Genomic DNA, 56642 nt, shown 5'->3' with positions numbered 1-56642 from the left:
TCTAATCCAGCTTCGGATAGTCACGGTAAGATCCCCCAGCAATTAATTTACAAACTCTCCTTCGATTGTACCAATCACCATTTGAAAAATCCATGACTACGTTGTGAACGTGCATACTTTACCCCTGACTGCAAAAGATAAGAACTAGAGAAATAAGAGTTTGGGGGTGAACAACAGTGAGAAAAAAAGGAATCATTTTTGTCTTTGCATTCGTATGTTTACTATCGGCTTGTGGTGGTGAAAAAGCATCCAGCTATGAAGAGACCAAACAGATGGTCATTGACTTGTTAAAAACCAATGAAGGAAAAACGGCTGTCCAGGAGCTGCTGGCAGATGAAGAAATAAAGAAGGAACTGGTTTTAGATCAGGAAGTAGTTCAAAAATCGATTGATGAAAAACTGCTGTCAGAAGATGGACGTAAATTTTGGGAGAAAACATTCAAAGATCCTGCCTTTGCTGAAGTATTGGCGAAAAGCATGCATAAGGAGCATGAAGAGTTAATTAAAGGCTTGATGCAGGATCCAGAGTATCAGAAAATGATGCTCGATTTATTAAAAGATCCGTCCATCCAGGAACAAACGCTTACACTGATGAACAGTCAGGCATACAGAGAAGAAACAAAAAAACAATTGATTGAAGTCATGGAAAGTCCACTTGTTCAAAAGGAGCTGCAGGATATATTGTTAGAGGCAGCAAAAAAAATGGGAGAACAAAGTGGAGGCTCTTCTGGTGGTGAAACTTCTTCTGAAAGCTCGGCCGAAGGCGGCGGAGGAAGCGGTGAAGGTCAGGGCGGCGGCTCAGGCGGCGGAGATGAGAGCGGAGATACAGAAAGCGGAAGTGGATCATGAAAAAAGCAGTCTCCTGATTAACCAGGAGACTGCTTTTATTATGTGCGGTCGATTACCTGCTGGGCAATGTCCGCATAGATTTTGCCTAAACGGTGGTCTTCCCCGTATACTGATGGCGCAAAATCATTGTCGTCCCAGTCCGGCTGCTGAAGAGGGAGTTTGCCGAGCAGTTCAGTGCGGAGTTCATCCGCCAGCTTCTCTCCTCCCCCCTGACCAAAGACATACTCGCGTTCACCTGTTTTTTTACTTTCATAAAAGGCCATGTTTTCGACTACACCTAAAATAGAGTGATCGGTCTGCAGCGCCATGGCTCCCGCTCTTGCTGCAACAAACGCAGCAGTAGGATGAGGGGTGGTGACGATAATTTCTTTGCTTGATGGAAGAAGCGCATGCACATCAAGCGCCACATCTCCTGTTCCCGGCGGAAGATCGAGCAATAAATAATCCAGCTCTCCCCACTCCACCTCGGTAAAAAAGCTGTTTAGCATTTTCCCAAGCATCGGCCCGCGCCAAATAACCGGCGCGTTATCCTCTACGAAGAAAGCCATCGAAATGACTCTCACGCCAAATCGGTCCACTGGAATAATGCGTTCTCCTCTTACCACTGGCCGCTTATTAATTCCCATCATATCCGGCACACTAAAACCGTAAATATCCGCATCGATCAGGCCAACTTTTTTGCCTGCACGGGCGAGCGCCACAGCAAGATTAACGGATACCGTTGATTTACCTACGCCGCCTTTACCGCTTGCGATGGCGATAAATTGAACCTTGTTGCCTGGAGAGAGCAGATTATCTTCTACCGCTTCTCCCGCCTGTCCTCTAAATTGCTCAAGTGCTTCAGGCGGCAATTCGGTAAAGCGAATGCCAACCGACTCTGCTCCTGCACCCTTTAATGCTTCAACTACTGCCATTTGCAGCTGCATCTGCTCCGCTGTTCCGGTTTTTGCCAAAGCAATTTTTACACTGACATGTTGTTTCTCTTCCTTAATCGAAACTTCAACAATTCCGCCTGTTTCTGCGAGTGTTGTATGTAGGATCGGATCATTCATTGAGCCGATGAGTTCATGTACTTGCTGTTCTGTCATCAACTGCAGACACTCCTTCACTTGTATTCGTTTTCATCCTATGTCAGTATAACATAGGAAAAAACGAAAGTCTGTGGCGGGAGCTTACAGAATCATGAGCTTATAATTCTTCTTCAAGGCTGTCTTCTTCTGAGTAATGACGCAGAATCCCAAAGTAAATAGATGCCGCAACCCGCTGCTGATATTCATCCTGCAGCAGCCAATACCGCTCTTCCGGATTCGATAAAAAACCGGCCTCTACTAAAATGCCAGGCGTTTCTGCGTGACTCAGCACATAAATACCATCAATTGTTTTAGCTTTGCGGGTATTTTTAGGCAAATGACGAACGAGCTCGTGCTGCACAAAACGCGCAATCCTTTCGTTGTCATCGTGATAGGTTGTATAAAACGTCTGAGCACCGCTCCATTGCGTTTGCGGAATCGCATTTAAATGAATGCTGATAAACAGATCATTATCCTTATCGTTCATAAGCTCCAGTCTGTTTTTTAAATCCTCCCTTTTACGGTCCCGGTACCCCTTAGTTGCCTCACTTGCTAAATCCATATCTTGTTCACGTGTCATGCGCACAATCGCACCTTGTTCCTCCAAATAAGCCCGTAGCTGCTTAGCGATTTTAAGCGTTAAATTTTTCTCTAAAATGGTTTCGTAATTGGCGCCTCCATCTGCCCCTCCATGCCCTGGATCAAGAACGATCACCTTTCCAGCCAAAGGCATCCGCCATTCCTCAATAGCACTAATAACCATGCGGTCCACACGCATCCCGAGAATAGCTGCAGCAAGGAGTACGAACATACTAAGGAAAATGACCTTTTTTTTCATTCAACGCCCACCTGTCATATAGAATGATGAATTACTATATGCTTGTCTCGGCATCTATAGAAGAAAAAGCGGTTCGTGAAGGGGTTGTTTGCACACAAAAAAGCTCCCGGCCGCAGGGGCTGAGAGCTTTGGAAAAGACAGATTAACGTTTTGAGAACTGAGGTGCACGACGAGCGCCTTTAAGACCTGGCTTCTTACGCTCTTTCATACGTGAGTCACGAGTTAATAGACCCGCGCTTTTTAGTGCTCCACGGTATTCAGGATCCACATGAAGCAATGCACGTGAAATTCCGTGACGGATTGCTCCAGCTTGACCAGTGTAGCCACCACCGTTAACATTTACGAAAATATTGTAGTTACCAAGAGTTTCTGTAATGTTAAGTGGTTGTTTGATTACTTCGCGCAATGCTGCGAATGGAATGTAGTTTTCAACTTCGCGTCCGTTAATCACGATTTGTCCGTCACCTGGTACTAGACGTACACGTGCTACAGAACTTTTACGACGACCTGTTCCGATATATTGAACTTGTGCCAAGATAATTCCCTCCTCTTAATTTAAATTAACCGCGCAGCTCGTAAGCTGTTGGCTGTTGTGCTGCGTGTGGGTGTTCAGCTCCAGCATAAACGTGAAGCTTCTTGAAAATTTGACGTCCAAGAGAATTCTTTGGAAGCATTCCTTTGATCGCTAATTCAAGCATTTTTGTAGGGTAGTTTGTACGCATTTCTAATGCAGTACGCTGTTTCAAACCACCTGGGTGCAAGCTGTGACGGTAGTAGATCTTGTCAGAAAGCTTTTTACCTGTAAGGTGAATTTTTTCAGCATTGATGATGATTACGTGATCACCAGTGTCAACGTGTGGAGTGAATGTCGGTTTATTTTTACCACGCAGGATTGCAGCAACTTCACTAGCAAGACGTCCAAGAGTTTTACCCTCAGCATCTACTACGAGCCACTTGCGCTCTACTTCGTGACCTTTAGCCATAAATGTTGTACGCATGAGTTTACCTCCTAAATAAAGTTTAAAATGTTTCATCTATTCTTTTGAGCCGTATTTGTACACGTCACATTGATAAGGTCCGGGTCTCATCAAAGGGTGAAATACATACCATAGGCTATAATATAACGTTTCAACCCGTATGTCAAGAGAATGTTACACCAGGTCGAGTTGTTTTAGAAACTTTTTTTATTTCCTTTTGAAATGAGTCAGTTCAGCTGATTTCTGTAGGCAACGTCCCACAAATACAGGCCATGGGGAGGGGCTGTTTTTCCTGCTGCGCTCCGGTCTTTCGCTTCAAGCATTACAGGTATATCCTCCGGCTGGTATTTGCCGCTTCCTACTTCAAGGAGAGTGCCCACCATGATGCGGACCATATTGTATAAAAAGCCATTGCCTTTCACAATAAAGATCCATTCGCTTTCTTGTTCGATAATGTCAAACTGTTCAATCGTCCGGACCCGATCAACAACAGCCGATTTCGCAACGGAGAAGGTGGTAAAATCATGTTCGCCTAAGAAGTGTGCGGCAGCTGCTCTCATCTGCTCAATATCAATCGTAAGGGGATGGTGAACCGCATAGTGCCTCCTAAAGGGGGTTGGGTGTGTTTCCCTTTCAATAATGTAGCGGTATTCCTTGCTTACAGTCCAAAAGCGTGCGTGAAAATCATCTTCTACCTGCTCTGCACTTTTTACCACCACATCATTGGGCAGCTTTTGATTTAACACAGCAGGCCAGCGATCAGCCGGAATTCGGCTCTCTGTGTCAAAATGAATCACCTGGCCTACAGCGTGCACACGAGCGTCTGTACGGCCACTGGCAGAGACCCGGGTCTTCTTCCCCTTATGCACCTCTGTCAGCGCTCTTTCAAGCTCTCCCTGGACTGTGCGCATCCCTGGCTGCACCTGGTAGCCAAAGAATGCTGCCCCATCATACGAAATAATACATTTGAATCTAGGCACATTAAATCCTCCTTACAGCCAATATCTCAAGCCGCCCAGCACTCCGGCCAGCAGAACCAGAGAAAGCAGCGCAAACGTGTCACGGAGCTGCCAATGCAGCAGTCTGTATTTTGTACGCCCTTCTCCTCCTCTGTACCCTCTGACCTCCATCGCAGTAGCTAAATCCTCTGCGCGCTTAAATGCGTTTACGAATAATGGGATCATGAGTGGTACGACAGCTTTAATGCGGTCTTTTACAGGTCCGCTTGACATATCAGAGCCTCTTGCCATTTGTGCTTTCATGATCTTGTCCGTTTCATCCATTAAAGTAGGAATAAACCGCAGAGCAATTGACATCATTAATGCAAGCTCATGGGCTGGAAAACGGATTTTTTTTAATGGATTAAGCAGGCTTTCCAGTCCATCTGTAATCGAAATTGGCGTAGTTGTTAATGTCAGCAGCGACGTCATAAACACGAGCAGTAAAAATCGGGTGGAAATCATCAGCGCCTGCCGCACGCCTTCTTCATAAATGGTGAAAATACCAAGGTCTACGATCACCTGACCTTCTCTTGCAAAGAACAGCTGAAGAATAAAAGTAAAAGCGATCAGAATCATAACAGGCTTCAGGCCGCTGATTAGAAATCGGACTGTAATGCCTGACAGCCAGATAGAGGAAAGCGTGAAAACCGCAGCCAGCCCGTAGGCCCAGACATTATCAGCTAAAAAGATGATGGCGATAAAAGCAAATACGAAAACCAGCTTCGCCCGGGGGTCCATTTTATGAACGAATGAATCTGCCGGAATGTAACGACCGAAAATCATTTTTTCCATCATGCTATCGGACCTCCTGTCTGCTTTTTCCACGCTGCAGCAAGCTCATCGATTGATAAGCAGACACCAGGAAGTGTATGACCGGTTTTTTTCTGGAGAAGACGTTGAAAACGAACAACTTCCGGTACGCCCAGTCCCCACTCAGCCAGCCTGTCTGCATCATCAAACAGCTCCCTCGGCGACGCCTCATGCACTTTGCGCCCTTTATTTAACACGACGATTTTGTCAGCGTATGAAGCCGCATCCTCCATACTGTGGGTAACGAGGATCAAGGTCAGATTTCGTTCTTTGTGAAGCTGATAAAACATATCCATGATTTCTTTTCGTCCCCGCGGATCCAGTCCGGCAGTCGGCTCATCAAGCACTAAAACCTCCGGCTCCATCGCAAGCACGCCTGCAATCGCCACACGCCTCATCTGGCCCCCGGATAAATCAAAAGGGGATTCCTCTAAAATTTCTTGCGAAAGTCCCACCTGTTCAATCCAGTACCTTGCCCGTTCCTGTGCTTCTTTCTCAGAGACGCCAAAATTCATGGGACCATAGCAAATGTCCTTCATTACGTTTTCTTCGAATAATTGCTGTTCGGGAAACTGAAACACAATGCCGACTTTCTGACGAATCGGCTTCAAATCCTTTTCTTTTCGACCTGCTTTTACCGTACGATCTCCAATCATCACAGACCCTGATGTTGGTTTTAAGAGCGCGTTCAGATGCAGTAAAAGGGTGGATTTCCCTGAACCTGTATGACCGATAATCGCTACACATTGACCGCTTGGGATTGTAAAGGATATATCCTCTATCGCTTTTTTTTCAAAGGGCGATCCTGCTGCGTAGCGGTATTCTACTTCTTGAAGTGAGATGTCCATAGCTCATTCACCAACTCTTCTTCTGTTAAATGCTGTCCTGAAAGCTGAATGCCCTGGTCTTTTAAGGCGTTGCCCATTTTAATGGAAAAGGGAAGATCCAGGCCAAGACTTACAAGTTCTTCACCCAGTTCAAAAATTTCCTTTGGTGTTCCTGTCCGGTAAACCTCTCCCTGATTCATCACGATCATCCGATCAGCCTTTGCCGCTTCTTCTAAGTCATGCGTGATGGAGAGAACGGTCATTTCCTGCTCTTCCTTCAGGGAACGGACCAGCTCGATCACTTCTTGACGTCCGGTAGGATCAAGCATGGACGTGGCTTCATCCAGGATAATAATATCCGGTCTGAGAGCAAGCACACTTGCCATAGCGACTCGCTGTTTCTGTCCGCCTGAAAGATGATGTGGCTCTTGATTTAGAAAATCGTCCATTTTCACCTGTTTGAGGGCACGGTTCACACGCTCAACCATTTCTTCATGAGGCACGCCATGGTTCTCCAAGCCAAAAGCCACATCATCTTGAACTGTTGTGCCGACAAACTGATTATCCGGATTCTGAAACACCATTCCAATATGCTTTCTTGTCTCCCAGACCGTATCCTTTTCTAGGGAAATGCCTACAATCCGCACGCTCCCCTGTTCAGGAAAGTAAAGTCCGTTCATTAATTTGGCAAGAGTGGATTTGCCCGATCCATTATGACCGACAATTGCTACCCATTCTCCCTCATCAACTGAAAAAGAAACATCCTTCAATACATCCTGGTCCCCGCCCGGATAACGGAACGTAATGGAGTCCAGTGAGATAATTTCTCGCGTCATAGTTAAAGCCTCCTGCCTAACCAGCATCAGGGTCCTCATAGATGGAGGAATTGAATTTCTGCCAGTTTCTCTCTCTACCTCTCTTTACTCTTCTCAACTGTTTAAAAAACCTTTTTAATACAAAAAAAGCGCGCACCTCATTCAAGGAAATGCGCCCGCTTCATTTAAAATCGTATAACGTTCCTATCCATTGTGACGATGGATGAATGAGGTGCTAAGAGCTAGACGAGTCAGACGTATAGTCTGCTCATCATAACACTCTGCTTTTTGCTTTGTCGTCGTATAAATCTGATAGCTTTAAAGAAAGAGGGCGAGAGCAGTTAGGCTCTAACTGTTCCGCCCTCTGTGGTGTGCGAATTAAACTAATTCAATGATTACCATTGGTGCGCCGTCTCCACGACGAGGACCAACTTTCATGATGCGTGTGTAACCACCTTGACGTTCTGCGTAGCGTGGTGCTACTTCGTCAAATAGTTTTTGCAGAGCGTAGAAGTTAACTTCTTTCTCTTCGCCTTTATCATTTGTTTTCGTTCTTACTTCGTGATCACGACGGATGTAAGCAGCAGCTTGACGGCGAGCGTGCAAGTCACCTTTCTTTCCAAGTGTGATCATTTTTTCTGCAACAGAGCGAAGTTCTTTCGCGCGTGTTTCAGTAGTCTCAATGCGTTCGTTCATGATCAAGTCCGTTGTAAGGTCACGTAGAAGTGCTTTACGCTGAGAACTTGTACGTCCTAACTTTCTGTAAGCCATGAAGGGTTCCCTCCTTTGTTGAAATTGTGTCTATCTTAATGTTGTATTCGTACAATGGATCAGTCTTCTCTTCGTAGACCTAATCCAAGATCATCTAATTTCGCCTTAACTTCTTCCAGGGATTTACGTCCGAGATTACGCACCTTCATCATGTCCTCTTCTGACTTATTCGCCAGCTCCTGGACTGTGTTGATTCCTGCACGCTTCAGGCAGTTGTAAGAACGAACGGACAGATCAAGTTCCTCAATTGTCATTTCAAGAACTTTCTCTTTCTGATCTTCTTCTTTCTCTACCATGATTTCTGCATTCTGTGCTTCATTCGTTAATCCTACAAAAATATTAAGGTGTTCAGTCAGAATTTTAGAACCTAAAGCTACTGCTTCTTTAGGACCAATGCTTCCATCTGTCCAGACATCAAGTGAAAGCTTATCGAAATTCGTCATTTGACCAACACGAGTGTTTTCAACTTGATAGTTTACACGTGAAACAGGTGTATAAATTGAATCGATTGGAATCACACCAATTGGAAGATCTTCACGTTTATTTTGGTCTGCCGGCGTGTATCCACGACCGCGGGACGCACTTAAACGCATGCGAAGATGTCCATTTTTACCGATTGTTGCAATGTACAGATCAGGATTGAGAATCTCAACATCACTGTCATGCGTAATATCAGCAGCTGTGATGACACCATCACCCTGTACATCGATTTCAAGTGTTTTTTCTTCATCTGAATAGATCTTTAATGCAAGCTTCTTGATATTCAAAATGATTGTTGTGACATCTTCTACGACACCTTCAATAGTTGAAAATTCGTGAAGAACACTATCAATTTGAATTGAAGTGATCGCAGCACCAGGAAGTGAGGATAACAGGATACGACGCAAGGAGTTACCCAATGTTGTACCATATCCACGCTCAAGTGGCTCTACAACGAATTTTCCGTATTTGGCATCATCGCTGATCTCAACCGTCTCGATTTTTGGCTTTTCAATTTCGATCATTCAAATTTACCCTCCTTCAAAACGTCGAAACTCCGGATATTAATTCTATGAATCATTCCGAAATTCCCCATGTCTATCATACCCATTGTGCTTTACAACCGGATCTTTCATTTCTGCACGAAGGAATCTATGATCCATTATCGACAAGGATCCAGATTTTATACAGAAAAATTAAACACGACGACGTTTCGGCGGGCGGCAGCCATTGTGAGGTACTGGAGTAACGTCTTTAATTGCCGTTACGTCAAGACCTGCTGCTTGTAGTGCACGGATCGCAGCTTCACGACCTGCACCAGGACCTTTTACTGTTACTTCAAGAGTTCTCAAACCATGTTCCATTGAAGCTTTAGCTGCAGTTTCTGCTGCCATTTGAGCCGCGAACGGAGTTGATTTACGAGATCCTCTGAAACCAAGTGATCCAGCACTTGACCATGCAATTGCATTACCATGAGTGTCTGTAATCATCACGATTGTATTATTAAAAGTTGAGCGAATGTGAGCAATACCAGCTTCGATATTCTTTTTCACACGACGCTTACGAGTTTGTTGTTTACGTGCCATGTTAAGAAGAAACCTCCTTTACTAATTATTTTTTCTTGTTAGCTACGGTCTTACGAGGACCTTTACGTGTACGTGCATTGTTCTTCGTGTGCTGTCCGCGAACAGGAAGTCCACGACGGTGACGAAGGCCACGGTATGAACCGATTTCCATTAGACGCTTGATGTTCAGGGATACTTCACGGCGAAGGTCACCTTCAACTTTCAAATTGTCCACGATTTCACGGATTTTGTTAAGCTCATCTTCAGTAAGGTCGCGAACGCGAGTTTCCTGAGATACGCCTGCATCAGTAAGAATTTGTTGTGCTGTTGATTTTCCAATACCAAAAATATACGTTAGAGAGATCACTACGCGTTTGTCACGCGGAATGTCTACACCAGCAATACGTGCCATTCAAAGAGCACCTCCTTCTTTATTAGCCTTGTTTTTGTTTATGCTTTGGATTTTCGCAAATCACCATTACTTTGCCGCGTCTGCGGATGACTTTACACTTTTCGCAGATCGGCTTAACAGATGGTCGGACTTTCATCTTATCTAAACCTCCTTAGTGGGTCGGAGTGCAAAAGATTATTTGTAACGGTAAGTGATACGGCCACGCGTCAAGTCATATGGAGATAGCTCCACTGTTACTCGGTCGCCTGGTAGGATTCGAATAAAATGCATACGAATTTTACCGGATACATGTGCAAGCACATTGTGACCATTCTCTAATTCTACCTTAAACATTGCGTTAGGCAAAGTCTCAACTACGGTTCCTTCAATCTCGATAACATCGTCTTTCGCCATCGAACATGTCTCCCTTCTTTATCAAACTTTCAGGGTCTCATGGACATATGAGTGAACTGCGTGACGCAGCTTCCCATTAGTCACACGCCCAGTTTCGGATATACTGCTTTGAACCGCCGGGGATATATAATCACATGAAGTCAAATGCTGAATGTTTTTCTTCTTGGGACGGTCGAACTTCCGGCGTTCTCCATCCGCAATCAAAACAAACGTATCATCCAACCGATGAATGACAACCGCGTATACTCCTGTATCACGGCCCTTGTTCACCTGCACAATCTGCCCTATCCCGGGGGGCGAATCGGATTTAAACAATTAGGATCACCTTCACTTAGGCTTTTGTCAGGATTTCGTAACCGTCCTCAGTGATCGCAATTGTGTGTTCAAAATGAGCACACAGTTTACCATCTACAGTTACTACTGTCCAGTTATCAGAAAGAGTTTTAACATAACGACTTCCTGCGTTCACCATCGGTTCAATGGCTAGTACCATGCCGGGCTTTAAGCGTGGCCCTTTGTCAGGCGGACCGAAATGAGGGATTTGTGGTGCCTCATGCAAGTCTTGCCCAACTCCGTGCCCTACATACTCACGTACGACAGAAAGACCATTGCCTTCCACGCACGTTTGAATAGCATGAGAAATGTTCGAAAGACGAACACCCGGTTTAGCTTCCTTCAGACCAAGGAAGAGTGACTCTTCCGTGACATCAAGCAGTTTCTGTGCGTCGGCCGAAATGATTCCGACCGGATAGGTCCAAGCTGAATCGCCATGATAGCCTTTGAAATACGCGCCAATATCAATGCTGATAATGTCACCGTCCTTCAATTTCCGGCTGCCCGGTATACCATGGACAAGCTCTTCATTCACTGATGCACAGATACTTCCGCTAAAACCATTGTATCCTTTAAAGGATGGAACAGCGCCATGCTGACGGATATACCGATCAGCAATGTCATCCAGTTCCTTCGTCGTGATCCCAGGCGCAATATGCTTTTGCAACTCCTGATGGGTTAACGCAACAATCTTGCCTGCTTCGCGCATGATCTCGAGCTCTCGAGGCGTCTTGCAAATGATCATTAGCGAAGGCCCCCGAGCAGTTCATCAATGTCAACGAATACTTTTTTAATATCCTGTTGGCCATCAATGTCCTTTAACACGCCCTTTTGACCATAGAAATCAAGAAGTGGCTGCGTTTGCTTCATATTAACATCTAAACGATTTTTGACAGTTTCAGGTTTGTCATCTTCACGCTGGTACAATTCCCCGCCGTCTTTATCACAAATACCTTCTACTGCAGGAGGATTAAAGATGGTATGATAGGTTGCCCCACAGACTGTGCAAATCCAGCGGCCTGTAAGACGCTTAATCAACTCTTCTTTTTCCACCTTAATGTTTAGAACATAGTCTAATTTTTTGCCAAGATCAGTCAGTAACGCATCAAGCGCATCTGCCTGAGCAACTGTTCTTGGAAATCCATCGAGTAAAAATCCATTTTGGCAGTCATTCTGGCTAAGGCGTTCACGTACAATCCCGATGGTTACTTCATCAGGCACCAGGTCTCCCTGGTCCATGAACGATTTAGCTTCTAAGCCTAATTCTGTGCCGTTTTTAATCGCGGAACGGAACATATCCCCGGTGGAGATATGAGGAATCTTATACTTTTCAACGATTTGTTCTGCCTGTGTACCTTTTCCGGCACCAGGTAAACCCATTAAAACAATATTCACAAGTAAGCCCCCTCAGTCTTGATGGGCTCCGGGGCTGTAACCCCAAAACCAGTGATTATCTCATAAATCCTTTGTAATTACGTTTCACAAGCTGCGCTTCCAATTGCTTCATCGTCTCCAGCGCAACCCCTACGATGATCAATAGGCTTGTTCCGCCTATTTGAACAGACTGAGGAAGTCCAGCTAAATTAATAAAGAAAATTGGGAGAATCGAAACAACTGATAAGAAAATTGCTCCCACAAACGTTAATCGGTAAAGGACGCTCGTCAGGTAATCCTGAGTCGCTTTGCCCGGGCGAATACCTGGGATATAGCCGCCTTGCTTTTTGAGGTTTTCAGCCATGTTTTCGGGATTCACTTGTATGAAGGCATAAAAATACGTAAACGCAATAATTAAACCAACATAAATTGTCATACCGATTGGCTGAGTATGGTCAAATACTTCCTGGATCGTGGTGGTGATGTTGTTTGATCCAAAGAATGTTACCAGGGTTTGCGGAGTGATGATAAAGGAAATCGCAAAGATAACCGGAATAACACCCGCAGCATTCACTTTTAATGGTAGATGGGTCGATTGACCGCCTGCAGGAGCATTTTTGCCGCCTACACGCTTGGCATACTGTACAGGGATTTTACGCAGCGCCTGCTGAACAAAGATTACCCCGACTGTAATGGCAACGACTGCCAGTAAAAGTAAAAGCATGATCACAATATTCAAGAAAAGCTGTTCTCCAGCTCCTTGAATCTGCTGTACATAAATCTGATTAACGGCGTTAGGAATAGCTGCCACGATACCCGCAAAGATGATGATGGAAATCCCATTTCCAACTCCCTTTGCCGTGATTTGCTCTCCTAACCACATTAAGAAGGCTGTACCCGCCGTAAGAACGATTGCAATAAGCAAATATGTTCCTACAGATGTATCAGGAATCAAAGTTCCGCCATACATACGGTTAAACCCGTAAGACATCCCTATCGCCTGGATGAAACCAAGTACGATTGTGAAATACCTTGTAAATTGAGCCAGCTTTTTCCGGCCAACATCCCCCTGCTTCGCCCATTCCGCAAATTTCGGTACTACGTCCATTTGCAGAAGCTGAACGATGATGGATGCCGTGATGTACGGCATGATCCCCATCGCAAGAATTGAGAAGTTGATCAGTGCTCCGCCGCCAAATGTATTCATAAAGCCAATCAAGCCGGACATTTCATCCTGTGCCTGAAGAACCTGAGCATCTACACCTGGAACCGGAATGAATGTTCCAATTCGAAAGACCACCAACATTAAAAGGGTGAAAATAATTTTGTTTCTTATATCACCCACGCGCATAAAATTGGAGAGTGTCCGAAACATTATAGCACCTCAGTTGTTCCGCCAGCAGCTTCGATCGCATCTTTTGCAGCAGAAGAGAATTTGTGAGCTTTAACAGTTAGTTTCTTCTCGATGTTCCCTTTTGCAAGAATCTTGATACCTGCTCTTTCATTGCTTACAACACCTGACTCGATTAGAAGTTCTGGTGTTACTTCTGCACCTTCGTCAAAACGATTAAGTGCGTCAAGGTTCACAACTGCATATTCCTTGCGGTGGATATTTGTGAATCCGCGCTTAGGAAGACGACGAGCTAGTGGATTTTGACCACCCTCGAAGCCAGGACGTACTCCGCCGCCTGAACGGGCGTTTTGACCTTTATGACCTTTACCAGAAGTTTTACCGTTACCAGAACCGATACCGCGTCCTACACGGTTGCGTTCCTTACGAGATCCTTCTGCAGGTTTTAACTCATGAAGTTTCATAGTGGCACCTCCTTGTTGATAGACATTATATTAAAGTTCTTTTACTGATACCAAATGAGAAACTTTGTTAATCATACCACGGATCGCAGCATTATCTTGTTGCTCAACCGTTTGGTTTGTTTTGCGCAAACCTAGTGCTTCAACTGTTTTGCGTTGATCTTTATTACGGCCGATCAAGCTGCGAGTGAGGGTAATTGCTAGTTTATTCGCCATCAAATTTCCCTCCTTATCCTAACAGTTCTTCCACTGATTTGCCACGAAGCTTCGCGACGTCTTCAGCACGCTTAAGTTGCGTAAGACCGTTGATAGTGGCACGAACCATGTTGATTGGTGTGTTAGATCCTAGAGATTTAGACAGAATGTCAGCGACACCTGCAAGCTCAAGTACCGCACGAACCGGTCCGCCGGCGATGATTCCTGTACCAGGAGATGCTGGTTTGATCAGGATTGAACCTGCTCCAAAGCGGCCTGTTACAAGGTGAGGAGTTGTTCCTCCTACCATTGGTACTTCTACAAGATTTTTCTTCGCGTCTTCGATTGCTTTACGGATCGCATCAGGCACCTCTTGGGCTTTACCTGTACCGAATCCTACGTGGCCGTTCTTGTCGCCTACTACTACAAGAGCAGAGAAACGGAAGCGGCGTCCACCTTTAACAACCTTAGCGACACGGTTAATCGTAACTACGCGTTCTTCAAGTTCGAGTTTGTTTGGATCAATGCGACGCATCTGGATTGTCCCTCCTTTTTCTATTAAAATTCAAGTCCGTTTTCACGTGCAGCATCTGCAAGAGCTTTTACACGTCCGTGGTATAGATACCCTCCACGGTCAAATACGACTGATTTCAAACCTTTTTCTACTGCACGTTTAGCGATTAGTTCGCCTACTTTACCTGCAGCTTCAGCGTTTCCGCCAGCTTCAATACCAAGCTCCTTGTCAGATGTTGCAGCGCTGGCAAGCGTTACGCCATTCACATCATCGATTAGCTGAGCATAGATATGCTTGTTTGAGCGGAAGATGTTCAAACGTGGACGTGATTCTGTTCCAGTAATTCTGGAACGTACACGAGCATGACGTTTTTTACGTACCGCATTCTTGTTAGCTTTTGTAATCAATCAAGGTCACTCCTTTCATGCGCCTAAGCGGCATTATTTACCTGTTTTACCTTCTTTACGACGAACTTGTTCGCCTTCATATCGGATTCCTTTACCTTTATAAGGCTCTGGAGGACGTACAGCACGGATGTTTGCAGCAAGTGCGCCTACGCGCTCTTTGCTCGCACCCTTGATGATGATTTTAGTGTTAGAAGGAACTTCAACTTCGATTCCGTCTTCTGGAGTCATCTCAACCGGGTGAGAGTATCCAACGTTAAGGATCAGTTTGTTTCCTTGTTTTTGAGCACGATACCCAACCCCAACTAGTTCAAGGCCGCGTTCGAATCCTTTAGAAACACCTTGAACCATGTTGTTCAGGATCGCACGGGTTGTACCGTGGATTGTGCGGTGTTCTTTTGATTCAGAAGGACGGACTACTGTAAGTGTAGTGCCTTCCTGCTCAAATTTCATTTCTGAATTGAAAGTGAAAGTTAATTCACCTTTTGGTCCTTTAGCTGTAACGGTTGAACCGTTGAAAGTAAGCGTTACATCAGAAGGTACCTCAATTGGTTTTTTACCTACGCGAGACATTCTGTTGCACCTCCATTTCTTATCGAAAATATTACCAAACGTATGCTAGAACTTCTCCGCCAACTTGTTTAGAGCGAGCTTCCTTGTCCGTAAATACACCGTTGGAAGTTGACACTAGTGCGATTCCTAAACCATTCAATACACGTGGAACTTCGTCAGCTTTTGCATAAACACGAAGACCAGGCTTAGAGATTCGTTTAAGGCCAGTGATAACACGTTCGTTATTCGAACCATACTTCAAGAAGATACGAATAATCCCCTGCTTGCTGTCCTCGATGTATTCTACATCACGGATAAAACCTTCACGCTTAAGAATTTCTGCAATTTCCTTTTTCATGTTGGAAGCAGGAACCTCTAGCTTCTCGTGACGAACTTGATTCGCATTACGAATGCGAGTCAACAAATCTGCGATTGGATCTGTCATTGTCATATTATTTTACCTCCTTCCCAAAATCGGGTGTTACCAGCTGGCTTTTTTAACGCCAGGAATTTGACCCTTGTATGCTAGTTCACGGAAACAAATACGGCAAAGCTTGAATTTGCGTAGTACTGAGTGTGGTCGTCCGCAACGTTCGCAGCGAGTGTACTCTTGTACTTTGAATTTTTGTGTGCGTTTTTGCTTCGCAATCATTGATTTTTTAGCCACGTTTACGCCTCCCTTTTATAGAGATTACTTTTGGAATGGCATACCGAATTGTGTAAGCAATTCACGAGATTCTTCATCAGAACCCGCTGTTGTTACAATTACGATGTCCATGCCACGAACCTTGGATACTTTATCATAATCGATCTCTGGGAAGATAAGCTGCTCTTTAACACCAAGAGTGTAATTTCCACGACCATCAAATGACTTCTTAGAAATACCTCGGAAGTCACGTACACGAGGAAGAGATACAGAGATTAACTTGTCTAGGAATTCGTACATGCGCTCGCCGCGAAGCGTTACTTTCGCTCCGATTGGCATACCTTCACGCAGGCGGAATCCAGCGATTGATTTTTTAGCCTTTGTCACTAGTGGTTTTTGACCAGTGATTGTAGCTAATTCCTCAACTGCTGTATCAAGAGATTTAGTGTTTTGAACTGCGTCACCAACACCCATGTTGATTACGATTTTATCGATTTTTGGTACCTGCATCACTGAAGTGTAGTTAAATTTGCTAACTAGAGCAGGCGTGATTTCGTTATTGAACTTTTCTTTTAGGCGGTTCATTCTTGAGTACCTCCCTTCTTCTTGAACTATTTATCTAAAGATTCACCTGATTTTTTTGAAATACGTACTTTTTTGCCGTCCTCAACTTTGTAGCCAACGCGTGTTGGTTCATTCGTTTTTGGATCGATTAGCATCACGTTTGATACGTGAATTGCTGCCTCCATGTTTGTGATTCCACCTTGTGGATTCATTTGTGAAGGTTTAGAGTGCTTCTTGACGATGTTTACACCCTCAACAAGCACGCGGTCTTTTTTAGGGAAAGCAGCAAGAATTGTACCAGTCTTGCCTTTGTCTTTGCCCGAAATAACCATTACATTATCGCCTTTTTTAACGTGCATCCTATCGCACCTCCTTGATACGGTGGTTGTTGATCAATTAAAGAACTTCTGGTGCAAGAGAAACGATCTTCATGAAGCTGTTGTCACGAAGTTCACGAGCAACCGGTCCAAAGATACGTGTTCCACGAGGGCTCTTGTCGTCTTTTATGATGACACAAGCGTTTTCGTCGAATTTGATGTAAGTTCCATCAACGCGGCGTACTCCACTCTTTGTGCGAACTACAACAGCTCTCACAACTTCACCTTTTTTAACAACGCCTCCTGGTGTTGCTTGTTTCACTGTGCAGACGATCACATCACCAATATTAGCAGTTTTACGGCCGGAGCCACCTAGTACTTTTATGGTTAATACTTCACGTGCGCCAGAATTGTCAGCTACTTTTAAACGGGATTCTTGTTGAATCATGTAGGTTACCTCCCTTCGGAATAAACATATCCGAACAATATATTAGATAATAACCGCTTTTTCTACGACTTCCACTAGACGGAAACGTTTAGTTGCTGAAAGCGGGCGAGTTTCCATTACACGAACTACGTCGCCAATTTTGGCTTCGTTTTGTTCGTCGTGAGCTTTGTACTTTTTAGAGTATTTTACTCGTTTGCCATAAAGTGAATGTTTCTTTTGTGTCTCAACCAAAACTGTGATTGTTTTGTCCATTTTATCAGACACTACACGGCCGGTGTAGACTTTACGCTGGTTGCGTTCACTCATGCTGCAAACCTCCTCTCAGTTATCAGTTGTTAGCGCCGATTTCTCTTGCACGAATCACGGTTTTCATGCGAGCAATGGCTTTACGTACTTCACGAATACGAGCAGTGTTTTCCAGTTGCCCTGTTGCAAGTTGGAAACGCAGATTGAAAAGCTCTTCTTTAAGTGATTTAACCTTTTGTTCTATTTCAGCAGTGGTAAGGTCACGAATTTCATTAGCTTTCATTTGATTCACCACCAATTTCTTCACGTTTTACAAACTTACATTTGATTGGAAGTTTGTGCGCTGCAAGGCGAAGAGCTTCTCGTGCAACCTCTTCAGATACTCCTGCAATTTCAAACATAATCTTGCCAGGTTTTACAACCGCTACCCATCCTTCAGGAGCACCTTTACCAGAACCCATTCGGACTTCAAGAGGTTTTTTCGTGTAAGGTTTGTGTGGGAAAATCTTGATCCAAACTTTACCTCCACGTTTCATGTAACGAGTCATCGCAATACGAGCAGATTCGATTTGACGGTTTGTGATCCAGCTGGCATCAACTGCCTGAAGACCGTATTCACCGAAACTTACTTCTGTACCGCCTTTCGCTTGACCGCGCATTTTTCCGCGGTGTACACGACGATATTTAACGCGTTTAGGCAATAACATGATTAGTTTCCTCCTTCCTCGGCATTCTTCTTGTTCTTAGTAGGTAGAACTTCTCCACGATAGATCCATACTTTAACTCCGAGCTTACCATACGTAGTATCCGCTTCAACATGAGCGTAATCGATGTCAGCACGAAGAGTATGAAGTGGAACAGTACCTTCGCTATAATGTTCAGCACGTGCGATGTCTGCTCCGCCAAGACGACCAGAAACTTGTGTTTTGATCCCTTTAGCACCAGCACGCATTGTGCGTTGGATTGATTGTTTTTGTGCACGACGGAAAGACACGCGGTTTTCCAGTTGACGTGCAATGTTTTCACCTACTAGTTTCGCATCAAGATCTGCTCGTTTGATTTCAACGATGTTGATGTGAACACGCTTGTTTGTAATTTTGTTAAGGTCTTTACGAAGTGCTTCCACTTCCGTACCGCCTTTACCAATTACCATACCAGGCTTAGCAGTGTGAATTGTAATGTTGATGCGGTTAGCCGCACGTTCGATTTCAACCTTAGAAACAGAAGCTTCTTTAAGGCGTCCTTCGATATAATCACGGACTCTTAGGTCTTCGTGCAATAGATCTGCATAGTCCTTACCTGCGAACCATTTAGAATCCCAGTCACGAATGATACCAATTCTAAGTCCTATTGGATGAATTTTTTGACCCACGCGTTACCCCTCCTTTTTTTCAGATACCACGATTGTAATGTGGCTAGTACGTTTGTTGATTGCACTTGCACGGCCCATCGCACGTGGACGGAAACGTTTAAGTGTTGGACCTTCATTTACATAGGCCTCTGTAATCACTAGATTATTGATGTCCATATCGTAGTTATGCTCAGCGTTCGCTACAGCAGATTTCAATACCTTTTCAACAACGGGTGAAGCAGAACGTGGAGTGTGGTTTAAAATTGCAACCGCCTCGCCAACCTGCTTGCCTCGGATCAAATCTGCTACTAGGCGTACTTTACGAGGAGCAATACGAACTGTTCTCGCAACAGCTTTAGCTTGCATTAGGATAGCCTCCTCTCAATTAGCGTCTTGTTTTCTTGTCATCGTTGCCATGGCCTTTGTACAAACGGCTAGGTGCAAATTCACCAAGCTTGTGTCCTACCATGTCTTCTGTGACGTATACCGGTACATGTTTGCGTCCGTCATATACTGCGATTGTGTGACCGATGAATGCTGGGAAGATTGTTGAACGACGAGACCAAGTTTTAACAACTTGTTTCTTGTCTGCTTCATTAAGCTTCTCAACTTTAACCATTAAATGATCGTCCACAAAAGGTCCTTTTTTCAAGCTGCGACCCATATTGGAACCTCCCTTCGTGATTGCCCTACGGCTCGTCTTATGAACCGTAGCTCAATCCCGTTATTTTTTACGGCGACGTACGATAAATTTATCGGATTTGTTTGATTTCTTACGTGTCTTGTAACCAAGAGTCGGTTTGCCCCATGGTGACATAGGTGATTTACGTCCGATTGGTGCTTTACCTTCACCACCACCGTGCGGGTGATCGTTAGGGTTCATTACAGAACCACGTACAGTTGGGCGTTTGCCTAACCAACGAGAACGTCCTGCTTTACCAATGTTGATAAGCTCGTGCTGCTCATTTCCTACTTGACCAACTGTAGCGCGGCAAGTAGCAAGGATCATACGAGTTTCACCAGAGTTAAGACGCACAAGTACGTACTTACCTTCTTTACCAAGAACCTGAGCTGATGTTCCAGCTGAACGTACCAATTGTCCGCCTTTACCAGGTTTCATCTCGATATTGTGAATAACTGTACCAACAGGAATGTTGATAAGTGGAAGTGCGTTGCCTGTTTTGATATCCGCTTCCGGACCAGCCATAACTTCCATACCTACTACTAATCCCTTAGGAGCCAGGATGTAACGTTTTTCTCCATCAGCGTAATTGATTAATGCAATGTTAGCTGAACGGTTTGGATCATATTCGATTGTGGCAACGCGACCAGGAATGCCATCTTTGTTACGTTTAAAGTCGATGATGCGATACTGGCGCTTGTGACCGCCACCTTGATGACGAACGGTTAACTTACCTTGGTTGTTACGACCACCTTTGCGCTTAACTGGCGCAAGAAGCGATTTTTCTGGAGTGCTTGTTGTAATCTCAGCAAAATCAGAACTTGTCATGCCGCGACGACCGTTGGAGGTAGGTTTGTACTTTTTAATCGCCATTCTGTTCCCTCCTCTTCTATATTTCAGTTAGTTTTAAGCTTCGAAAAATTCGATTTCCTTGCTTGCTTCAGTAAGAGTTACAATTGCTTTGCGACGCTTGTTAGTGTAACCAGCATAACGTCCCATGCGCTTGTATTTCCCTTTGTAATTCATAATGTTAACTTTTGCAACATCCACACCGAAAACTTCTTCTATCGCATGTTTTACTTGTGTTTTATTTGCACGAGTGTTTACTTCAAACGTATATTTCTTCTCACCCATAAGGTCTGAAGAACGTTCAGTAATTACGGGGCGCTTAATGATATCACGAGCTTCCATTATACAAGCACCTCCTCTACTTTTTGAACTGCATCTTTCGTCATGATTAGCTTGTCGTGACCAAGCACGTCAAGAACACTGATTCCATTTGCAGATACGATTGTTACTCCAGGAATATTACGACCAGCTAATGAAACATTTTCATCAAGACCGTCAGTCACTACTAGGACTTTTTTGTCTACTGAAAGGTTTTTAAGAACTGATGCAAATTCCTTTGTTTTTGGCGTATCAAATGACAACGCCTCTAGTACTAGGAAATTCTCTTCAACCACTTTGGAAGAAAGAGCAGATTTAATTGCTAAGCGACGAACTTTTTTAGGAAGCTTGTAGCTGTAGCTGCGTGGTGTAGGTCCGAAGACTACGCCACCTCCACGCCATTGTGGTGAGCGGATTGACCCTTGACGAGCACGACCCGTACCTTTTTGACGCCATGGTTTACGTCCACCGCCGCGTACTGCTGAACGGTTTTTTACTTTGTGTGATCCTTGGCGAAGTGATGCGCGCTGCATTACTACTGCCTCAAACATCACTGAGTTGTTTGGCTCGATACCGAAGATTGATTCGTTAAGCTCGAATTCACCAGCTGTTGAACCATCCTGTTTGTAAAGAGATACTTTAGGCATTCCTGTTTCCTCCTTTCCTATAGCGTCTATTAGTTAGCTTTAACCGCACTATTTACTTGAATCAATGTCTTGTTAGGACCAGGAACATTGCCCTTAACAAGAAGTAAGTTACGCTCAACATCAACCTTAACGATTGATAGGTTTTGAACTGTTACTCTTTCTCCGCCCATACGTCCAGGTAATAGTTTACCTTTGAATACACGGTTTGGATCTACAGGACCCATTGAACCGGGACGACGGTGGTAACGAGAACCATGGGACATTGGTCCGCGGGATTGGTTGTGACGCTTGATTGCGCCCTGGAAACCTTTACCCTTCGAAATTCCTGTCACATCTATTACATCGCCTTCTGCGAAAATATCAACCTTGACTTCCTGACCAACCTCATACTCTCCAAGTTCTACACCGCGTACTTCACGGACGAAGCGCTTAGGAGCAGTTTCTGCTTTAGCAGCATGGCCGCCTTCTGGTTTGTTAGCAAGCTTAGCGCGCTTGTCTTCAAAACCAATTTGGATAGCCTCGTATCCGTCTGTATCAACTGATTTCTTTTGAAGCACAACGTTTGGCGTTGCCTGAATTACAGTTACAGGGATCAAGTCACCATTTTCAGCAAAAACCTGAGTCATTCCAATCTTTCTACCTAAGATTCCTTTGGTCATTAGTCACACCTCCTAATTTGTTTTTATAATTTATTTTTTGTATTAAAGTTTGATTTCGATGTCAACGCCGGACGGTAAGTCAAGACGCATTAGAGCATCTACCGTTTGTGGTGTTGGGTTCACAATATCAACAAGACGTTTGTGTGTGCGCATTTCAAACTGCTCACGAGCATCCTTGTATTTGTGCACCGCACGAAGAATCGTGTAAATCGACTTTTCAGTTGGCAACGGGATTGGACCCGATACACTAGCACCTGAACGTTTTGCAGTTTCAACGATTTTCTCTGCGGACTGATCAAGGATTCTGTGATCATACGCCTTCAAACGGATACGAATTTTTTGTTTTGCCATTATTTTCCCTCCTTTTTCGCCTATTTAGGAATAGACATTCTCCGCGAAAATTTCCCACACACCAGCCATGGCAAAGCGGCCGGGTGTGTCGGCAACCTCCCGCTTCATCGCAGTCAAAGACCAACATTAGATATTATACAGATAATATTAGAATAACGCAAGTCTTTTTCCGAAATTACTTTCTAACACACTTTCTTTATTATACGAGGGATCGCTTCAGGTTTCAAGTGGTATGAAAATAGGCAGAAAATTCACAGGTTTTAACTCGTTCTTTATTGACTTTCAATGCTAATAACTGCGATAAAAAAGCGACTTTCTTCTATATAGAGTAAGGCATGTATCTTTACCAGCAGCATGTATTCTTACACTCTTGAGTTTGGCGACTAGTTCGTTTTTTCACCCTATGGCTTAATTGAATTAACATAATGATCAACTCGCTGATCTTGCGGTTACAAAACAGCTGCCAGTAAAAGCTGGATCCATCTATAATGTTTGTGTTTGATAGTAAAACAATGCTCTATCTGCGCCAAGCGATTTTCAAACAAAAAACCCCTGAAGCCAATGAAGGCTGCAGGGGTTTTGTTGGAATAGCAGAAATTACTTCTGGATAGAAGCAACTACGCCAGCGCCTACTGTACGTCCACCTTCACGAATAGAGAACTTAGTTCCTTCTTCGATTGCGATAGGAGAGATTAGCTCAACAGTCATTTCGATGTTGTCGCCAGGCATAACCATTTCTACTCCTTCTGGAAGGTTACAAACGCCAGTTACGTCAGTTGTACGGAAGTAGAACTGAGGGCGGTAGTTAGTGAAGAATGGAGTGTGACGTCCACCTTCTTCTTTTGATAGAACATAAACTTCAGCTTTGAAGTTTGTGTGTGGAGTGATTGTTCCTGGCTTAGCAAGAACTTGTCCACGGTTGATGTCGTCACGGGATACACCACGAAGTAGTGCACCGATGTTGTCACCAGCTTCTGCATAGTCAAGAAGCTTACGGAACATTTCAACACCAGTTACAGTTGTTTTCTTTGGCTCTTCAGTAAGACCAATGATTTCAACTTCGTCACCGACTTTAACTTGTCCACGCTCAACACGTCCTGTAGCAACTGTACCACGGCCAGTGATTGAGAATACATCCTCAACTGGCATCATGAATGGCTTGTCAGTGTCACGCTCTGGAGTTGGGATGTAGCTATCTACAGCTTCCATAAGCTCATAGATTTTTTCTTCCCACTCAGCATCTCCTTCAAGAGCTTTAAGAGCAGAACCTTTGATTACTGGAACATCGTCGCCAGGGAAGTCGTAGTCTGAAAGAAGATCACGAATTTCCATTTCAACTAGCTCAAGAAGCTCTTCATCGTCTACCATGTCGCATTTGTTCATGAATACAACTAGGTAAGGAACACCTACTTGACGAGAAAGAAGGATGTGCTCACGAGTTTGTGGCATTGGACCGTCAGCAGCAGATACTACTAGGATTCCTCCGTCCATTTGTGCAGCACCAGTGATCATGTTTTTAACATAGTCAGCGTGTCCTGGGCAGTCAACGTGTGCATAGTGACGAGTATCAGTTTCATACTCAACGTGTGCAGTTGAGATTGTGATTCCGCGCTCGCGCTCTTCTGGAGCACCATCAATTTGATCATATGCCATAGCTGTTCCACGACCATATTTCTTGTGAAGTACAGTTGTGATTGCAGCAGTTAAAGTTGTTTTACCATGGTCAACGTGTCCGATTGTACCAATGTTAGCATGGGTTTTCGAACGGTCGAATTTTTCCTTAGCCATTTGGAAATCCTCCTTTAGATAGTTAAAAATATATTTTTTATTGTTATGAAGGAAAGAAGTTCTTGGGAACCTCTTTCACTCATCCCTTACATAGTAGTTATACTTTATTGAAAGAGCTAAATCAATTATTCCCCTTTATTTTTCTTGATGATTTCTTCGGAGATTGATTTAGGTACTTCTTCGTAATGATCGAAGAACATAGAGAATGTTCCGCGTCCTTGTGTATTCGAGCGAAGTGACGTTGCATATCCGAACATTTCAGATAATGGAACGAATGCTTTAACAATCTGCGTGTTACCGCGGGCTGCCATACCTTCTACCCGTCCACGGCGAGATGTGATATCTCCCATGATATCTCCCATGTACTCTTCAGGAATCATAACTTCTACACGCATAAGCGGCTCAAGAAGTACTGGGTTACACTTGGATACTGCGTTTTTCAATGCCATTGAAGCAGCAATCTTAAATGCCATCTCAGAGGAGTCAACATCATGGTATGAACCATCATATAGACGAGCTTTAATATCGATTAATGGATATCCGGCAAGAACACCGTTATCAAGTGAATCTTCCAGTCCAGCTTGAACTGCAGGAATGTATTCACGAGGAACTGTACCACCTACGATACCATTTTCAAATTCAAAGCCTTTACCCTCTTCGTTTGGAGAGAATTCGATTTTAACGTGTCCAAATTGTCCACGCCCACCAGACTGGCGTACGAATTTTCCTTCAACTTGAGCAGAGCCGCGGAATGTCTCACGGTAAGATACCTGTGGAGCACCAACGTTAGCTTCTACTTTAAACTCACGACGCATACGGTCAACCAGTATATCAAGGTGAAGCTCACCCATACCTGCAATGATCGTTTGACCTGTTTCCGTGTCAGTGTGCGCGTGGAATGTTGGATCTTCTTCCTGAAGCTTTTGAAGAGCTTGACCCATTTTATCCTGGTCAGCTTTCGACTTAGGCTCGATCGCAACAGAGATAACCGGTTCCGGGAATTCCATAGACTCAAGAATAACAAGACTCTTTTCGTCACATAGAGTATCCCCTGTTGTTGTATCTTTAAGACCAACAGCAGCCGCTATATCACCCGCATATACTTCAGAGATTTCTTCACGGGAGTTAGCGTGCATTTGCAGGATACGTCCTACGCGCTCACGCTTTCCTTTTGAAGCATTCTGAACATATGATCCGGATTGAAGTACTCCTGAGTACACGCGGAAGAATGTTAATTTACCAACATACGGATCCGTCATTACTTTAAATGCTAGAGCAGCGAAAGGCTCTTCGTCACTTGGAGGACGTGAAACTTCCTCTTCTGTGTCCGGAATGTGCCCTTTGATAGACTCAACATCTAAAGGTGATGGAAGGTAGTCGATAACAGCATCCAGCAGAAGCTGAACCCCTTTGTTTTTGAAAGCAGAACCACAAATTACAGGATAGAACTCAACGTTGACAGTTCCTTTACGGATTGCAGCTTTAAGTTCCTCTGTAGTGAATTCTTCACCTTCAAGGTACTTCATCATTAGATCTTCATCAAGGTCAGCAACCGCTTCAACTAATTTGCCGCGGTACTCCTCTGCCTGTTCTTTGTACTCATCAGGAATTTCACGCTGTTCAGTACGAGTTCCCAGGTCGTCTTCATAGTAGTAAGCTACCATTTCAACTAGATCAATGATCCCTTCAAACTCATCTTCAGCACCGATTGGAAGCTGGATTGGATGAGCGTTAGCTTGAAGACGGTCATGCAGCGTACCTACAGAGTAAAGGAAATCTGCACCGATTTTGTCCATTTTATTAACGAACACAATACGAGGCACTCCGTAAGTTGTTGCTTGACGCCATACAGTTTCAGTTTGCGGCTCAACACCCGATTGGGCATCCAGCACACCTACTGCTCCATCAAGTACACGTAGTGAACGTTCAACTTCTACAGTGAAGTCTACGTGTCCAGGTGTATCGATGATGTTAACGCGGTGGTCTTTCCATGAAGCGGTTGTTGCAGCAGATGTGATCGTGATTCCACGCTCTTGCTCCTGCTCCATCCAGTCCATTTGTGACGCACCTTCATGCGTTTCGCCGATCTTGTGGATACGGCCTGTGTAATAAAGGATACGCTCCGTCGCAGTCGTCTTACCGGCATCAATGTGAGCCATGATACCGATATTACGAGTGTTAAATAAGGAGAACTCTCTAGGCATGGGTCTTTCTCCTTCCTAAAATGGTAATATGGTTAAAACTACGTTTAATCTTACCAGCGATAATGAGCAAATGCTTTGTTAGCTTCAGCCATTTTATGAGTGTCTTCACGTTTCTTAACTGCAGCTCCAGTGTTGTTTGCTGCATCAAGAATTTCGTTTGCTAAACGCTCTTGCATTGTTTTTTCTCCGCGTTTGCGAGAATGATCAACCAACCAGCGAAGACCAAGAGTTGTACGACGCTCTGGACGTACTTCAACCGGCACCTGATAGTTAGCTCCACCTACACGGCGTGCGCGAACTTCAAGAACTGGCATGATGTTTTTAAGAGCTTGATCGAACACCTCAAGAGCATCTTTACCGCTGCGTTCCTGAATGACATTAAACGCTGAATAAAGAATTTTTTGAGCTGTACCTCTCTTACCGTCTACCATGATTTTATTAATTAAGCGTGTTACAAGCTTCGAATTATAAATCGGATCTGGCAACACGTCACGTTTTGCTACTGCACCTTTACGAGGCATGTGTGTTCCTCCTTTCACGAGAAAATCTATTTAAATCAGTTTAGGATTTCTTTTCTTTTGGTCTCTTAGTACCGTATAGAGAACGTCCTTGACGGCGTCCGTCTACACCGGCAGTATCAAGAGCACCACGAACGATGTGGTAACGTACCCCTGGTAAATCTTTTACACGTCCTCCGCGGATAAGCACAACACTGTGCTCTTGCAGATTGTGTCCGATACCTGGGATATAAGCCGTTACTTCGATCATGTTTGTCAAACGTACACGCGCATATTTACGAAGAGCCGAGTTTGGTTTCTTCGGAGTCATTGTACCAACACGAGTACATACACCACGTTTTTGTGGAGAAGATACATCAGTTGCTTTCTTTTTAAAGCTGTTGTATCCCTTGTTTAGTGCTGGTGAAGTTGATTTCGTGCCTTTAGATTGACGCGGCTTGCGCACTAATTGGTTAATAGTTGGCATGAGTTTTTTCCTCCCTTCAAATTTGTTGTAAGCCCACACATCCAGGTGGTTCATTTTTGGGCAAAAACAAAGCCTTTGTAGCACTACACTACAAAAACATCTTTAAACAGTAATGGCTACCGCAGCAGCACCGACTTCGATCCCACATGCTTTCCCCAGCTTCTTCATAGAGTCTACATGGGAAATTGACACGTTCATATCTTTAGCGGTGTGTATGATTTTATCAATCACATGGACATCCGCATCATCAGCGACGATCACCTCTCGGATTGAACCTGCCTTGAGGGCCTTTACAACTTGTTTGGATCCTACAATGATGTGTTCAGCCTGTGATACTTTTTCATAAGACATCTTCATATCCTCCAAAGTAACAGGTTACGAATAGGAGCAACCTTGAATATATTATCATCTCATCTAGTTGATGTCAACATTATATAAAAGAAATTGAGAATGCGACACCTTATCTGGTGCGCATTCTCTTTTCTTTAGTCAGCCTGCCAATTTACTGTCTGGCGCAGCTGCCTGTGAACTTCCACCGGAATTAGTCGACTGTGACTGCTTCTTCAACAGTTTTGTCTTCTGATTCGATTTCAGCCTGGCGATAGCGCTGCATTCCTGTTCCGGCTGGAACAAGTTTGCCGATGATGACATTTTCTTTAAGTCCAAGAAGTTCATCGCGCTTGCCTTTGATTGCTGCATCCGTAAGAACACGTGTTGTTTCCTGGAAGGATGCTGCGGACAGGAAGGACTCGGTTTCAAGAGACGCTTTTGTGATTCCAAGAATCAATGGACGTCCTGTTGCCGGCTTCTTGCCTGATAATAGAACCTTTTCGTTGGCCTCCATAAACTGGTGCACATCGAGTAAAGATCCTGGAAGCAATTCTGTTTCACCGGCTTCAATAACACGAACTTTTCGAAGCATTTGACGTACCATTACTTCTACGTGCTTATCGCCGATTTCAACGCCCTGCATACGGTATACTTTCTGAACTTCTTTCAGCAAGTATTCCTGAACTGCAGCAACGTCGCGAATCTTAATTAATTCTTTCGGATCAATAGAACCTTCAGTCAATTCCTGGCCTCGGGCAATGACGTCATCAATTCCCACTTTCAGGCGCGCTGTATAAGGAGCTGTATAGCTTCTTGTTTCAACATCACCTTTAACTGTGATTTCCTGTTGACGGTCTTTGCCTTCACTAATGGCTGTTACGACTCCATCGATCTCTGAGATGACCGCTTGACCTTTCGGATTACGGGCTTCAAAGATTTCCTGGATACGCGGAAGACCTTGTGTAATATCGTCTCCTGCTACCCCGCCTGTATGGAAGGTACGCATAGTAAGCTGTGTTCCTGGTTCTCCGATTGATTGAGCTGCAATAATACCAACTGCTTCTCCCACTTCAACCTTTTCACCAGTTGCAAGGTTCTTACCATAGCATTTTTCACATACACCATGACGCGTGTTACAAGTAAACGCAGATCGGATAGATACTTCTTCAATACCTGCTTCAATAATTTGACGCGCGATATCTTCTGTAATCAGTTCATTGCGTCTTACAAACACTTTGCCATTTCCAGGGTGTTTTACAGTTTGATTTGAATAACGGCCTTCTAAACGTTCTTCAAGCGGTTCAATCGTTTCAGTACCATCTTTTAGTGAACGTACTCGAAGTCCTCTATCTGTTCCACAATCTTCTTCACGAACAATTACATCCTGAGCTACATCAACAAGACGACGGGTAAGGTAACCTGAGTCAGCTGTCTTAAGGGCTGTATCGGCAAGACCTTTACGGGCACCGTGAGTTGAAATAAAGTACTCAAGAACAGTTAGTCCTTCACGGAAACTTGATTTGATTGGAAGCTCAATGATCCGTCCAGCCGGGTTGGCCATCAGACCACGCATACCAGCAAGCTGCGTAAAGTTAGATGCGTTACCTCGGGCACCGGAATCACTCATCATGTAGATCGGGTTCAGACTGTCAAGCGTAAGCATAAGCTTGTCTTGAATTACGTCTTTTGCCGCACTCCATATGGAGATTACACGGTCGTAGCGTTCTTCCTCGGTAATTAATCCGCGTCGGAACTGCTTCGTCACTTTATCCACTCTTTCCTGTGCTTCTTTCAGGATCACCTGTTTCTCAGGTAATACCACGATGTCAGCTATACCGATTGTAATGCCGGCACGGGTAGAGTGTTTAAAGCCCAGGTTTTTCATGCTGTCAAGCATTCTTGACGTATCGGTAATGTGGAATCGCTTGAACACTTCAGCAATGACATTTCCAAGATATTTCTTTTTAAACGGTGAGACAAGCTCATTCGATTTAATATGCTCTTTTACATCTGTAGTCGGATCAACGAAGAACTTATCAGGTGTTGCCACTTCCAAGTTTTCCATTGTCGGCTCATTGATGTAAGGGAACGACTTCGGAAGAATTTCATTAAAGATAATCTTCCCTGGTGTAGTCAACAGAAGCTGTTTGTTTTGCTCTTCTGTGAAGTTTTCTTTTTTCACTGCGCTCGCATGGATGGCAATACGGCTGTGAAGGTGTACATATCCATTTTGATACGCCAGAAGTACTTCATCAGCATCTCTGAATATTTTACCTTCTCCTACAGCATCCTTACGCTCGAGAGTCAGGTAATAGTTTCCTAAAACCATATCCTGAGAAGGTGTTACAACAGGTTTTCCATCTTTAGGATTCAAGATGTTTTGTGCAGCCAGCATTAGCAGACGCGCTTCAGCTTGAGCTTCAGATGAAAGCGGAACGTGAACGGCCATTTGGTCACCATCAAAATCGGCGTTGTATGCAGTACATACAAGTGGATGCAGACGGATCGCGCGTCCTTCTACCAGTGTTGGCTCAAACGCTTGAATTCCAAGACGGTGAAGGGTTGGTGCTCGGTTCAGCAGTACCGGGTGCTCTTTAATAACATCTTCAAGTACATCCCATACCTCGCTGTGAACACGCTCGATTTTACGCTTTGCACTCTTGATATTGTGAGCGAGTCCGCGTTCAACCAATTCTTTCATTACAAACGGTTTAAACAGTTCAAGCGCCATTTCTTTCGGAAGTCCGCACTGATACATTTTCAGGTTTGGACCTACTACGATAACGGAACGGCCTGAATAGTCCACTCGTTTACCAAGAAGATTTTGACGGAAACGGCCCTGCTTCCCTTTCAGCATGTGAGACAGAGATTTTAATGGACGGTTACCAGGTCCAGTTACAGGACGTCCGCGCCGGCCATTGTCAATCAGTGCATCTACAGCTTCCTGGAGCATACGCTTTTCATTCTGAACAATGATGCTTGGCGCACCAAGGTCAAGAAGACGCTTCAGCCTGTTGTTCCGGTTAATTACTCGACGATAAAGATCATTTAAATCTGATGTAGCGAAACGACCGCCGTCAAGCTGTACCATCGGACGAAGCTCAGGCGGGATGACAGGCAGTACATCAAGAATCATCCAATCAGGATAGTTACCCGAGTTACGGAAAGATTCCACTACTTCAAGGCGTTTAATTGCACGCGTACGGCGCTGGCCTTGTGCAGTTTTCAGTTCTTCCTTCAGCATCTCTGCCTCTTTGTCCAGGTCAAGGTCCTGAAGAAGCTTTTTGATGGCTTCTGCACCCATTGCGGCCTGGAATTTGTTGCTGTATTTATCCCGATATGCACGATATTCTTTTTCAGATAGCAGCTGCTTTTTCTCAAGCGCTGTATCTCCTGATTCTGTTACAACGTAAGAAGCAAAGTAAATTACTTCTTCCAGCGCACGCGGAGACATGTCAAGAACAAGGCCCATACGGCTTGGAATACCTTTGAAGTACCAGATGTGTGATACAGGCGCTGCCAATTCAATATGCCCCATACGTTCGCGGCGTACTTTGGCACGTGTAACTTCTACTCCGCAGCGGTCACAAACGACGCCCTTGTACCGGACGCGTTTGTATTTACCACAGTGGCATTCCCAGTCTTTTTGAGGACCGAAAATACGCTCACAGAATAGACCATCTTTTTCAGGCTTCAACGTACGATAGTTAATGGTTTCTGGCTTTTTGACTTCTCCGAAAGACCACGAGCGGATTTTATCAGGAGCTGCCAGGCCGATTTTCATATACTCAAAATTATTAACATCTATCAAGGAGCCTACCTCCCTTTTCGTTTACAGGTTTTGCCCTTTTGTCGGTTATCTGCACAGTTGTATTGCTCATTCTTTTGCCGCAACGGTTTCTGATGTTAATACATCGGTTTCCGGTGCAATATTCAATGCGTCTGCCTGATGAATATCTTCTTCATCATCCATGTCGCGCATTTCAATTTCTTCATCATTGCTAGACAGCATCTTAACGTCCATACCTAAGCTTTGAAGCTCTTTAATCAATACTTTGAATGATTCAGGTACGCCCGGTTCAGGTACGCTGTCGCCTTTTACAATGGCTTCGTAAGTTTTAACACGGCCTACAACATCATCCGACTTAACAGTCAAAATCTCCTGCAGTGTGTAAGCAGCCCCATATGCTTCAAGGGCCCAAACTTCCATCTCTCCAAAACGCTGTCCGCCAAACTGCGCTTTACCACCCAGCGGCTGCTGAGTAACAAGTGAGTAAGGACCAGTTGAACGAGCGTGAAGTTTATCATCAACCATGTGAGCAAGCTTGATCATGTACATCACACCGACTGACACGCGGTTATCAAATGGATCTCCGGATCTCCCGTCGTATAAAACGGTTTTTCCGTCACGCGACATGCCGGCTTCTTCAATTGTAGCCCACACATCTTCCTCGTTAGCACCGTCAAATACCGGAGTGGCAATATGGATGCCCATTGAGCGTGCGGCCATACCCATATGCATTTCAAGCACCTGTCCGATGTTCATTCGGGATGGTACACCAAGCGGGTTTAACATGATATCAATCGGCGTTCCGTCAGGCAGATATGGCATATCTTCTTCCGGAAGTATCCGTGAAATAACACCCTTGTTTCCGTGGCGTCCGGCCATTTTATCCCCAACAGAGATTTTTCTCTTTTGAACGATATAAGCACGAACCAATTGGTTTACTCCCGGTGGAAGCTCGTCTCCGTCTTCACGGTTGAAGATTTTCACATCAAGAATAATTCCTCCGGCACCATGCGGTACGCGAAGCGAAGTATCTCTTACTTCACGGGCTTTTTCACCGAAAATCGCATGAAGCAGACGTTCTTCCGCTGTTAGTTCCGTCACACCTTTTGGCGTTACTTTCCCAACAAGGATATCCCCGTCTTTCACTTCCGCACCAATTCGGATGATTCCGCGCTCATCAAGATTGCGGAGTGCATCTTCCCCGACGTTTGGAATATCACGCGTGATTTCTTCAGGTCCAAGCTTTGTATCACGTGATTCTGATTCATATTCTTCAATATGGATCGACGTGTATACATCGTCTTTCACCAGACGCTCACTCATGATAACAGCATCCTCATAGTTGTAGCCGTCCCATGTCATGAATCCGACAAGAACGTTACGGCCAAGAGCAAGCTCTCCTAATTCCATCGAAGGACCATCTGCAAGGATTTCACCTTTTACTACGCGGTCTCCTACAGAAACGATCGGACGCTGGTTATAGCAAGTTCCCTGGTTGGAACGAATGAATTTTTGCATTTTGTATTTATCAAGATCGCCTTCTGTTTCTTTTCCGTCGATCTCAACGAGTCTGCGGACCCAAACCTGGCTCGCCTGAACACGCTCAACAATACCTTCATGCTTATTGATGACAGCAGCACCTGAATCTTTAGCAGAAACGTGCTCCATTCCTGTCCCAACGAACGGGGCTTCAGGATTGAGCAAAGGAACTGCCTGACGCTGCATGTTCGCTCCCATTAGTGCACGGTTGGAGTCATCGTTTTCCAAGAAAGGAATACATGCGGTTGCAGCAGATACAACCTGTTTTGGCGATACGTCCATGTAATCAAGGCGATCACGTCTGATTACGGTGTTCTCACCGCGGAAACGCGATACTACTTCATCATCAAGGAACGATCCGTCATCACCTAAACGGGCATTTGCCTGTGCAACAACGTAATTATCTTCTTCATCAGCAGTTAAATAGTCAATCCGGTCTGTCACTTTTCCGGTATCAGGGTCTACACGACGGTAAGGCGTTTCAATGAATCCAAAACGGTTTACCTTCGCAAAGCTTGACAACGAGTTGATCAGTCCGATATTTGGTCCCTCAGGCGTCTCAATTGGGCACATACGTCCGTAGTGGGAGTAATGAACGTCACGTACTTCAAAGCCCGCACGCTCACGTGTTAAACCACCAGGTCCAAGTGCTGACAGACGACGTTTATGCGTCAATTCAGCTAATGGATTTGTCTGATCCATGAATTGAGATAATTGAGAGCTTCCAAAAAACTCTTTAATAGACGCAATTACAGGGCGAATGTTAATTAACTGCTGTGGTGTAATGGTGTTTGTGTCCTGGATGGACATTCTTTCACGCACCACTCGCTCCATACGGGAAAGCCCGATGCGGAACTGGTTTTGCAAAAGCTCACCAACAGAACGCAGACGACGATTTCCAAGATGATCAATATCATCTGTTAAACCGACACCATGTAATAGATTAAAGAAATAACTGATAGAAGAAATGATATCAGCAGCGGTAATGTTTTTAACACTATCATCTACATAAGCATTACCAGTCACTAAAATTTCTTTGTCACTATCTGCGTTAGGAACCTGGATTTTGATCGACTGAAGCGTTAGTTCTTCTTCGATCACGCCGCCAGCATGGTTAATGGTTTTAAAACCAACGCCATTTTCAAGATAAGGAATCAGCTTATCAAGGTTTCGGCGGTCAAGAGTTGTTCCCTTTTCTGCAAGAATCTCGCCTGTTTCCGGATCTGCCAGCGTTTCTGCCAGCACTTGTCCGAATAAACGGTTCTTAATGTGAAGCTTTTTATTCATTTTATATCGACCTACATTAGCAAGGTCGTAGCGCTTTGGATCAAAGAAACGTGATTCTAGAAGACTCTTTGCGTTATCTACAGTTGGAGGTTCGCCAGGGCGAAGTCTCTCATAGATTTCGAGCAATGCTTTATCAACGGTTTCCGTATTATCTTTTTCAAGCGTATTACGGATATATTCGTTGTCACCGATCAGATCAATAATTTCCTGATCCGTACCAAAGCCGAGCGCACGTAATAAAACAGTTACAGGAAGCTTCCGTGTACGATCGATACGAACGTGAACGACATCTTTTGCATCTGTTTCATACTCAAGCCAAGCCCCGCGGTTAGGAATCACCGTAGCGCCGAAGCCTCTTTTTCCGTTCTTATCCATTTTGCCGTGGAAATACACACTTGGCGATCGAACAAGCTGTGATACAATAACACGTTCAGCTCCATTAATGATGAACGTCCCAGTGTCTGTCATAAGAGGGAAATCTCCCATGAACACATCCTGATCTTTTACTTCTCCGGTATCTTTATTCAACAGTCGAACCTTCACACGAAGCGGCGCAGAATACGTAACATCGCGTTCTTTTGATTCATCTACTGAATACTTTGGTTCACCAAGGCTGTAATCAATAAATTCTAATGAAAGATTTCCAGTGAAGTCTTCGATTGGGGAAATGTCGCGAAACATCTCTCTCAATCCTTCTTCTAAAAACCATTCATAGGAAGCTGTCTGAATCTCAATCAGATTCGGAAGTTCCAATACTTCACTGATACGCGCAAAGCTTCTGCGCTGGCGGTGTCGTCCATACTGAACTAGTTGACCTGTCAACTGATTCACCCCTCAAATCAAGCGTTTTGATAGATCCATTCTGCTCAATGTCATCACAAAATGGACATAAGACAAATAGAAAACGAGGCTTTTATTAACCACATTTTCTACGTAAAGAACAATTATTTAAACCATTATTGCCATAAACTGATCCATTTATGCAAATGGACATACTTTCTGACTTTAATAATTTTGCATCTTACAATAATATCACAAGAAAACTAGAGGGTCAAACTCTTTTTCGCTCTCAAAATGAAGTAGCCTTTGCTTTTTGCGGCAACTTCTACATTTCCGAAAAGCGTTTCAAGTTTGTCCTTCGCTGAGGGTGCCCCCTGTTTTTTTTGAATGACTACCCAGAGTTCTCCTCCGGGAGCAAGGCGTTCAGCACTTTGCTCAAAGATTCGGTGTACAACTTTTTTCCCTGCACGGATCGGCGGGTTTGTGAGAATCGCAGCAAAGTCACGGGTTGTCACTTGGTCAAGGCAATCACTCTCATATACTTTTACGAAAGAAGCGTCATTTCGCACAGCATTTTCTCGCGCTAGGTCTAGCGCACGATTGTTGACATCTACAAGATGAATTTCCCTGTCATTTGTGCTTTTCGCCAGCGTCAGTCCAATTGGACCGTAGCCGCACCCAACATCCAGCAGCGGACCTTTTATTTCAGGCTCGGAAAACGTTTCTATTAAAAACCTGGAGCCGAAATCCACTTCTTTCTTCGAAAAAACTCCCTGATCTGTTTTAAAGCGAAGCGTATGGCCCCGCAGTGTAAAATCCCACCATAATGGGTTGCTTTCAGTTCCTGGAGTTTTGGAATAATAATGATCTGACATTTCAGATCACCCTCCCACTTGATTCATATTCATCTTACACAGCTTATAACAAAAGAGGTAAAAAAAAGCCCGCCTATTCAAGCGAGCTTTCCTTTCAATCCGATATTACTTAACTTCTACGCCAGCTCCAACTTCTTCAAGCTTAGCTTTAAGTTCTTCAGCTTCTTCTTTAGAAGCGCCTTCTTTAACAGCTTTAGGAGTGTTATCAACCATTTCTTTCGCTTCTTTCAAGCCAAGACCAGTGATTTCACGAACTGCTTTGATAACTTTGATTTTTTGAGATCCAGCGCTTGTAAGGATTACGTCAAATTCAGTTTGCTCAGCAGCAGCTTCTCCGCCACCAGCACCAGCAGCAGCTACAGGAGCAGCAGCAGATACACCGAATTCTTCTTCGATTGCTTTAACAAGGTCGTTTAGTTCAAGAACTGTCATTTCTTTGATAGCTTCGATCATTTGTTCTTTAGTCATGATATAGTTCCTCCTTAGTGGATGTTTTAATTTTTGTTTGGATGATCGTCATCCGGCGTGCAGGTGCTTAAAATTAAGCGCCTTGCTCTTCTTTTTGATCTGCAACTGCTTTCGTTGCCACGGCAAATCCGCGTAACGGTGCTTGAAGTACGCTAAGAAGCATAGAAAGAAGTCCGTCGCGTGATGGAAGTTCAGCAAGTGCTTTCACTTCATCAACAGAGATGATATTCCCGTCCATGACACCCGCTTTGATTTCAAGCGCTTCGTGTTTTTTAGCGAATTCATTAATGATCTTCGCAGGGGCAACTACATCCTCGTTAGAGAAAGCAATTGCGTTTGGTCCTGTAAGATTTTCATTCAACCCTTCAAGACCAGCCGCTTCAGCCGCTCGGCGTGTCATAGAGTTCTTGTAAACTTTGAACTCAACACCCGCTTCGCGAAGTGATTTACGCAGCTCAGTTACTTCTGCAACAGATAGTCCGCGGTAATCTACAATGATCGTTGATACGCTTCCTTGTAGCTTATCTTGAATTTCTGTTACAAGCTGTTTCTTTTGCTCGATAATGCTGCTCATCTTAACACCTCCTGTTGGTTTGTCTGGAGCTTCATTTATACCGTTCGAACGCACAAAAAAGCCTCGATGTCTGCTGCAGACATCGAGGCGTATCATTTCAATAAAAAGAAAAGTTCTTTTATCGTCATGACCTCGGCAGGAAATTAAGTCCAATGGACGCCTGCTGTCTACGGTACAAATGGTTATATACTTACACAACGCAATTCATCATATCAGATGGTTAGAGCACTGTCAATATTATTTTGAGTGATAATTACTTTGCTGAAACAGAAGAAGAGTCGATCTTAATTCCAGGACCCATCGTTGTTGTTACAGCTACTGACTTCATGTAAGTTCCCTTAGATGAAGCAGGCTTAGCTTTTTGCACTGTATCAAAAATCGTATTGAAGTTTTCAACAAGCTTGTCTGTCTCGAAAGAAACTTTTCCGATTGGCACATGAATGATACCAGCTTTTTCAGCGCGGTATTCTACTTTACCAGCCTTGATTTCTTTAACAGCTTTTTCAACATCAAATGTTACAGTACCTGTTTTAGGGTTTGGCATTAAGCCTTTTGGTCCAAGGACACGTCCAAGTTTACCAACTTCACCCATCATGTCAGGTGTAGCTACGATTACGTCAAATTCGAACCAGCCGCCTTGAATCTTTTGAACAAGGTCGCCTTCTCCTACGAAGTCAGCACCAGCAGCTTCAGCTTCTTTTGCTTTTTCGCCTTTAGCGAATACAAGAACACTTTGCGTTTTACCAGTACCGTTCGGAAGAACGACTGCTCCACGGATCTGCTGATCATTTTTACGTGTATCGATTCCAAGACGGAACGCTACCTCTACTGTTGCATCAAATTTAACAACGCTTGTTTTTTTCGCAAGTTCGATTGCTTCAACGACGCCATAATTAGTTGTACGGTCTACAAGCTTTGCAGCTTCTACGTATTTTTTACCTTTTTTAGCCATTTCTTTGTTTCCTCCTCGATTGTGGTTTTAGCGGAATAACCTCCCACGAATAAAGGTTGCGAGTGAAATAACTTTTCAACTTCGCAACCTCGTCCAAGACATGCATCAATTAATCTTCAATCGTAATACCCATGCTGCGAGCCGTACCTTCAACCATACGCATAGCTGATTCAACATCTGCTGCGTTTAGATCAGGCATTTTTGTTTCCGCGATTTCACGCACCTTGTCACGTTTGACAGTCGCTACTTTGTTGCGGTTAGGTTCACCAGAACCTGACTCGATACCAGCTGCTTTCTTAAGAAGAACGGCAGCAGGGGGAGTTTTAGTGATGAATGTAAATGAACGGTCTTCAAAAACCGTAATTTCAACAGGGATAATAAGACCAGCTTGATCAGCTGTACGAGCGTTGAACTCTTTACAGAATCCCATGATGTTGACACCAGCCTGACCCAATGCAGGACCTACCGGCGGAGCTGGATTAGCTTTCCCAGCTGGGATTTGAAGCTTTACCAATTTAATAACTTTTTTAGCCACGAGACACACCTCCTTAAGTCCGTGATGTGGTAATAGGGCTTGATACCCTCCCACTCAATAATCCAATTCTTTTATATAAAGAATGTAAATGTTAGTTCAGTCTCTCTATTGAGACATACTGACTTAAAAGATGTTACCACCTTTGGAATCAGAATTCAAGATGTTTCTAATTATATTTTGTTAATTTGCATAAAGTCAAGCTCAACCGGTGTTTCTCTGCCGAACATATTAACCAGGACTTTCACTTTGCCTTTCGCTGTATCAATACCTTCAATCACTCCAGCAAAATTAGCAAATGGCCCTTCGTTTACAGTGACGCTTTCTCCGACTTCAAAGTCCACTTCAACCGTACGTTCCTGCATTCCCATGCTTTTCAGAAGCTGAGTAACTTCTTCCGGAAGCAGAGGAGTAGGCTTCGAACCGCCGCCTGAGGATCCCACAAAGCCTGTTACACCCGGCGTGTTGCGGACTACATACCATGAGTCGTCTGTCATGACGATTTCCACAAGCACATATCCTGGAAATGTTTTTCTCTTCACAGTTTTCGCTTTGCCATCCTTGATCTCGGTCTCTTCCTCTTCAGGGATGACCACACGGAAAATCTTATCAGACATTCCCATGGACTCGACACGCTTTTCTAAATTCATTTTTACTTTATTTTCATAGCCTGAATACGTATGAACAACATACCAATTCTTCTCCAAAAATTTTCCCTCCTTAAATTTAATGTGCAGGTGAGCGTTTAGCTCCGGCAGACATAAGCGTATTCTCCGTACAGGCGTTTTTTTTGCCTGGCTGGGGAAGCAGTTTATGATTTACTTGCCTCGACGGAATACCAATTAAATGTACAGGCTGTTCGTGCATAAGCATAGCACCGGCAGCAGCCGTGACACGAAACTATATAAAAGGACTCTTATACAATTATGGTTTGTCTTATTTTTGCCCAATGAAAAAACCCGTTAAACGGGCTTCTGCATTTCTCATTCTATTGTACACGAAATCTCTTGCATATACGAAGAGATTTCCGATCTCTCATTATAATACCCAGTCAATGACAGCCGTAATACCCATATCAATTACGAAAAAAAACAGAGCGACAAAAACTACAGTTGAAAGAACTGTAATGGTGTAACGTGTTAACTCTTTACGCTTCGGCCAGCTGACCTTCCGCATTTCAGAGGAAACGTTACGAAAAAAGCTGCTGATTTTACCCATGCTGATGTACCCTCCAACCAATCTGATTTCGATTGTCCGTTCCCTGTTTCCAGCGAAAGGACCGCTCTTTTAAATCGTCTGCTTATGAGACGTATGAGCGTTGCAATGGCGACAAAACTTTTTTAATTCTAATCTATCGGACTGCTTGTCTTTTCCCTGAGGCACAGAATAGTTCCGTGTGCCGCAGACTGTACAAGCAAGAGCTGACTTTTTACCCACGATGGTCATTCCTTTTAGGATGAATACTAGTTAGGAAGCGGTTGCTATTGTGAACAGCTTTCTCTCATCAAGAAGAAAAAGGCGCCATTCATGCTAGAACGATATGTCGGATGACACATTGTCTCAAAGACATAATTTTTCCATCATCTCTTCACCTAACATCTTAAAAAATAACACCTTGATTCCCCGCTGTCAACAGGAGCTGACGATTAAAACATCAGCTCGTGCGCTTCCAAATAGCGCTCCAGTTTGCGTTTTACTCGCTGCAATGCGTTGTCAATCGACTTAACGTGCCGGTCAAGCAATGCAGATATTTCCTGATACGACTGACCATCCAGGTATAAAGACAGGACCTGCCTCTCCAGATCGCTAAGCAGTTCTGCCATTTTATCTTCTATTTTACTAAATTCTTCTCTATGAATAATTAGTGCTTCCGGATCAGTAGGCTTCGCCCCGGAAATAACATCCATAAGCGTCCTGTCTGATTCTTCATCATAGATAGGTTTATCAAGTGAGATATAAGAATTAAGAGGAATATGCTTTTGACGAGTTGCCGTTTTTATGGCCGTGATGATTTGACGGGTGATGCAAAGCTCCGCAAATGCTTTAAAAGAGGTAAGCTTTTCTTCCTTGTAATCTCGTATCGCTTTGTATAAGCCGATCATGCCTTCCTGGATAATATCTTCCTTGTCGGCGCCAATCAAAAAATACGATCTTGCTTTTGCTCTGACGAAATTGCGGTACTTTGTGATTAAATAGTCTAATGCTTCTGTGTTTCCCTTATGAACAAGTTCAATAATCTGATCATCTTCCAGCATTTGAAAATTCATTCGATCATCTGCTACCCGTTTGTAATCGTTCAAATGGATCCCCCCGACCGCTCAAAAACAATAGATAGAAATATTATACAGCACAGTTTTTCAGAGCGTCAACCGCTCATTTATCTCCTCTGCGCCATTTTTCGAATATTTGAGCTACTTCTTCTGACAGCGGAATAGTGGAGGAAGGCCGCTGTTCCTGTATTTTGCGGACCCTTTTTTCAATTTTCTTTTCGATTTGTTTTGTTTCAATTAATAATTCTCTGGCAGATTTTCTCAATGCGCCTTGCGCAAATATGACCCATTGCTCAGTGAAATCACTCGTTGCGACAATCACCTGCGTTTTTATGTCATTTAATTCAATCGCCAGCTTTTCGATCCGTTCATCCGCTGTTTCATTTTCTTTTGTAAAGAACACGTCGAGATTGTAATGCCGATGCTTTTTTGCAATGCCCTGAACAAATTGGGCGTCAAATACAATAATGACCCGGTATCCTGTATAGCCCTGATATTCAGCCATCGTTTCAATTAACCGGTCTCGAGCTGCAGCGAGATTATGGGATTTTAATTCATTTAGTTCCGGCCATGCGCCGATTATATTGTAGCCATCGACGAGAAGAACATTGTTCATGGCCGGTCAGCTTTCCAGGGGATGACGTTTTCGATAAATTTCGTACATCAGAATACTTGCTGCAACGGAAGCATTCAATGATGTGACATGACCCGACATAGGTAAATGAACAAGAAAATCACATTTTTCCCTGATTAATCTGCCCATTCCCTTCCCCTCACTTCCAATGACTAATCCAAGCGGCATGGTCGCATCGAAACGGCGGTAGTCCTGACTTTCTTTTGCATCTGTTCCGGTAATCCACAGTCCCTGCTCTTTTAAATCATCGATTGTACGGGCAAGATTCGTGACACGGGCAACCGGGATATGTTCAATCGCGCCTGTTGAAGCTTTTGCTACTGCAGCAGTCAGCCCCACAGCACGGCGCTTTGGTATGATAATGCCGTGTGCTCCAGTTGCATCTGCTGTACGCATAATGGAGCCGAGATTGTGAGGGTCTTCGAGTTCGTCGAGAATCAGGATAAAAGGATCCTCATTCCGGCTTTTGGCGAGCGCGATCATATCGTCCACTTCTGCATATTGATACGCAGCGACTGACGCGACTACCCCCTGGTGCTGTCCTTCTAAAAGCTGATCTACTTTTTTCTTCGGCACAAATTGAACCAGGACTCCCGCTTCTTTAGCTAAGTGGATAACCTGCTGCATCTGTCCTTTCTGAGAACCTTCAGCAATCCAGACTTTATTAATATCACGCCCCGATTTTAAGGCTTCAATAACCGGGTTTTTGCCTCCTATAAATTCTTCGCTCATTTTGATTCTCCTTTCAGCTTGTCCATCATGATGGCAATGGATTGCGAAACAACCTCATCTAAACGTTCTTGCTGTTCCGTTAAATATAAATACCCGATTAATGCTTCAAAAGCCGTGCTGTAGCGATACGTCTGAACATCGACATTTTTCGGCACCGTTCCTGATTTTGCATTTCTGCCTCTCCGGATGACAGCTTCCTCCGCTTCTGAAAAGAAGGAGTCTTGTGTCAGTGCCCTCAGCACAAAGCATTGTCCTTTAGCAGAAACATACTGAATCGACGCTTTCTGGAGAAAATTAGGTCTTACCGTCCCCTGCAGGAGAAGATGATGTCTCACATATTGCTCATAGACAGCATCTCCCATGTAGGCAAGTGCAAGTGCGTTTAATTGTTTTGGGTCGAGTGCAGTCTGGTTGTCAGCGCTCATAACTCAGCCTCTTCTCCAGCGGATGCCTTGTGCCGTATCCTCTAGGATGATATTCAGTTCTTTTAGCTGGTCCCGGATGGCATCTGCTGTTTTAAAGTCCCGGTCTTTACGAGCCTGTTCGCGTTTTTTGATTAAGTCCTCTATATCCTGATCAAGCAATTCTTTTTCCTGTGTCATCGAAAATCCAAGCACTCCTGCAAGCTCGTCAAACGCTGCTGTAAACGCATTGATGACTTCCACTGATGTGTTTTTTTCTCTTAAATAATGGTTCGCTTGACGGGATAAATCAAACAGAACTGAAATGGCATTCGCTGTGTTAAAGTCATCATCCATCGCCTTACCGAACGTTTGTTTGGTTTTATTTATTTCTTTCAGCCACTGCTCATTATTCTCCGCCAGGTTCGCACTTAGTCCTTTACGGTGAAGCAGATTTTCATACGAAGTGCGGATTCTATCCAGACCTGCTTTTGCTGCATTGAGCAGTTCCAGGTTGTAATTGATTGGGTGACGGTAATGCACGGACAGCATAAAGAAACGAAGCACTTGAGGGTCATGCTCTTTCAAAATGTCATTCACCAGTACAAAGTTGCCAAGAGATTTGGACATTTTCTCATTATCGATATTGATGTAGCCGTTATGCATCCAGTAATTTGCAAATGACTTCCCTGTTAATGCTTCAGACTGTGCAATTTCATTTTCATGGTGAGGGAAAGCAAGGTCCTGGCCTCCTGCATGGATATCTATCGTGTCTCCCAGATATTTACGCGCCATTGCGGAGCATTCTATATGCCAGCCAGGACGCCCCGCTCCCCATGGACTTTCCCAGGAAATTTCACTTTCCTTTGCGGCTTTCCATAATACAAAATCCAGCGCATCGTCTTTTCGCTCGTCTGATTCGATTCTGGCACCAATCCGGAGTTCATCGATCGATTGGTGGGATAATTTTCCGTATTCTTTGAATTTGCGTGTCCGGTAATATACATCTCCTGCTGATTCATATGCATATCCCTTGTCGACCAATGTTTGTATAAACTCGATAATCAAGTCAATATTTTCAGTCACCCTCGGGTGGGCTGTACCTCTTTTGCACCCAAGCGCTTCCACATCCTCAAAATAGGCATTGATAAATCGTTCAGCTACTGCCGGCACATCTTCACCAAGATCATTGGCTGCACGAATCAATTTATCATCCACGTCCGTAAAATTCGACACGAAGTTAACATCGTATCCCCGGTATTCCAAATGACGGCGAACCGCGTCGAATACAATCGCGGGGCGTGCATTTCCAATGTGGATATAATTGTAGACAGTAGGTCCGCACACGTACATGGAAACCTTGCCTTCTTCCTGTGGAGTAAATTGTTCTTTTTTTCGTGTGACTGTATTATAAAGTTGAATGCTCATTGTTTGAGCTCCTCTCTCTTTCTTTCTTCAGCTGATCTTTTACAAATACAAGTTCTGTTTCCAGGTGACGCATACGGTCCCAGATCGGATCCGGCATATCCTGATGGTTTAAATCACGGCGGCATTTCACCCCGTTGCGAACAACCACTCTTCCTGGAATACCGACAACGGTGGAATTGGCTGGCACATCATGCAGAACAACAGAACCCGCTCCTACTTTAGAGTTTTCCCCAATGGTGATGGAACCCAGCACTTTTGCCCCTGTTGCAACCAGTACGTTATCTTCGAGGGTGGGATGACGCTTCCCTCTTTCCTTTCCTGTTCCTCCAAGTGTGACGCCCTGAAATACCGTAACATTATTTCCAATTTCACATGTTTCTCCGATCACAACTCCCATGCCATGATCGATAAAAAAGCGTCTGCCGATTTGGGCTGCGGGATGGATTTCGATGCCCGTGAAAAATCGCGCGAGCTGAGATATTACCCGGGCAATAAAATACAATTTCCGACGGTAAAAGACATGAGCAACCCGGTAGCCCCAGATGGCATGCAGTCCAGAATACGTTAAAATAATTTCAATAGCGGATCTTGCTGCAGGATCCTGATCAAAAACCGTTTCAATATCTTCCTTGACTCGCTTAAACATCGCTTTCCCCCCCTTTTGCTGCACAAGCAGTATATATCATTGATAATCAGACTAATCTTATTGGAAATGTGGCCTTATAAAAACAAAAAAAACGCCTCTGTCAATTGACAGAGACGCCTTACACGCGGTTCCACTCTGTTTGAAGCCTAAGATACGGGCTCCCCACTTAATCGGAAATAACGGTCCGTGCCGCTTATGCCTACTAACGTTTCGGCAAAAGGCTCAGAGGTGCATGTTGGGAAAAGGAGTTGCCTGAACCACTTTCAGCCGGATGGTGGTTCTCTCTTATCGGGTTCCTTTTCTTACTTTTCCTCGTCTCAGCTTTACTCAAGTTTCTTATAAACGTAGTTAATGTATGCTTGTAAATATATCATATACCATTTAAATAAAAATGTTAATTCGAAAGCTTGCTTACACGAGCGAGAACTCTTTCTTTGCCTAACACTTCAATCGCATTAGGAAGCTCAGGGCCGTGTGTTTGACCGGTAACTGCAACACGAATCGGCATAAATAATTTTTTTCCTTTATGACCCGTTTGTTTTTGAACGGCTTTTATGGCTTTTTTAATTTCTGCTGATTCAAAGTTTTCCAAAGCCGTAAGCTGGCTTGCGAGCTCTCCCATTACTTCCGGAACCTGTTCTTCTGCCAGTACTGCGCTTGCCTCTTCATCGTACGTAATCTCCTCTTTGAAGAACAATTCTGATAGAGAAACGATTTCAGCTCCGAAACTCATTTGCTCCTGATAAAGAGCAACCAGGCTCCGCACCCATTCTTCTTCTTCAGCTGAACGGTCCTTTGAAATTCGTCCCGCTTCTTCCAGGTGAGGAACAGCAAGCTTTACAACTTCATCCAAATCAAGATTTTTCAAGTACTGATTATTCATCCAAACCAGCTTTTGTGAATCAAAAACCGCTGGTGATTTAGATAACCGGTCCGCATCGAAGATTTCGATGAATTGCTCTTTAGAGAAAAGTTCATCCTCCCCTTTAGGAGACCAGCCAAGAAGTGCAATAAAGTTAAATAAGGCATCCGGCTGATAGCCAAGATCTTTATACTGCTCAATGAACTGGATAATCGATTCATCACGTTTGCTTAATTTTTTACGGTTTTCATTCACAATGAGCGTCATGTGACCAAATATGGGTGCTTCCCATCCGAATGCTTCAAAGATCATCAGCTGCTTCGGTGTGTTAGAGATATGGTCATCCCCGCGCAGCACATGAGAAATCTTCATAAAATGATCATCTACTGCTACTGCAAAGTTATACGTAGGAATGCCGTCCTTTTTAACGATAACAAAATCACCAATGCCATCACTTTCAAAGGATACATCATCTTTCACCATGTCGTTAAACGTATAAGTCTTACCGGCAGGCACTGCAAAACGTATGCTCGGCTCGCGTCCCTCTGCTTCTAAAGCGGCACGGTCTTCATCCGTTAAATTGCGGCACTTCCCGCTGTATCTTGGCATTTCTCCTCTTGCAGTTTGTGCTTCCCGTTCTGCTTCAAGCTCCTCTGAAGTACAGTAGCATTTATAGGCAAGACCTTTTTGGAGCAGTTCGTTATAATGCTTTTCATAGAGATCATTTCGCTCTGACTGGCGGTATGGTCCGTACTCTCCCCCAACGTCAATGCTTTCATCCCACTCGATGCCAAGCCACTTTAAATACCGCAGCTGTGACTCTTCTCCAGTTTCAATATTACGTTTTGAATCAGTATCTTCAATGCGGATGATAAATTTCCCGCCTAGATTTTTAGCAAATAAATAATTAAATAGGGCTGTACGCGCATTCCCTATATGTAAGTGGCCGGTTGGACTTGGTGCATAACGCACACGAACTTCTGTAGACATAAGTAATCCTCCTATTTTGTACTTCTTATTTTGCCTGAATTAAAATGGTTGCCTGAGCGGCGATGCCTTCTTCACGACCTGCAAAGCCGAGCTTTTCTGTCGTGGTGGCTTTAACATTCACTTGTTCTTTTGACGCGTCAAGGAGTCCGGCAATCCGCTCCCTCATCTCTTCTATATGCGGAGCCATTTTCGGCCGCTGTGCGATAATCGTACAATCAATATTAGCCAAATGGTAGCCTTCTTTTTTCACAAGATCCCATACATGCTCAAGCAGCTTCGCGGAATCCGCTCCTTTAAAAGCAGGATCAGTATCAGGAAAATGCTTGCCTATATCTCCTGCACCAATTGCCCCGAGCGCTGCATCTGCTACTACATGAAGCAGCACATCCGCATCTGAATGGCCAAGCAGTCCTTTTTCATGAGGAATCGTAACCCCTCCAAGAATAAGAGGTCTGCCCTCTGTTAATTGATGAACATCATAGCCCTGTCCGATTCGAAACATACTTTCACCTCATTTTTAACTCTGTTTCACTTGTTCAAACATAGCTAATTCTTGTATTTTAACATCCGCTTTTCCTTTTTTTAAGAATGGCTTCAGCAAAAAAAAGGTCTTCTTTTGTCGTCAGCTTTATATTATCATAATCTGCCTCTACAACTTGAACTTTTTCACCAATTTGTTCAAGAAGGGAAGCATCATCGGTTCCATTAAAACCATTTTTCACTGCTTCCTGATTTGCTTTAAGCAGCAAAGAAAGACGAAAAGCCTGCGGCGTCTGAATCGACCACAAGCTTGAACGATCTATCGTGTGCGCAACTGTTCCTTCACGGATCACTTTCATTGTATCTTTAACAGGCACTCCCGCTATAGCAGCACCTGTTTGAAATGCCTGTTCGGCCAGTTCATGTATCGCCGCCTGCTGAATAAAGGGTCTGGCCCCGTCATGCACCATCACGATAGATGCAGTTGCGTGGAGCAAGGCGTGATAAACGCTCTGCTGTCTTTCCTTCCCGCCCTCAGCCATGGCGACCACTTTATGAATGGAATATTCCGCAAGCAGCCCTTCAAGCACTTTTCGGTCATCCGGGCTAACAGCAAGAATAATCCCCTTGCACAGCGGGTCTTCCTCAAATACCTGAAGTGTATGAATAATAACCGGTTTGCCGTCTATAGTAAGCAGCAATTTATTTCGGTCTGCCCCCATCCTTTTTCCTTTTCCGGCAGCAGGGATAATCACTTCATACTCCATTTGACTAACTCCTGTTCTATGCGATTAAAGCGCTTTTTCGTATGCTTTCGGTTTTGCAAATATCATTCTGCCTGCTGATGTCTGAAGAACACTTGTTACGATTACATCTATATGTTTGCCAATAAAGTTTTTCCCGTCTTCCACAACAATCATGGTCCCGTCATCGAGATAGGCGATTCCCTGGTTTTGTTCCTTGCCATCTTTAATCATTTGAACATGAAGCTCTTCACCAGGCAATACAACCGGTTTAACCGCATTGGCCAAATCGTTGATATTCAGCACTTGAACGTCCTGCAGATCACAAACTTTATTTAAATTAAAGTCATTGGTCACGACAATTCCATTCAATACTTTGGCCAGCTTCACAAGCTTGCTGTCCACCTCATGGATTTCTTCAAAGTCCCCTTCATAAATGGTGACCTGGATGGGAATATCCCGCTGAATCCGTTTAAGGATATCAAGTCCGCGGCGTCCGCGATTTCGTTTTAATGCATCGGAAGAATCCGCGATATGCTGAAGCTCACCCAGTACAAATTGAGGAATGACGATTTCTCCATCTAGAAAACCCGTCTGGCAAATGTCTGCAATCCGCCCATCTATAATGACACTGGTATCCAGGATTTTGTGCCTTTTAGAGGCAGGAGGTTCCACCATTTGCTGCTGTCCATTAATATCAAGTGTTTTTTTGGCAGGGTTTTTCGTAAATAGCTGAATCAATTCATCCCGTTTGGTAAACCCAACCCGGAAACCTAAATAGCCCAATATCAGCGTTAGTAAAATAGGCGCTACTGTATTGACAATCAAAATTTGAATATCATTGATCGCTACACCCAGCAGGAACGCTACGATCAATCCGATGATCAATCCGAGTGTACCAAAAAGCAGATCTGTCACCGGCGCTTCCACCAGTCGATCCTCACACCACTTAAGGAATTCCACTACGTGGTCAATCAGCCAAAATAAGATAATATAAAAAATAATAGCTCCTAAAATAGCAGTTACATAGGGATTATTAATAAGTGCGTTATCTACACCTAAAGGCCCAAACAACAATTCAGGAATTAAAAATACGCCCAGGGTTCCACCTAAAATCAAAAAACACACTTGTACGATTCGTCTTAACATTCCTTCACCTCCTTGTTTCATTATTTACCAATTTGTTTATTTCAAACCTTGCTAAAAGCAATAAAAATGAATATTTCAGTACATTTCACTTGAAAATCTACTTTCTTATTTTAAAAAGCGTAGCATGATGTTCATTAGAAAGTCAATTTATACAAAACGACATATCATATCATATATCTACAAAGCTGGCAATCCATTATTTCACAGCTGATTGTCGGCTATCGATTGATCTTTAATCAGCCGCAGACCTTCTTTAATTTTTTTTGCTCTGACTTCTCCAATTCCCTCTACATCATCAAGCATTTGAACGGACGCTTTGACCATTTGGTTTAAGTGAGAAAACTCATTGATTAAATTTTCAATGATCATAATGGGCAGGCGGGGAATTTTGCTAAGCACACGATACCCTCTTGGCTCTGTCAAATCTTCCGCCGGTGTATAGCCGCTGTGCCCAAGCAGCTTCATGAGGGCGCCATCTTCCAACACCTCAGACGTTACCATATCCTGAAAACGATTAAGGAGCTCAAAGGATTTAATATGTCTGTCCTTCGCGTAATCCCGCATTATCATCATCGCTTCTTCTTCCATGTCGGCAATTAATTCGTTCATCTGCAAACGGACTAACCTGCCCTCTGTTCCTAATTCATTTAAATAAACCAACAGTTCATTTTTTATGCGCAGAACCATTTCAAAACGGTGCAGTACCTGAAGAACGTCCCCAAACGTTACCATTTCCTCGAATTCCAAAAGTGTTAAATGGGAGATGCTTTGATCAAGCACCACTCGGTATTTTTCCAATGTTTGAACCGCTTGATTGGCTTTTGCTAAAATGACAGCAATCTCTTTCAGCGCGTATCGAAACGTCCCCTTGTATAAAGTAATGACGTTTCTTCTCTGAGAAATGGCGATCACTAAGGCATCTGTTTCCCTTGCTACACGTTCTGCTGTTCTGTGCCTCATGCCCGTTTCTGAAGAGGGAACCATCGGACTCGGGGCGAGCTGGGCATTGGCAATTAAAATTTTGTTTCCTGTTTCATTTAAAATAATGGCTCCGTCCATCTTAGCCAGTTCATATAAAAATGTTGGAGAAAATGGGCAATGAATTTGAAAGCCTCCATCTACAATGGATTTCATTTTCTCGTTGTATCCTACGACAATCAGTCCGCCCGTTCCTGCGCGCAAAACATTATCGAGCCCTTCTCTGAATGGAGTGCCCGGGGCTACGAGCTGAACGATGTCAATGGCCCGTTCCTGCTTTCTTTTTTCTTCCATTTTTTAATCCCCCAATACTTTCTTTAACGCTTCATTTACATCTGAAACACCCACGACTTGTATGTCTTCAGGGAACTTCCATCCTCCAATATTATTGGCTGGAATAAAGACCCTTTTAAATCCCAGCTTTGCAGCCTCCTGCACCCGCTGTTCGATCCGGGATACTCTCCGTATTTCTCCCGTCAGCCCTACTTCTCCAATAATGCAATCAGTACCACTCGAAGGCTTATCTTTAAAGCTTGAAGCAATACTTATCGCAACTGCCAGATCAATTGCCGGTTCATCAAGGCGGACGCCGCCGGCTACTTTTAAGTAGGCATCCTGCTGCTGTAAAAGCAGACCTACTCTTTTTTCAAGAACAGCCATTAAAAGAGAAACCCTGCTTTGATCCACTCCTGTTGCCATTCGCCGCGGGTTATTAAAGCTTGTAGGGGTCACGAGCGCCTGTATTTCAACCAGCACCGGACGCGTTCCTTCCATTGAGGCTACTACAGTGGAGCCCGCTGCTCCCTGAGATCTTTCTTCGAGGAAAATTTCCGACGGATTTAACACTTCTTCTAATCCCGTTTCCTTCATTTCAAAAATACCCATCTCATTTGTAGAGCCAAACCGGTTTTTCACAGCCCGCAAAATCCGGTACGTATGATGCCGTTCTCCTTCAAAGTACAGCACGGTATCAACCATATGCTCTAATATTCGTGGACCTGCAATGGAGCCCTCTTTTGTCACATGGCCCACAATAAAAATAGCGATATTTTTCATTTTGGCAATGCGCATCAGCTCAGCTGTACATTCCCTTACTTGAGTGACACTGCCAGGGGCTGAAGTGACTTCAGGATGATAGACGGTTTGAATCGAATCAATGACTACAAAATCCGGGGACAATTGTTCGATGGAGTGGTGGATCGATTCTAAATTCGTTTCTGCATAAACATATAAGTTTTCAGAAGTAACGTTTAATCGATCAGAACGGAGTTTCGTTTGCTTTACAGATTCCTCTCCTGAAATATAAAGCACTTTATTTTTTGTTTCTGCAAGCTGAGAGGATACCTGTAAAAGCAAGGTGGACTTTCCAATGCCCGGATCTCCTCCGATTAAAATCAGCGAGCCCGGAACCACACCTCCGCCAAGAACACGATTTAATTCTCCGCTTTTCGTCTCAACTCGCGGTTCCTGAATGGATTTAACTGATACAAGAGGAGTTGCTTTAACCGAACTTCCTTCAGGTGTATGCGTAAATGTTTTTCTTGGCTGCTTCCCTGTGATGGATACATCTTCTACCATCGTGTTCCACTCACCGCAGCCTGGGCATTTGCCCATCCATTTTGCAGATTCATAGCCGCATGACTGGCACATGAATTTTGTTTTCTTTTTGGCCACTCTATTTCCATCTCCTTGCAAGGTTTATAAAAAAATAGTGCACGTGTTTGAGGCTGACACACGTGCACTAATTGATTGATTTAAAGATCTTCTGTATCAGCCATTAATTCGCAGTGGAACCTGCTTCTTCTTTGCGGTTTACAACGAACTCTTTGCCTTCTACATCAATTTCAACCGTATAGCCTGCAAGCACGTTTCCTTTTAACAGCTCTTCGGATAAACGGTCTTCCACATGCTTTTGAATCGCACGGCGCAGCGGTCTTGCTCCATATTCAGGATCAAATCCTTCATCTGCGATTTTTTCTTTTGCTGCTTCTGTTATAGAAAGTTTTATATCCTGCTCTTTTAGTCTCTTAACCAGCTCGTTCGCCATAAGCGTGACGATTTCTTTGAGGTGGTCTTTTTCAAGTGAATGGAAGACAATCATTTCATCGATTCTGTTTAAAAACTCCGGACGGAAAGCGCGCTTCAATTCTTCAAGCACTTGTCCTTTCATGTCCTTATAATCCTGTTTGGAGTCCTGAACATTAAACCCGACATTTTTATTGAATTTCAATGCACTTGCCCCAACGTTGGACGTCATAATTAATACGACATTGCGAAAATCTACCGTCCGTCCTTTTGAATCCGTCAAACGGCCATCCTCAAGCACCTGGAGCAAAATATTAAATACGTCAGGATGCGCTTTTTCAATCTCATCAAGCAAAACGACTGAATAAGGTTTGCGGCGGACTTTTTCTGTTAGTTGACCGCCTTCTTCATATCCGACATACCCTGGTGGCGACCCTACAAGACGGGATGTTGAATGTTTTTCCATGTATTCTGACATGTCGATTCGGATCATTGCGTCTTCATCGCCAAACATGGATTCCGCAAGAGCTCGTGCAAGTTCCGTTTTACCAACACCTGTAGGTCCTAAGAAAATAAATGAACCGATTGGGCGTTTCGGATCTTTTAAACCGGCTCTCGCCCGTCTAACGGCTTTGGATATGGCTGTTACAGCATCTCCCTGGCCGATGACGCGGTTGTGGAGTGTTTCCTCGAGATTCAGCAGCTTTTGTGTTTCGGTTTCTGCCAGACGGGAAACCGGAACTCCAGTCCAGGTTGATACCACATGAGCGATATCTTCAACCGTTACTTCTGTATTTTCCTGACCCTGTTTTTCTTTCCAGATCTTTTTCGTTTCATCCAGTTTTTCTTTTGTCTTTTGTTCAGAATCCCGTAAAGAAGCGGCCTTTTCAAATTCCTGACTTTGAACAGCTGCATCCTTTTCGTTGCGGATTCCCTCTAATTTTGCTTCAAGCTCCTTTAAATTAGGAGGCGTTGTATAAGAACGAAGACGCACTTTTGAGCCTGCTTCATCGATTAAATCAATGGCTTTATCGGGAAGAAAACGATCTGAAATATAACGGTCTGATAATTTTACAGCCGCATCAATCGCTGCATCTGTAATCGATACGCGGTGATGTGCTTCATAGCGGTCGCGCAGCCCTTTTAGAATCTGAACAGATTCTTCAGCTGTCGGCTCATCTACTTGAATTGGCTGGAAACGGCGCTCTAATGCTGCATCTTTTTCAATGTATTTTCGATATTCATCAAGTGTAGTAGCACCGATACACTGTAATTCACCGCGTGCTAGTGATGGTTTTAAGATATTTGAGGCATCGATTGCACCTTCTGCTCCTCCTGCTCCAATCAGCGTATGAAGCTCATCGATGAACAGAATGATATTTCCTGCCTGGCGAATCTCATCCATTACTTTTTTCAAACGGTCCTCAAATTCACCACGATATTTTGTTCCTGCGACTACCGTACCCATATCAAGCGTCATAACCCGTTTGTCGCGCAGAATTTCCGGCACTTCATTTTGCACAATCTGCTGCGCAAGTCCTTCTGCGATCGCTGTTTTACCGACCCCTGGTTCTCCAATCAACACAGGATTGTTTTTAGTCCGGCGGCTCAGCACTTCAATTACGCGTTGAATTTCTTTGCTTCTGCCAATAACCGGATCGAGGCTGCCTTCACGCGCAATAACGGTAAGATCACGTGCCAGTCCATCGAGTGTTGGTGTACTCGCATTGGCATTGGAGCTGCCTTGGTGACCACTTGCTTCATTGCTGCCCAGCAGCTGAAGCACTTGTTGTCTTGCTTTATTTAAACTGACACCCAGATTGCTTAATACCCGTGCTGCAACACCTTCTCCTTCACGGATTAACCCAAGAAGGATGTGCTCAGTGCCTACATATGAATGGCCCAATTTACGTGCTTCATCCATTGAAAGCTCAATCACTTTTTTTGCCCGCGGGGTATAATGAACGCTTGGTGACTGTTCAGTACCTTTGCCGATCAGTTCCTCAACTTCTTCCTGAATCTTTTCCGTGCTTAGATTCAGGCTCTTTAATGCCTTCGCAGCAATGCCTTCTCCTTCTCGAACAAGCCCAAGCAGGATATGTTCAGTGCCAATATTTGAATGGGAAAGACGAATTGCCTCTTCCTGTGCCAACGCCAATACCTTTTGTGCTCTCTCCGTAAACCGTCCAAACATCATAGGTCTGTTCCTCCTTTTAGCTGTGAATCATCCATTTCTAACCGTTCACGTATTAATGAGGCCCTTCGCAAATCACGTTCAAAAGGACGCAAAAACCCTCCTGCGTATTGCTGAAGGAATCCTGGCTGAGTAAGAATCATCAGTTCGTTTAAAATCGTCCGAGGTACATCCTTTATATACCCTAAATCAATTCCTAAACGCACATCCGATAAACATTTAGCAGCTTCTTTAGATTCTATGACACGGCTATATCTTAATACACCATAGGATCTGAAAACACGATCTTCAAGCTGAACACCTGAAGTCTGAACCAAAGCTTCGCGCGCTGCTTTCTCCTGGGCAATAATTTGGTGAACAACCCGTAAGAGATCTTCTACAATGTCTTCCTCAGATTTTCCAAGCGTGGTTTGATTAGAAATTTGAAAGATGTTACCTAAAGCTTCGCTGCCTTCCCCGTAAATTCCTCTAGCCACAAGACCAAATTGTCCAATAGCCGGAATAATTCTATTCATCTGGTTCGTCATCATCAAACCCGGTAAGTGCATCATAACAGATGCCCGTAAGCCTGTGCCAACATTTGTAGGGCACGTGGTCAAATAACCAAGCTGCTCATCAAATGCATAATCAAAGTGTTCTTCAATTGAATCGTCAAGTTCATTTGCCTTTCGCAGCGCTTCTTTTAACTGTAATCCAGGGTACAGACACTGAATGCGCAGATGATCTTCTTCATTTACCATAATACTGATATCTTCTTCATCTGACAGCCATACAGCAGATGAAGCTGAATCTTCAGCAAGATTTGGACTAATCAGATGTTTTTCGACCAGTACACGTTTTTGAAGCTCCTGGAGTTCTTTCATTTCCAAAAGTTCAAGTGCTTCCCCGGCCTCTTTCATACTCTGTTTCACTTTTTCAGAAACGTCCGCTGCCTCTTTTTCAGTAAAAACGGTAGGGAATGAATGGTGTTTGCTATTTCTCGCTAATCGTATTCGACTTGATAACACAATTTCTGAATAAGGTCCTTCTTCGTTCATCCAGGAAGTAACAGCCTTCGTCAAAAACTTTTCAAGTGTCAAGGCTGCTCACCTCCCTGCTTATCGATATCTTTTTCAAGAGAGCGTATATGATCGCGGACTCCCGCTGCTTTTTCAAATTCTTCTTCATTCACTAATTCCTTTAATTCTGTTCTTAGCTCACTGATTTTTCTTTTCACATGAATTGTCCCGCCTTCGCGCTCAGGAAGTTTCCCCTGATGAACCTCATTTCCGCTGTGAAGCCGTTTCAAAATAGGGGGAAGCTGATCACGAAAAGATTCATAACAGGAAGGACAGCCGAATTTTCCAATTTTTAAAAATTGCGGAAAGGTTAAATTGCATTCCTTGCAGCGAATTGTTTCTTTTTCAGAATGCTGTGATTGGTTAGGCTGCTGTACAACTGGAGTAATATTCAAAAGACCCGCAAGTAAATTATTGAACGAAAAGGCACTTGCATCATTAGATAAAAAGGAATCTCCTTTATCTTGCGCACAAACCTCACACAAATGAACCTCTGTTTTTTCCCCGTTCACTACTTTCGTAAAATGCAATGCTGCGGGACGCTGCTGACACTCTTGACAAACCATCCCTCTCACCTCATTTATTTATATTTTAATGTTGTTATCATAGCCGTTAACATTCTTGCGCGAATTTCATCACGCAGAGGCAACGGAATTTTAAGTGTAGCTCGATCCATCGCACTCAGCATCAGTTTCGCCTCTCTTTTGGAAATACAGTCTTCATCCAGCAGTCTATACACTACGTCTTCCGCTGTGGCTTGTGCTATATGAGATTGAAGAAGCTCTGATATCTGATCAATAAGATGGGACTGATCATGGCTTTTGACCTTTATAATACGTATATAGCCGCCTCCGCCCCGCTTACTTTCCACAACATATCCCCGCTCTACTGTAAAACGGGTATTAATTACATAATTGATTTGAGAAGGCACGCATTGAAATTTGTCTGCAATTTCGCTTCTCTTTATTTCCACTATTTCACTTCCACTGCCTTCTAAAACCTGCTTTAAATACTTTTCAATGACATCAGATATGTTTTTCACAACCCCCACCTCCTTTGACTTTGACTATCTTTGACATAAATTATACAATACGTTTCGATCTTTTTGCAAATAGGGTGAGCTGAGTGGTAGTAAAAAGATTTCCCGCCTGTTGAATCCTCTATTAAATACATGAAAATAAAACAATGCGCTAGCTTAATCAAACGAATATCTGCATGACCATGCAACAAATGAAGGTGAACAGCTGGAACATTTTTATCAGTGTACAGCACAAAAAAAAGCCATTCCCCAAAGGGAATGACTCTTTTTTTAGTGCCTAGCGACGTCCTACTCTCACAGGGGGAGACCCCCAACTACCATCGGCGCTGAAGAGCTTAACTT

General features: G+C 43.9%; 72 protein-coding genes and 2 other annotated features (1 of these 74 running past the window's edge). Of the genes, 1 reads left to right on the top strand and 71 read right to left on the bottom strand.

What is annotated here, in order from left to right; translation table 11 throughout:
* On the bottom strand, positions 1–24 hold the 5' end (the start) of the coding sequence (locus tag P6709_RS18895; RefSeq protein WP_278242465.1) for a KinB-signaling pathway activation protein. The gene continues 645 nt to the left of window position 1, outside the view; 24 of the gene's 669 nt are visible here — the first part of the coding sequence; the start codon lies at positions 22–24; its stop codon lies off the left edge, out of view.
* 152 nt (positions 25–176) lie between these two features.
* Between P6709_RS18895 and gerD the strand changes: the two genes are divergently transcribed.
* Entirely contained in the window at positions 177–848 is a 672-nt protein-coding gene (gerD, locus tag P6709_RS18890; RefSeq protein WP_278242464.1) for a spore germination lipoprotein GerD, read from the top strand.
* A 38-nt stretch (positions 849–886) separates the two neighbouring features.
* Here gerD and P6709_RS18885 read toward each other — a convergent pair whose 3' ends face one another.
* The 70 genes from P6709_RS18885 to P6709_RS18540 all read right to left on the bottom strand — a co-directional run bounded on the left by P6709_RS18885 (position 887) and on the right by P6709_RS18540 (position 56303).
* A complete protein-coding gene (locus P6709_RS18885) occupies positions 887–1939 on the bottom strand; it encodes a P-loop NTPase (RefSeq protein WP_278242463.1) in 1053 nt (350 codons plus the stop codon).
* A gap of 97 nt (positions 1940–2036) precedes the next feature.
* A complete protein-coding gene (gene cwlD / locus P6709_RS18880; RefSeq protein ID WP_278242462.1) occupies positions 2037–2756 on the bottom strand; it encodes an N-acetylmuramoyl-L-alanine amidase CwlD in 720 nt (239 codons plus the stop codon).
* Positions 2757–2898: 142 nt separating this feature from the next.
* Complete coding sequence (rpsI, locus tag P6709_RS18875; RefSeq protein WP_104059767.1) at positions 2899–3291, bottom strand: 30S ribosomal protein S9; 393 nt, start codon at positions 3289–3291, stop codon at positions 2899–2901.
* A 25-nt stretch (positions 3292–3316) separates the two neighbouring features.
* Positions 3317–3754, bottom strand: a complete 438-nt coding sequence (gene rplM / locus P6709_RS18870; RefSeq protein WP_278242461.1) for a 50S ribosomal protein L13 — start codon at positions 3752–3754, stop codon at positions 3317–3319.
* Positions 3755–3960: 206 nt separating this feature from the next.
* On the bottom strand, positions 3961–4713 hold the full coding sequence (gene truA / locus P6709_RS18865; RefSeq protein WP_278242460.1) for a tRNA pseudouridine(38-40) synthase TruA: 753 nt from the start codon (positions 4711–4713) through the stop codon (positions 3961–3963).
* A gap of 12 nt (positions 4714–4725) precedes the next feature.
* The gene (locus P6709_RS18860) at positions 4726–5529 is read right to left on the bottom strand and encodes an energy-coupling factor transporter transmembrane component T family protein (RefSeq protein ID WP_278242459.1); all 804 of its coding nucleotides are present in this window, start codon (positions 5527–5529) and stop codon (positions 4726–4728) included.
* Positions 5526–6392, bottom strand: a complete 867-nt coding sequence (locus P6709_RS18855) for an energy-coupling factor ABC transporter ATP-binding protein (protein ID WP_278242458.1) — start codon at positions 6390–6392, stop codon at positions 5526–5528. Before P6709_RS18855 ends, P6709_RS18860 begins: the two co-directional genes overlap by 4 nt.
* The gene (locus tag P6709_RS18850; protein WP_278242457.1) at positions 6368–7207 is read right to left on the bottom strand and encodes an energy-coupling factor ABC transporter ATP-binding protein; all 840 of its coding nucleotides are present in this window, start codon (positions 7205–7207) and stop codon (positions 6368–6370) included. Before P6709_RS18850 ends, P6709_RS18855 begins: the two co-directional genes overlap by 25 nt.
* 357 nt (positions 7208–7564) lie before the next feature.
* The gene (rplQ, locus tag P6709_RS18845; RefSeq protein ID WP_278242456.1) at positions 7565–7957 is read right to left on the bottom strand and encodes a 50S ribosomal protein L17; all 393 of its coding nucleotides are present in this window, start codon (positions 7955–7957) and stop codon (positions 7565–7567) included.
* A 59-nt stretch (positions 7958–8016) separates the two neighbouring features.
* Positions 8017–8961, bottom strand: coding sequence for a DNA-directed RNA polymerase subunit alpha (locus tag P6709_RS18840; protein WP_278242455.1), 945 nt, complete (start codon positions 8959–8961; stop codon positions 8017–8019).
* Between the two features lie 171 nt (positions 8962–9132).
* On the bottom strand, positions 9133–9522 hold the full coding sequence (rpsK, locus tag P6709_RS18835) for a 30S ribosomal protein S11 (RefSeq protein WP_041054868.1): 390 nt from the start codon (positions 9520–9522) through the stop codon (positions 9133–9135).
* A 25-nt stretch (positions 9523–9547) separates the two neighbouring features.
* The gene (gene rpsM, locus P6709_RS18830) at positions 9548–9913 is read right to left on the bottom strand and encodes a 30S ribosomal protein S13 (protein WP_278242454.1); all 366 of its coding nucleotides are present in this window, start codon (positions 9911–9913) and stop codon (positions 9548–9550) included.
* Between the two features lie 22 nt (positions 9914–9935).
* Positions 9936–10049 carry a 50S ribosomal protein L36 gene (gene rpmJ / locus P6709_RS18825; RefSeq protein ID WP_000868344.1) on the bottom strand — a complete coding sequence of 38 codons (114 nt, stop codon included), beginning with the start codon at positions 10047–10049 and terminating at the stop codon, positions 9936–9938.
* Positions 10050–10087: 38 nt separating this feature from the next.
* The gene (infA, locus tag P6709_RS18820; RefSeq protein WP_041054740.1) at positions 10088–10306 is read right to left on the bottom strand and encodes a translation initiation factor IF-1; all 219 of its coding nucleotides are present in this window, start codon (positions 10304–10306) and stop codon (positions 10088–10090) included.
* Between the two features lie 21 nt (positions 10307–10327).
* Positions 10328–10621: a KOW domain-containing RNA-binding protein gene (locus tag P6709_RS18815; protein WP_336619017.1), complete on the bottom strand. Its 294-nt coding sequence runs from the start codon at positions 10619–10621 to the stop codon at positions 10328–10330.
* Positions 10622–10637: 16 nt separating this feature from the next.
* Positions 10638–11384, bottom strand: a complete 747-nt coding sequence (gene map, locus P6709_RS18810; protein ID WP_278242453.1) for a type I methionyl aminopeptidase — start codon at positions 11382–11384, stop codon at positions 10638–10640.
* Entirely contained in the window at positions 11384–12034 is a 651-nt protein-coding gene (locus P6709_RS18805) for an adenylate kinase (RefSeq protein ID WP_278242452.1), read from the bottom strand. Before P6709_RS18805 ends, map begins: the two co-directional genes overlap by 1 nt.
* Before the next feature lie 55 nt (positions 12035–12089).
* Positions 12090–13388 carry a preprotein translocase subunit SecY gene (secY, locus tag P6709_RS18800; RefSeq protein ID WP_278242451.1) on the bottom strand — a complete coding sequence of 433 codons (1299 nt, stop codon included), beginning with the start codon at positions 13386–13388 and terminating at the stop codon, positions 12090–12092.
* Positions 13388–13828, bottom strand: coding sequence for a 50S ribosomal protein L15 (gene rplO / locus P6709_RS18795; RefSeq protein ID WP_278242450.1), 441 nt, complete (start codon positions 13826–13828; stop codon positions 13388–13390). Before rplO ends, secY begins: the two co-directional genes overlap by 1 nt.
* Before the next feature lie 30 nt (positions 13829–13858).
* Positions 13859–14041: a 50S ribosomal protein L30 gene (gene rpmD / locus P6709_RS18790; protein WP_041054725.1), complete on the bottom strand. Its 183-nt coding sequence runs from the start codon at positions 14039–14041 to the stop codon at positions 13859–13861.
* Positions 14042–14054: 13 nt separating this feature from the next.
* Positions 14055–14555: a 30S ribosomal protein S5 gene (gene rpsE, locus P6709_RS18785; protein WP_104059753.1), complete on the bottom strand. Its 501-nt coding sequence runs from the start codon at positions 14553–14555 to the stop codon at positions 14055–14057.
* 23 nt (positions 14556–14578) lie between these two features.
* Positions 14579–14941, bottom strand: a complete 363-nt coding sequence (gene rplR, locus P6709_RS18780; RefSeq protein ID WP_278242449.1) for a 50S ribosomal protein L18 — start codon at positions 14939–14941, stop codon at positions 14579–14581.
* 33 nt (positions 14942–14974) lie between these two features.
* Positions 14975–15511 (bottom strand): 50S ribosomal protein L6, encoded by a 537-nt coding sequence (gene rplF, locus P6709_RS18775; protein WP_278242448.1) that lies wholly within the window; start codon positions 15509–15511, stop codon positions 14975–14977.
* 31 nt (positions 15512–15542) lie between these two features.
* Positions 15543–15941 (bottom strand): 30S ribosomal protein S8, encoded by a 399-nt coding sequence (rpsH, locus tag P6709_RS18770; protein WP_278242447.1) that lies wholly within the window; start codon positions 15939–15941, stop codon positions 15543–15545.
* Between the two features lie 30 nt (positions 15942–15971).
* The gene (gene rpsN / locus P6709_RS18765) at positions 15972–16157 is read right to left on the bottom strand and encodes a 30S ribosomal protein S14 (RefSeq protein WP_010285078.1); all 186 of its coding nucleotides are present in this window, start codon (positions 16155–16157) and stop codon (positions 15972–15974) included.
* Positions 16158–16181: 24 nt separating this feature from the next.
* Complete coding sequence (gene rplE / locus P6709_RS18760; RefSeq protein ID WP_041054706.1) at positions 16182–16721, bottom strand: 50S ribosomal protein L5; 540 nt, start codon at positions 16719–16721, stop codon at positions 16182–16184.
* Between the two features lie 26 nt (positions 16722–16747).
* Positions 16748–17059, bottom strand: coding sequence for a 50S ribosomal protein L24 (gene rplX, locus P6709_RS18755; RefSeq protein ID WP_278242446.1), 312 nt, complete (start codon positions 17057–17059; stop codon positions 16748–16750).
* 37 nt (positions 17060–17096) lie between these two features.
* Positions 17097–17465, bottom strand: coding sequence for a 50S ribosomal protein L14 (rplN, locus tag P6709_RS18750; protein WP_041054699.1), 369 nt, complete (start codon positions 17463–17465; stop codon positions 17097–17099).
* A gap of 42 nt (positions 17466–17507) precedes the next feature.
* Entirely contained in the window at positions 17508–17771 is a 264-nt protein-coding gene (gene rpsQ, locus P6709_RS18745) for a 30S ribosomal protein S17 (RefSeq protein WP_278242445.1), read from the bottom strand.
* A gap of 22 nt (positions 17772–17793) precedes the next feature.
* Entirely contained in the window at positions 17794–17994 is a 201-nt protein-coding gene (rpmC, locus tag P6709_RS18740; protein WP_041054688.1) for a 50S ribosomal protein L29, read from the bottom strand.
* On the bottom strand, positions 17984–18418 hold the full coding sequence (gene rplP, locus P6709_RS18735; protein ID WP_133378460.1) for a 50S ribosomal protein L16: 435 nt from the start codon (positions 18416–18418) through the stop codon (positions 17984–17986). The genes rpmC and rplP overlap by 11 nt, the downstream gene beginning before the upstream one ends.
* A gap of 2 nt (positions 18419–18420) precedes the next feature.
* Entirely contained in the window at positions 18421–19083 is a 663-nt protein-coding gene (rpsC, locus tag P6709_RS18730; protein ID WP_278242444.1) for a 30S ribosomal protein S3, read from the bottom strand.
* Between the two features lie 3 nt (positions 19084–19086).
* Positions 19087–19428, bottom strand: a complete 342-nt coding sequence (rplV, locus tag P6709_RS18725; protein WP_041054677.1) for a 50S ribosomal protein L22 — start codon at positions 19426–19428, stop codon at positions 19087–19089.
* Between the two features lie 19 nt (positions 19429–19447).
* Positions 19448–19726 (bottom strand): 30S ribosomal protein S19, encoded by a 279-nt coding sequence (gene rpsS / locus P6709_RS18720; RefSeq protein WP_278242443.1) that lies wholly within the window; start codon positions 19724–19726, stop codon positions 19448–19450.
* 60 nt (positions 19727–19786) lie between these two features.
* A complete protein-coding gene (gene rplB / locus P6709_RS18715) occupies positions 19787–20617 on the bottom strand; it encodes a 50S ribosomal protein L2 (RefSeq protein ID WP_278242442.1) in 831 nt (276 codons plus the stop codon).
* A gap of 33 nt (positions 20618–20650) precedes the next feature.
* The gene (gene rplW / locus P6709_RS18710) at positions 20651–20935 is read right to left on the bottom strand and encodes a 50S ribosomal protein L23 (RefSeq protein WP_041054668.1); all 285 of its coding nucleotides are present in this window, start codon (positions 20933–20935) and stop codon (positions 20651–20653) included.
* Positions 20935–21558 carry a 50S ribosomal protein L4 gene (gene rplD, locus P6709_RS18705; RefSeq protein ID WP_278242441.1) on the bottom strand — a complete coding sequence of 208 codons (624 nt, stop codon included), beginning with the start codon at positions 21556–21558 and terminating at the stop codon, positions 20935–20937. The genes rplW and rplD overlap by 1 nt, the downstream gene beginning before the upstream one ends.
* Positions 21559–21587: 29 nt before the next feature.
* Positions 21588–22217, bottom strand: a complete 630-nt coding sequence (gene rplC, locus P6709_RS18700) for a 50S ribosomal protein L3 (protein ID WP_278242440.1) — start codon at positions 22215–22217, stop codon at positions 21588–21590.
* Between the two features lie 42 nt (positions 22218–22259).
* Positions 22260–22568, bottom strand: a complete 309-nt coding sequence (gene rpsJ / locus P6709_RS18695; RefSeq protein ID WP_104059792.1) for a 30S ribosomal protein S10 — start codon at positions 22566–22568, stop codon at positions 22260–22262.
* A 597-nt stretch (positions 22569–23165) separates the two neighbouring features.
* Complete coding sequence (gene tuf / locus P6709_RS18690) at positions 23166–24356, bottom strand: elongation factor Tu (protein ID WP_278242439.1); 1191 nt, start codon at positions 24354–24356, stop codon at positions 23166–23168.
* Positions 24357–24481: 125 nt separating this feature from the next.
* Positions 24482–26560 carry an elongation factor G gene (gene fusA, locus P6709_RS18685; protein ID WP_278242438.1) on the bottom strand — a complete coding sequence of 693 codons (2079 nt, stop codon included), beginning with the start codon at positions 26558–26560 and terminating at the stop codon, positions 24482–24484.
* Between the two features lie 50 nt (positions 26561–26610).
* Positions 26611–27081 (bottom strand): 30S ribosomal protein S7, encoded by a 471-nt coding sequence (gene rpsG, locus P6709_RS18680; RefSeq protein ID WP_041054656.1) that lies wholly within the window; start codon positions 27079–27081, stop codon positions 26611–26613.
* Between the two features lie 40 nt (positions 27082–27121).
* A complete protein-coding gene (gene rpsL, locus P6709_RS18675) occupies positions 27122–27544 on the bottom strand; it encodes a 30S ribosomal protein S12 (RefSeq protein WP_041054655.1) in 423 nt (140 codons plus the stop codon).
* A gap of 102 nt (positions 27545–27646) precedes the next feature.
* Entirely contained in the window at positions 27647–27895 is a 249-nt protein-coding gene (locus P6709_RS18670; protein ID WP_278242469.1) for a 50S ribosomal protein L7ae-like protein, read from the bottom strand.
* Between the two features lie 190 nt (positions 27896–28085).
* Positions 28086–31685: a DNA-directed RNA polymerase subunit beta' gene (rpoC, locus tag P6709_RS18665; protein ID WP_278242437.1), complete on the bottom strand. Its 3600-nt coding sequence runs from the start codon at positions 31683–31685 to the stop codon at positions 28086–28088.
* A gap of 66 nt (positions 31686–31751) precedes the next feature.
* Complete coding sequence (gene rpoB / locus P6709_RS18660) at positions 31752–35312, bottom strand: DNA-directed RNA polymerase subunit beta (protein WP_278242436.1); 3561 nt, start codon at positions 35310–35312, stop codon at positions 31752–31754.
* 221 nt (positions 35313–35533) lie between these two features.
* Entirely contained in the window at positions 35534–36145 is a 612-nt protein-coding gene (locus P6709_RS18655; RefSeq protein ID WP_278242435.1) for a class I SAM-dependent methyltransferase, read from the bottom strand.
* Between the two features lie 105 nt (positions 36146–36250).
* On the bottom strand, positions 36251–36613 hold the full coding sequence (rplL, locus tag P6709_RS18650) for a 50S ribosomal protein L7/L12 (RefSeq protein WP_133378474.1): 363 nt from the start codon (positions 36611–36613) through the stop codon (positions 36251–36253).
* A gap of 73 nt (positions 36614–36686) precedes the next feature.
* The gene (rplJ, locus tag P6709_RS18645) at positions 36687–37187 is read right to left on the bottom strand and encodes a 50S ribosomal protein L10 (RefSeq protein ID WP_278242434.1); all 501 of its coding nucleotides are present in this window, start codon (positions 37185–37187) and stop codon (positions 36687–36689) included.
* A gap of 46 nt (positions 37188–37233) precedes the next feature.
* Positions 37234–37378: a sequence feature (ribosomal protein L10 leader region), on the bottom strand.
* A 62-nt stretch (positions 37379–37440) separates the two neighbouring features.
* Positions 37441–38139 (bottom strand): 50S ribosomal protein L1, encoded by a 699-nt coding sequence (gene rplA / locus P6709_RS18640; RefSeq protein ID WP_278242433.1) that lies wholly within the window; start codon positions 38137–38139, stop codon positions 37441–37443.
* Between the two features lie 109 nt (positions 38140–38248).
* Positions 38249–38674, bottom strand: coding sequence for a 50S ribosomal protein L11 (gene rplK / locus P6709_RS18635; RefSeq protein ID WP_041054642.1), 426 nt, complete (start codon positions 38672–38674; stop codon positions 38249–38251).
* A gap of 170 nt (positions 38675–38844) precedes the next feature.
* Entirely contained in the window at positions 38845–39378 is a 534-nt protein-coding gene (gene nusG / locus P6709_RS18630; RefSeq protein ID WP_278242432.1) for a transcription termination/antitermination protein NusG, read from the bottom strand.
* Between the two features lie 331 nt (positions 39379–39709).
* Positions 39710–39889: a preprotein translocase subunit SecE gene (gene secE, locus P6709_RS18625; RefSeq protein ID WP_278242431.1), complete on the bottom strand. Its 180-nt coding sequence runs from the start codon at positions 39887–39889 to the stop codon at positions 39710–39712.
* Between the two features lie 69 nt (positions 39890–39958).
* Positions 39959–40117 (bottom strand): 50S ribosomal protein L33, encoded by a 159-nt coding sequence (gene rpmG / locus P6709_RS18620; RefSeq protein WP_442905370.1) that lies wholly within the window; start codon positions 40115–40117, stop codon positions 39959–39961.
* 200 nt (positions 40118–40317) lie between these two features.
* Positions 40318–40938, bottom strand: coding sequence for an RNA polymerase sporulation sigma factor SigH (sigH, locus tag P6709_RS18615; RefSeq protein ID WP_278242467.1), 621 nt, complete (start codon positions 40936–40938; stop codon positions 40318–40320).
* Between the two features lie 106 nt (positions 40939–41044).
* The gene (locus P6709_RS18610) at positions 41045–41557 is read right to left on the bottom strand and encodes an NYN domain-containing protein (protein ID WP_278242430.1); all 513 of its coding nucleotides are present in this window, start codon (positions 41555–41557) and stop codon (positions 41045–41047) included.
* 6 nt (positions 41558–41563) lie between these two features.
* Positions 41564–42307: a 23S rRNA (guanosine(2251)-2'-O)-methyltransferase RlmB gene (gene rlmB / locus P6709_RS18605; protein ID WP_278242429.1), complete on the bottom strand. Its 744-nt coding sequence runs from the start codon at positions 42305–42307 to the stop codon at positions 41564–41566.
* Positions 42304–42732, bottom strand: a complete 429-nt coding sequence (locus P6709_RS18600) for a Mini-ribonuclease 3 (RefSeq protein WP_278242428.1) — start codon at positions 42730–42732, stop codon at positions 42304–42306. The genes rlmB and P6709_RS18600 overlap by 4 nt, the downstream gene beginning before the upstream one ends.
* A gap of 3 nt (positions 42733–42735) precedes the next feature.
* Complete coding sequence (gene cysS / locus P6709_RS18595; protein WP_278242427.1) at positions 42736–44136, bottom strand: cysteine--tRNA ligase; 1401 nt, start codon at positions 44134–44136, stop codon at positions 42736–42738.
* The gene (cysE, locus tag P6709_RS18590) at positions 44117–44782 is read right to left on the bottom strand and encodes a serine O-acetyltransferase (protein WP_278242426.1); all 666 of its coding nucleotides are present in this window, start codon (positions 44780–44782) and stop codon (positions 44117–44119) included. Before cysE ends, cysS begins: the two co-directional genes overlap by 20 nt.
* A gap of 106 nt (positions 44783–44888) precedes the next feature.
* Positions 44889–45110: a binding site (T-box leader), on the bottom strand.
* 66 nt (positions 45111–45176) lie between these two features.
* Entirely contained in the window at positions 45177–46634 is a 1458-nt protein-coding gene (gltX, locus tag P6709_RS18585) for a glutamate--tRNA ligase (protein WP_278242425.1), read from the bottom strand.
* Positions 46635–46659: 25 nt separating this feature from the next.
* Positions 46660–47136 carry a 2-C-methyl-D-erythritol 2,4-cyclodiphosphate synthase gene (ispF, locus tag P6709_RS18580; RefSeq protein WP_278242424.1) on the bottom strand — a complete coding sequence of 159 codons (477 nt, stop codon included), beginning with the start codon at positions 47134–47136 and terminating at the stop codon, positions 46660–46662.
* Between the two features lie 58 nt (positions 47137–47194).
* A complete protein-coding gene (gene ispD / locus P6709_RS18575; RefSeq protein WP_278242423.1) occupies positions 47195–47881 on the bottom strand; it encodes a 2-C-methyl-D-erythritol 4-phosphate cytidylyltransferase in 687 nt (228 codons plus the stop codon).
* Positions 47882–47905: 24 nt separating this feature from the next.
* Positions 47906–49006 (bottom strand): PIN/TRAM domain-containing protein, encoded by a 1101-nt coding sequence (locus P6709_RS18570; protein WP_278242422.1) that lies wholly within the window; start codon positions 49004–49006, stop codon positions 47906–47908.
* 201 nt (positions 49007–49207) lie between these two features.
* On the bottom strand, positions 49208–50278 hold the full coding sequence (disA, locus tag P6709_RS18565) for a DNA integrity scanning diadenylate cyclase DisA (RefSeq protein ID WP_278242421.1): 1071 nt from the start codon (positions 50276–50278) through the stop codon (positions 49208–49210).
* Positions 50279–50281: 3 nt separating this feature from the next.
* Positions 50282–51658 carry a DNA repair protein RadA gene (gene radA / locus P6709_RS18560; protein WP_278242420.1) on the bottom strand — a complete coding sequence of 459 codons (1377 nt, stop codon included), beginning with the start codon at positions 51656–51658 and terminating at the stop codon, positions 50282–50284.
* A gap of 103 nt (positions 51659–51761) precedes the next feature.
* Entirely contained in the window at positions 51762–54206 is a 2445-nt protein-coding gene (gene clpC / locus P6709_RS18555; protein WP_278242419.1) for an ATP-dependent protease ATP-binding subunit ClpC, read from the bottom strand.
* Positions 54203–55282, bottom strand: coding sequence for a protein arginine kinase (locus tag P6709_RS18550; RefSeq protein ID WP_278242418.1), 1080 nt, complete (start codon positions 55280–55282; stop codon positions 54203–54205). Before P6709_RS18550 ends, clpC begins: the two co-directional genes overlap by 4 nt.
* Positions 55279–55827 carry a UvrB/UvrC motif-containing protein gene (locus P6709_RS18545; protein ID WP_278242417.1) on the bottom strand — a complete coding sequence of 183 codons (549 nt, stop codon included), beginning with the start codon at positions 55825–55827 and terminating at the stop codon, positions 55279–55281. Before P6709_RS18545 ends, P6709_RS18550 begins: the two co-directional genes overlap by 4 nt.
* Positions 55828–55841: 14 nt before the next feature.
* Entirely contained in the window at positions 55842–56303 is a 462-nt protein-coding gene (locus P6709_RS18540; protein WP_278242416.1) for a CtsR family transcriptional regulator, read from the bottom strand.
* Positions 56304–56642 lie beyond the last annotated feature (339 nt).

The organism is Jeotgalibacillus sp. ET6 (assembly GCF_029667115.1).
In the GTDB taxonomy this organism is placed as follows: domain Bacteria; phylum Bacillota; class Bacilli; order Bacillales; family Jeotgalibacillaceae; genus Jeotgalibacillus.
The sequence above is the reverse complement of the archived record's forward strand: the minus strand, read 5'-3'. Positions and strand labels throughout refer to the sequence as shown.

Coding starts and splice junctions, on each gene's coding strand:
- rpsE (WP_104059753.1), bottom strand. CDS start 14,555: ATGCGTCGCATTGATCCAAACAAACTCGAACTTGAAGAACGCGTAGTT.
- ispF (WP_278242424.1), bottom strand. CDS start 47,136: ATGTTTCGAATCGGACAGGGCTATGATGTTCATCAATTAACAGAGGGC.
- tuf (WP_278242439.1), bottom strand. CDS start 24,356: ATGGCTAAGGAAAAATTCGACCGTTCGAAAACCCATGCTAACATTGGT.
- rplO (WP_278242450.1), bottom strand. CDS start 13,828: ATGAAACTTCATGAGTTAAAACCTGCAGAAGGATCTCGTAAGGAACGC.
- disA (WP_278242421.1), bottom strand. CDS start 50,278: ATGGAAGAAAAAAGAAAGCAGGAACGGGCCATTGACATCGTTCAGCTC.
- rplV (WP_041054677.1), bottom strand. CDS start 19,428: ATGCAAGCTAAAGCTGTTGCGAGAACAGTTCGTATTGCTCCTCGTAAA.
- P6709_RS18855 (WP_278242458.1), bottom strand. CDS start 6,392: ATGGACATCTCACTTCAAGAAGTAGAATACCGCTACGCAGCAGGATCG.
- sigH (WP_278242467.1), bottom strand. CDS start 40,938: ATGAATTTTCAAATGCTGGAAGATGATCAGATTATTGAACTTGTTCAT.
- rplE (WP_041054706.1), bottom strand. CDS start 16,721: ATGAACCGCCTAAAAGAAAAGTTCAATAACGAAATCACGCCTGCTCTA.
- cysE (WP_278242426.1), bottom strand. CDS start 44,782: ATGTTTAAGCGAGTCAAGGAAGATATTGAAACGGTTTTTGATCAGGAT.
- clpC (WP_278242419.1), bottom strand. CDS start 54,206: ATGATGTTTGGACGGTTTACGGAGAGAGCACAAAAGGTATTGGCGTTG.
- secY (WP_278242451.1), bottom strand. CDS start 13,388: ATGTTTCGGACACTCTCCAATTTTATGCGCGTGGGTGATATAAGAAAC.
- P6709_RS18840 (WP_278242455.1), bottom strand. CDS start 8,961: ATGATCGAAATTGAAAAGCCAAAAATCGAGACGGTTGAGATCAGCGAT.
- rplF (WP_278242448.1), bottom strand. CDS start 15,511: ATGTCTCGCGTAGGTAAAAAACCAATTGAGGTACCTTCTGATGTAACG.
- rplM (WP_278242461.1), bottom strand. CDS start 3,754: ATGCGTACAACATTTATGGCTAAAGGTCACGAAGTAGAGCGCAAGTGG.
- ispD (WP_278242423.1), bottom strand. CDS start 47,881: ATGGAGTATGAAGTGATTATCCCTGCTGCCGGAAAAGGAAAAAGGATG.
- P6709_RS18860 (WP_278242459.1), bottom strand. CDS start 5,529: ATGATGGAAAAAATGATTTTCGGTCGTTACATTCCGGCAGATTCATTC.
- rpmD (WP_041054725.1), bottom strand. CDS start 14,041: ATGGCGAATAAACTAGCAATTACCCTCACTCGCAGCTTGATCGGCCGT.
- P6709_RS18850 (WP_278242457.1), bottom strand. CDS start 7,207: ATGACGCGAGAAATTATCTCACTGGACTCCATTACGTTCCGTTATCCG.
- rplQ (WP_278242456.1), bottom strand. CDS start 7,957: ATGGCTTACAGAAAGTTAGGACGTACAAGTTCTCAGCGTAAAGCACTT.
- fusA (WP_278242438.1), bottom strand. CDS start 26,560: ATGCCTAGAGAGTTCTCCTTATTTAACACTCGTAATATCGGTATCATG.
- rpmG (WP_442905370.1), bottom strand. CDS start 40,117: ATGACCATCGTGGGTAAAAAGTCAGCTCTTGCTTGTACAGTCTGCGGC.
- rplP (WP_133378460.1), bottom strand. CDS start 18,418: ATGTTATTGCCTAAACGCGTTAAATATCGTCGTGTACACCGCGGAAAA.
- rplN (WP_041054699.1), bottom strand. CDS start 17,465: ATGATTCAACAAGAATCCCGTTTAAAAGTAGCTGACAATTCTGGCGCA.
- rplL (WP_133378474.1), bottom strand. CDS start 36,613: ATGACTAAAGAACAAATGATCGAAGCTATCAAAGAAATGACAGTTCTT.
- map (WP_278242453.1), bottom strand. CDS start 11,384: ATGATCATTTGCAAGACGCCTCGAGAGCTCGAGATCATGCGCGAAGCA.
- rpmC (WP_041054688.1), bottom strand. CDS start 17,994: ATGAAAGCTAATGAAATTCGTGACCTTACCACTGCTGAAATAGAACAA.
- infA (WP_041054740.1), bottom strand. CDS start 10,306: ATGGCGAAAGACGATGTTATCGAGATTGAAGGAACCGTAGTTGAGACT.
- rplA (WP_278242433.1), bottom strand. CDS start 38,139: ATGGCTAAAAAAGGTAAAAAATACGTAGAAGCTGCAAAGCTTGTAGAC.
- rpsL (WP_041054655.1), bottom strand. CDS start 27,544: ATGCCAACTATTAACCAATTAGTGCGCAAGCCGCGTCAATCTAAAGGC.
- rlmB (WP_278242429.1), bottom strand. CDS start 42,307: ATGAGCGAAGAATTTATAGGAGGCAAAAACCCGGTTATTGAAGCCTTA.
- rpsG (WP_041054656.1), bottom strand. CDS start 27,081: ATGCCTCGTAAAGGTGCAGTAGCAAAACGTGACGTGTTGCCAGATCCG.
- P6709_RS18600 (WP_278242428.1), bottom strand. CDS start 42,732: ATGAGCGCTGACAACCAGACTGCACTCGACCCAAAACAATTAAACGCA.
- P6709_RS18570 (WP_278242422.1), bottom strand. CDS start 49,006: ATGTTAAGACGAATCGTACAAGTGTGTTTTTTGATTTTAGGTGGAACC.
- rplC (WP_278242440.1), bottom strand. CDS start 22,217: ATGACCAAAGGAATCTTAGGTAGAAAGATTGGAATGACTCAGGTTTTT.
- rplJ (WP_278242434.1), bottom strand. CDS start 37,187: ATGAGCAGCATTATCGAGCAAAAGAAACAGCTTGTAACAGAAATTCAA.
- rplD (WP_278242441.1), bottom strand. CDS start 21,558: ATGCCTAAAGTATCTCTTTACAAACAGGATGGTTCAACAGCTGGTGAA.
- rpsS (WP_278242443.1), bottom strand. CDS start 19,726: ATGGGTCGCAGCTTGAAAAAAGGACCTTTTGTGGACGATCATTTAATG.
- rpsQ (WP_278242445.1), bottom strand. CDS start 17,771: ATGAGTGAACGCAACCAGCGTAAAGTCTACACCGGCCGTGTAGTGTCT.
- secE (WP_278242431.1), bottom strand. CDS start 39,889: ATGGGTAAAATCAGCAGCTTTTTTCGTAACGTTTCCTCTGAAATGCGG.
- cysS (WP_278242427.1), bottom strand. CDS start 44,136: ATGAGCATTCAACTTTATAATACAGTCACACGAAAAAAAGAACAATTT.
- gltX (WP_278242425.1), bottom strand. CDS start 46,634: ATGTCTACAGAAGTTCGTGTGCGTTATGCACCAAGTCCAACCGGCCAC.
- rplB (WP_278242442.1), bottom strand. CDS start 20,617: ATGGCGATTAAAAAGTACAAACCTACCTCCAACGGTCGTCGCGGCATG.
- P6709_RS18610 (WP_278242430.1), bottom strand. CDS start 41,557: ATGAACAATGTTCTTCTCGTCGATGGCTACAATATAATCGGCGCATGG.
- rpsK (WP_041054868.1), bottom strand. CDS start 9,522: ATGGCACGTAAACAACAAACTCGTAAGCGTCGTGTGAAAAAGAATATC.
- rpsH (WP_278242447.1), bottom strand. CDS start 15,941: ATGACAATGACAGATCCAATCGCAGATTTGTTGACTCGCATTCGTAAT.
- rpsM (WP_278242454.1), bottom strand. CDS start 9,913: ATGGCACGTATTGCTGGTGTAGACATTCCGCGTGACAAACGCGTAGTG.
- rpsJ (WP_104059792.1), bottom strand. CDS start 22,568: ATGGCAAAACAAAAAATTCGTATCCGTTTGAAGGCGTATGATCACAGA.
- rplW (WP_041054668.1), bottom strand. CDS start 20,935: ATGGAAGCTCGTGATATCATTAAGCGCCCCGTAATTACTGAACGTTCT.
- rpmJ (WP_000868344.1), bottom strand. CDS start 10,049: ATGAAAGTCCGACCATCTGTTAAGCCGATCTGCGAAAAGTGTAAAGTC.
- P6709_RS18670 (WP_278242469.1), bottom strand. CDS start 27,895: ATGTCTTATGAAAAAGTATCACAGGCTGAACACATCATTGTAGGATCC.
- P6709_RS18545 (WP_278242417.1), bottom strand. CDS start 55,827: ATGGTTTGTCAAGAGTGTCAGCAGCGTCCCGCAGCATTGCATTTTACG.
- rplX (WP_278242446.1), bottom strand. CDS start 17,059: ATGCACGTTAAAAAAGGCGATAATGTAATGGTTATTTCGGGCAAAGAC.
- cwlD (WP_278242462.1), bottom strand. CDS start 2,756: ATGAAAAAAAAGGTCATTTTCCTTAGTATGTTCGTACTCCTTGCTGCA.
- P6709_RS18655 (WP_278242435.1), bottom strand. CDS start 36,145: ATGTCAGATCATTATTATTCCAAAACTCCAGGAACTGAAAGCAACCCA.